Origin of the sequence: Gemmata sp., assembly GCF_051859125.1 — a bacterium.
GTDB lineage: Bacteria > Planctomycetota > Planctomycetia > Gemmatales > Gemmataceae > Gemmata.
Genome location: NZ_JBHYGG010000252.1, coordinates 1 through 50,810, shown reverse-complemented (window position 1 = coordinate 50,810; position 50,810 = coordinate 1). Strand labels below are relative to the sequence as shown.

Here is a 50,810-nt window from a genome sequence, read left to right as displayed (position 1 = left end):
AAACAGCCGCGTAGGCCAGAAGAACTCGCACCCGCGGGACTATTTCGTGGGAGCACCGGCATGTTCGTTCACCAAAGGGCAATGGTGCATCACCCGCCGGCGTCGAGCGACACGTCGAGTTGCTGGCCGACGTAGAGCGTCGGGTTCGGGACGTCGATGGCGTAGATCACCTGCAGGACGCGCGTGTCGACGCGCTCGGTGTTGCCGCCGGTCAGCGACTTCTTCGGGATCACGTACGGCTCGACGCGGACGAACGAGAGCGGGAGCCGCGTGCCCGGTTCGCCGCGGGGGGTGGCGGTGCCCTTGATCCCCGGCTTGAACCGGGCGATGTCGTTCTCGTCGATGTCCACGCGGACGTGCAGGCGGCCGACCGTGCCGAGCACGATGATCGCCTGACCGGGCGTCGCGCCGACGTACTCGCCGGGCCGCACGTTCACCTGGAGGACGCGGAGTTCGAGCAGGTCCGACGACGGGATCGGCTCGCGGGTGCGGTCCGCCCCCGGCTTGCGGATCCGCGGGGCCGCGACCCGCAGCCGCTCGAGTTCCGTCTTGGTCTGGTCCACCTGGGCCTGGGTCTGCGTGAGGGTGGCGCGTGCCACGGCGGTGTCGAACTTCCACGCGCCGGCGCGGGTCAGGTCCAGTTCGGCCTCGACGCGGCGGAGCTGGGCCTTGGCGACGTCCACGCTCATCCGCCGCGTGTCGAAAGTCTCACCCGAGCCGACGCCGGTGTCGATCTCGCGCTTGGCCCGCTCGAACAGCCGCACCTTGTCCTCGACGTTGGCCTTCGCCTCCTCGACCTTCGCCTCGAGCGGCGGCAGCTCCTCGCGGCGGGGCATCGCTTCGAGCTTCGCGAGCTGGGCCGCGGCGCTGTCGCGCATGGACTGCCGCACGGTGAGTTCCGCGGCCATCTGCCGGTCGTCCAGCTCGAAGAGCGGCGCGCCGGGGGTGACGCGGTCGTCCACGCGGACGTGAACGGCCCGCACGACGCCGGGGACGTGCGTGCCGACGGAGATGTTCTCGGTCTCGGGCTCGACGATCCCGGCCCCGGCGACCTGCTTGCCGAACGGCGACTTCCCCGGGTCGACCGGCGGGCTGACGGGCGGCGGTTGCTGCTGGGCCTTCGTCATCTGGATCATCGCGAACGAGAACGCGACGACGGCCAACACGGGCAAGAGGTATCGGGTGAGCATCGGGCACCTCTGGTGAGATGGGTCTGGCGCTTGTTCTGTTGAAGTCCTGCGAGGGTACGCAGGAGGTGGCTGGCGGGCCGCCACGGAGGGCGGCCCCTACCAGAAGTTTCGCCTTCGTTCTGTAGGGGCCGCCCTCCGTGGCGGCCCGCGTGAGGCCGTCAATATCAATCGGGCATCAGGCGTTCGCGGGCTTGGCCTCGACGCTTTCGACGCGGCCGTCGGCCATTGAGACGATGCGGTCGCCGAAGTCGTACACGCGGCTGTCGTGCGTCACGACGACGACGGCCCGGTCGGGCTGCACGGCGACCTTGCGGATCAGGTCCATCACGGTGCGGCCGCTGTGCGCGTCGAGCGCCGCCGTCGGCTCGTCGCACACCAGCAGCCGCGGCTCGTGGACGAGGGCGCGGGCGATCGCGACCCGCTGCTGCTGCCCGCCCGAGAGCTGGTTCGGGTACGAGTTCAGCCGGTCCTTGAGCCCGACGGCGGCGAGCAGATCCTTCGCCTTCGCGACGGCCTTCGCCCGGTCCCACCCCGCGATGAGGAGCGGCACGCAGGCGTTCTCGGCGGCGGTGAGTGCGGGCAGCAGGTTGTACTGCTGGAACACGAACCCGATGTTGTCGCCGCGGAACCGGACCTTGCGGCCGTTGCCCATGCGGGTCAGGTTCTCGCCCAGCACCTCGACCTCGCCGCGGGTCGCGTCCAGCAGGCCGGCGACGACGGAGATGAGCGTCGTCTTCCCGCACCCCGACGGGCCGACGAGCAGCACCAGTTCGCCGTAGGGCAGGTCGATGTTGATGTCGGCCAGCGCGACGGTCTTGGTGTCGCCGGTGCCGAACTCTTTGGTCACCCCCGAGAGGCGGATCGCACGCTTCCCTGCGAGCGCCTCCCGGGGTGCCTGTGCCAGTGCGGCCGTCATGACTCACCTCTGGTCTTGGTGGCACGGGCTCATGGCCCGCACGGACGAACCCCGCCGCTCACCGGAACACGACCGCCGGTTCGAGGAACAGCACCCGCCGCAGGCTCACGGCCGCGGACACGGTGATGATGACGAACACCGCCCCGGCCGTGAGCGCGAGCACCTGCCACGGGAAGTGGAACGCGGGCGGCGCGTTCGTCACCACCCGCTCGAACACGTACCCGAACAGCGCCGCCCCGCCGACCCCGAGCCCGTACCCGATGGTGCCGACGACGAGCGCCTGGAGCATGATCATCCGCACCAGCCGCCCGTTGCTCACGCCCATCGCCTTGAGCGACCCGAACTGCTTCAGGTTCTCGATGGTGAACAGGTAGAACGTCTGCCCGGCGATCGCGCACCCGACGAAGAACCCGAGCGCCACGGTGATGCCGAAGTTGATCGGGATGCCGGTCCGCTTCAGGTAGTACCCGATGGTCGACCAGAAGAACTGCTCGTCGGTGAGCGCCCGCAGGTCGCCGGTCTGCTGCTCGATGCGCTCGCAGAGTTGCTCCGGGGTCACCCCGTCGGCGGCCTTGGCCAGCACGAACGTGAGCGTCTTCCGCTCCTGCGGGACGTACTTCACCGCCTGCGTGTACGTGCAGTACAGGATCGGGAACGTCTGGAACGTCGGGTTGCACTTCGCGAGGCCGACGACCACGGCCCGCTTGTCGTTCATCTCGATCGACTTGCCCGGGGCGAACGGCTCGTCCCCGTACAGGTACCGCCAGCCGAACTCGTCCATGATGACCGCGTCGGGCCGCCGCAGGTCTTCGAGCTTCCCGTGGAGCAGTTTGCCCTGCTCGACCGCGGGCGCGCCGGTGAGCGTCGCGTCGTCCACGCCGATGAGGATGACCTGCTGGAAGTTGCCGTCGTCGAGCCGGGCGCGGGCGAGCCCCTTGTACAGCCGCACGGCCCACCGCACCCCCTCGACGCCGCGGACCCGGTACAGCGCGTTCTCCGACAGCGGCTTCGTGTCGTCCACGAACTGCACGTTCCGGTCCATCACCCACAGGTCCGCGCCCTGGATGTCGCGGATCTGGCTCGTCGTGTTCCGCATGAGCCCGCAGAAGATGGCGCTCTGCTGGGCCATGAGCAGGGCGGCGAAGCTGACCCCGAACACGATGCCGAGGTACTTCGCCTTGTCCCCCATCAGCATCTTCAAGGCGACCCAGTTCATCTCTGCTCCTGTCTTCAGGTCTTCAGGGCACCAAGTCCTCGGGTCAGGAACCTCGGCGGGGGTTTGCACGACTTGAAGACTTGATGACCCGCGGACCTGACGACTCCCCACCGATCGGCTCCGCGTGCCCCAGCGCCGCCAGCGTGAACCGCACCACGTGGTCGGCGACCGCGTCCACGTTCAGTGCGGCGACCGCCTCCCGGCCGAAGATCAGCTCCGTCACGGGCCGGTTCTGCCGGTAGAAGAGGCACTGCCCCATCACGCTGAACCCGGTCATCAGCAGGTGCTGCTCGTCGAGGTGCGGGAGCAGCTCGCGGAGGATCGCCCGGAGCGCGAACGCCGCGGGCTGGATGAACTCGGTGACGACCACGTGGGCCGCCTTCCCGGGGTCGGCCATCTCGCGCATCATCAGCTTCATCGCGGCCGGGCTCGCCGGCGCGTGCATCCGGGTCGCCATCTCGCGGACGAACCCGCGGAGCTTGTCGAGCGGCGGCGCGCCCGCGGGGGGCACCGGGAACGTGTCCATCCGCCCGGCGCACGTGTGCGCCCGCTTCACCGCCTCGATGTACAGCTGCTCCTTGTCGCCGAAGTAGTAGTTCACCGCGGCGACGTTCGCGCCCGCCGCGCGGCAGATGTCGCGCACGGTCGCCCCCTTGAACCCGTTCTCGGCGAAGGCGTCCTGCGCCGCGGCCAGGAGCCGCTCGCGGGCGTCGGGGTCGGCCCCACCCTCACCGGGGCCGTCCGCCGGGGGCACTGTCTTTTCGCGGGCCATGGGAGAGAATCGGCCTGGGTTAAACAAATGTTTCAATCGGTCGCTTGAAGTGTATCAAACGTTTGTTTCGTGTCAAGCGGAACAGAAAAAGAAACCCCGCCGCGGGCGGTCCGCGGCGGGGCCAGGGGAGGGTGCAGGCGCGGGGCTCAGCCCGCGGCGACCGCGACCGGCGACTGGGCGTCGGCCGACTTGGTCTCGGCGGCCCGCACCAGTTCGGCGAACAGGCCGTCCTGGGCGAGGAGCCCCTCGTACGGGCCGGTCTCGACGAGGCGGCCGTCGTCGAACACGAAGATCCGGTCCGCGTCGGCGAACGTGCTGAGCCGGTGGGCGACCATGATGACCGTGCGGTTCCGGCTCGCCGTGCCGATCGCGTGCTGGACCTGCCGCTCGCTGATCGTGTCGAGGGCGCTGGTGGCCTCGTCGAGCACCAGGATCGGCGGGTTCTGGAGGAACACGCGGGCCAGCGCGATCCGCTGCCGCTGCCCGCCGGACAGGTTCCCCCCGCGCTCGGCGACCGCGGTGCGGTACCCGTCGGGCATGGCCAGGATCTCGTCGTGGATGCAGGCCATCTTCGCGGCCCGCACCACGTCCTCGGGGAGGTACTTCGAGCACCCGTAGGTGATGTTCTCCTCGATCGTGCCGCTGAACACGAACGGGTTCTGGCCGACGTACCCGATGAGGTGGCTGATCGCCTCCCGCGACACCTCTTCGAGCGGCACGCCCATCACCCACACGCGGCCCCCCTTCGGGTGGAGGAGCCGCATCAGCACCTTGAGCCACGTGGACTTGCCGCACCCGGACTTCCCGGCCACGCCGATCGTCTCGCCGGCGCGGATCTCCAGGTCGATCCCCTTCAGCGCCCGGGCCGGGCGGCCGTCGGGCAGGGCGTACTCGACCTGCAGCCCCTCGACGCGGACCACCGGCACGGTGTCGTCGAGCCGCGGGTCGGTGTGCGTCGGGGTCTTGAACGACGGGTCCACGGGCAGCGCGAGCAGGTCCTGGAGGTCGAGGACGCGGAGGCTCGCCTCGTGGCCCTCGTCGAGCACCCGGTGGACCTCGTTGAGCGGGGCCATCGCACTGAGGTAGAGCATCGAGAACGTGAGGATGTCGCCGAAGCTGATGCTCCCCGAGATGGCGAGGTACGCGGCGAGGGCCAGGACCCCGACGTGGAACATGCCCTCCACGATCGCCTTGCCGGCCCCGAAGAACGACATCGCCACGTGGTGCTTCAGCTCCTTGGACCGCTTGTGCTCGGCCGCCCGGGCCACCCGCTTCAGCTCCTGGGCGTTCGCGTTCGCGACCCGGACGTAGTCGAGCCCCCCGAGCAGCTCGACCACGGTCCCGTCCATCTCCTCGTTCACCCGCAGGAGCTTGAGCCGCACCCGCTTCTGCGACATCAACTGCCAGACCGTGAGGGTCAGCGACGCCGGGATCACGCCGAGCATCGCGATCCCGAGCCACGGCTCCTTCCACACCGCCGTCGTGATGGCGAACACGCCGATCAGCAGGGCCGGCAAGAAGTCGAGGAACGACAGCCGCAGGAGCCGCATGAACCCGCCGACGGACCGGAACACCTTCCCGTGCAGGGTGCCGATCCGCTCGTGCGTCAGCCCCGACAGGTCGGCCTGCATGATGTGCGCGATCACCTTCACGCTCATGTGCCGCTCGATCCGCGTGCACGTGTTCTCGACCAGGTACCGGCGGAGCACCTGGAGCAACTCGCGGACGAGGACGAGCGCGCCGATGGCGCACAGGACGTACGCGACGGACTCTAGCACGACGGGCCGCGCCTCGCCGGCCTGGATGCCGTGCGCGACGCGGTCCACGAGCTTGCCCGAGAGCAGGGGGATGGCGGTGGCCGTGAACCCGCCGACGGCCATGATCGACACGGCCGCGAGGAGGGAGTAGCGGTGCGAACGGGAGAGCATTCGCCAGGTCTTGCGGGCCGTCGCAAAGAGGTCGCGGACTTCGGTTCGGAACCTGCGTACCTCGGGAAGCGGCTTGGCTAACATGGCGTCCTCAGACCCAACGTGTGCCGCGGCGGTGCGCAACGGCGGCGGTGTCAAAGCAGACGGCGCGCCAATTGGCCGGGGACTGCACACTCGAACGCCCCACCGCGGGGCGGCCGGTACAAGTTCTGACCAGGAACGGTTGTACCGAGTGTCCCGCCGGGGGGTGTAAGGTGCTGAACAGATTTCAGCTTGCGCCGGCGACCCGGCACACGGTTCGCTTACTCGGGTGTCGTTCGCGCGTGCCGTCCCCGCCGGAAATTCTGCTCGTTTCACCCGCCGGGGTGAGCCAGTGCCGAGGGGCCGCACCGCGACCGGAGGATTCCAAGGAACGGCGTGGGTGCCGACCCGCCCGCGGCACCTCGCGCCCGGGACCGGTCGCCCGACAGGGCCGACCCACGCTCTGGACCCCACGAATCTCAGCGGCCGCTCAGCCCTCGTCCCCCGCCGAGATCGACCATGCTTCGCCTCCCGGGCAGCCCCACCGAGACGGTCCCCGCCGCGCCGGCAACGCGGCGGACCGTTCCCGCGCTCGCCGGCCCCCGCGGGCGGGTGCCCGCGACCGCCGGGCAGCGCCGGCTGTGGATGCTCGACCAGATCATCCCGAACCCCGAGGTGTACAACGTCTTCTTCCTCCTGCGGCTCGCCGGCCCGATGGACCCCGCGGCCGGCCGCGAGGCGCTCCGGGCCACGGTCGCGCGACACGAGGCGCTGCGCACCCGACTCGTCAACGACGGGGGTGAGCTTTCCCAGGTCGTGGCCCCGCCCGGGCCGGTCGACCTCCCCGTGACCGACCTCCGCGACCTCCCACCGGCCGCCCGGCCCGGGGCGGCCCGGCAGCGGGCACTGACCGAGTCCCGCCGCCGGTTCGATCTGGCGTCCGGCCCGCTGTGGGACGCGCGGCTCCTGCTGGCCGCGGACGACGAGTGCTACCTGTGGGTGAACTTCCACCACGCGGTCACGGACGGCTGGTCGGTCGGCGTCTTCTTCCGCGACTTCGGCGAGTTCTACGCGGCCGGGTGCGAGGGCCGCGCCCCGGTGCTGCCGCCCCTCCCGATCCAGTACGGGGACTTCGCCGCCTGGCAGCGCGAGCACGTCGCCACCGCCGAGTACCAGGGGCAACTCGACAAGTGGAAGGAGGCGCTCCGGCTCCCGCTCGCGCCGGTCGACCTCCCGTTTAGCAGGCCCCGGCCGCCGGCCCAGACGTTCCGCGGTGCGGTCCACAGTTTCCCGGTCCCGCGCGACCTCGTCGCCGCCGTGGACGACCTGGCCGTTCGGGAGGCGTCCAGCCGGTTCCTCGTCGGGCTGGCGGTGTTCCAGACCCTCGTGCACCGGTACACGGGCCAAACGGACCTCCTCATCGGCGTGCCCGTGGCGAACCGGCAGCGGCCCGAGACCCGCGACGTGGTGGGGTTCTTCACCAACACCCTCGTGTTCCGCACCGACCTGAGCGGCGAGCCGACGGTGCGCGAGGTGCTGGCCCGCGCCCGCCGCACGCGGACCGAGGCGTTCGCCGGCTCCGACGTGGACCTGGAGGCGCTCGTCGGGGCGGTACAGCCCCCCTACGACCCGTCCCGCCAGCCGTTCTTCCAGATCGTGTTCCAGTACCAGAACATCGCGATCGTGCCCGAACGCGTTGGGCCGCTCGGGGCGGAGAACGTCCCGGTCCACAACGGGACGGCGATGTTCGACCTGCGGATGGGGCTCGAAGACGCCCCCGACGGCGGCCTGTCCATCTGGATCGAGTACAACACCGCCCTGTTCGACGCGGCGGCGATCGAGCGGCTCGGGGGCCACTACCTGGTCCTGCTCGCAGCCGCGTGCGCCGACCCCGACGCGGCCGTCGGCGACCTGCCGCTCCTGGGCCCGGCCGAGCGGCACCGGATCGTCCGCGAGTGGAACGCGACCGCCGGCGACTACCCCCGCGACCTGTGCATCCACAACCTGTTCGAGGCCCGCGCCCGCCAGCAGCCCGACGCGGTCGCGGTGGTGGCCGGGGGCCGCGAGGTGACGTACCGCGAGCTGAACGAGCGGGCCAACCGCCTGGCCCGCTACCTCCGGGCGCAGGGGGTCGCGCCCGGCACGTTCGTGGGCGTGTGCCTGCGGCGGTCGGCCGAGGCGGTGGTCGCGGTGCTCGGCATCCTCAAGGCCGGCGGGGCGTACGCGCCGCTCGACCCGGTGTACCCCCGGGACCGGCTCGCGTTCATGCTCGGCGACACCCGGGCGCCCCTCGTCGTGACCGAGCGGGCGTTACTCGACCGGCTCCCCGAGGGCGACGCCCGGTGCCTGTGCGTCGAGCAGATCGCGCCCGACCTCGCGGCCCTGGACCCGGGCGACCCCGACCCCGTGGGCCGGCCGGGCGACGTGTGCTACGTCATCTACACCTCGGGCTCCACCGGCCGCCCCAAGGGGGTGGTGCTGCGGCACACCGCCGTGGTGAACGTCCTCGACTGGGTGAACGCCACGTTCCTGGTGGGGCCGCGGGACCGGCTCCTGTTCGTCACCTCGCTGAGCTTCGACCTCTCGGTGTACGACGTGTTCGGGGTACTGGGGGCCGGCGGCTCGGTCCGCGTGGCCGACGAGGACGAACTCCGCGACCCGGCCCGGCTCGCCCGCGTGCTCCGCACCGAGGGGGTCACCATCTGGGACTCGGCCCCGGCCGCGCTCCAGCAGCTCGCACCGTTCTTCGACCGGGACCGCCCGCGGGACGGCCGGGACCCGCTCCGGCTCGTGCTGCTCTCCGGGGACTGGATCCCCGTCGCCCTCCCGGACCAGGTGCGGGCCGCGTTCCCGGGGGCGAGCGTCGTCAGCCTCGGGGGCGCGACCGAGGCGGCGATCTGGTCGAACTGGTACCCGATCGGCACCGTCGACCCGGCGTGGCCGAGCATTCCGTACGGCCGCCCGATCCGCAACGCCCGCTACCACGTCCTCGATTCGCGGCTCCGCCCCGTACCGGTCGGCGTCCCGGGCGAGTTGCACATCGGCGGCCCGGTCCTCGCCGACGGGTACTTGAACCGCCCCGAGCTGACGGCCGAGCGGTTCGTCCCGGACCCGCTGACGCCCCGGGCGCCCGGCTCCGACCCGGGCGACACGCACCGGCTGTACAAGACCGGCGACCTGGCCCGGTACTTCCCGGACGGGACCATCGAGTTCCTGGGCCGCATGGACCAGCAGGTGAAGGTGCGCGGGTTCCGGGTGGAGTTGGGCGAGGTCGAGGCCGTCCTCGCGGCCCACCCGGCGGTCCGCGAGTGCGTGGTCCAGCACCACCGCGACGCCGCGAACCACGCCTCCCTCGCGGCCTACGTCGTCCCCCACCCGGGGGCCGACCCGCGGCCGGACGAGCTGGCCAAGTTCCTCCGCGTGAAGCTGCCCGAGTACATGGTGCCGGCGCAGTTCGTCGCGCTGGGCGCGCTGCCGCTGACGCCCAACGGGAAGGTCGACCGGGCCGCGCTCCGGCCGCCGGACCGCGCCGCGGCCAAGCCCGAAGCGGCGTTCGAGCTGCCGGCGAACGACGCCGAGCGGGCGCTGCTCCCGCTGTGGGAGGAGCTCCTGAACGTCCGCCCGATCAGCGTGACGGACAGCTTCCACGACCTCGGCGGGCACTCGCTCTCGGCCGCGGTGCTGATGGCCCGGATCGAGGCCCGGCTCGGGCACCGCGTCCCCCTCGACGCGCTGTTCGCGGCGCCGACGATCCGGGGCCTGGCGGCCGTCATCCAGCGGAAACTGGAGCTGGGCCGCGGGTGCCTCGTTCCGCTCCAGCCCGGGGGCGGGCGGCCGCCGCTGTTCCTGATCGCGGGGGCCGGCGGGCACGTGTTCGCGTTCCACCAGTTCGCGCGCCACCTCGGGCCGGACCAGCCGTCGTACGGGTTGAAGGCGGTCGGCGTGGACGGCACGGAGCGGCCGCTGGAGTCGATGACCGAGATCGCGGCGCGGTACCTCAGGGAGATCGTCGCGGCCCGGCCGGACGGCCCCTACGTCGTCGGCGGGTACTCGATCGGGGCCGTCATCGCGCTCGAACTCGCCATCCAGTTGCGGGCCGCCGGGAAGCAGGTGCCGCACGTGATCGTGTTCGACATGCTGGCCCCGGGGTACCCGCGGAAGCCGTCGCCGGTCCGCCGCGCGTGGCGGCACCTCGTCCGGTTCGCCCGCGCCCCCGGCCGGTTGGGGTACATCCGGGACCGGTTCCGGAGGGTGCGGAGCCGCGCCCTGGGGGCGCTGAACCTGCACTGGCTCGACGCCCCCGGGGTGCCGGGGATGGACCTCGTGCCGCAGGAGAACCTCAAGCGGGTCTGGGGGGCGCTGACCAAGGCCCGCGACCGCTACTGGCCGTCGGGCACGTTCGACGGCCGGATCGTCCTGTTCGCGTCCGAGACGCCGGAGGACTGGCCGGGGTGCGTGTTCGACGACCCGATGAAGGGGTGGGGCCGGTGGGCGACCGGGGGGGTCGAGCGGCACGTTGTCCCGGCCGGGCACCTGGAGATCTTTCGCGAGAACAACCAGGAACTCGTCGCCCGGCTCCTCCGGGAGGCGGTCGCCGGCCCGGGGTGACCCACGCACGGTCGGAGTTGGCACCGCGATTGCTCCGAAAAGGTGGCCGGAACGGGTCCGTCGGCGTCGGTGCGCACGCTCCAGGCTTGCAAAAGAACAATGGTCTCGAACTCCGCAAGAAGAGGCGTCCGATGTCCCAGTTGCTGCCGTCCGATCTTTCAACGGGGTCGCGTGGAACGGACACGCTGGACCGGGCCGGGCCGCTGGCCGGGGCGACCGTGGGTGAGACGGACCGGCCGGCCGTGAGCGAACCGGGCACCCTCGTCGACCGACTCCCGAACGCCACCGCCGCGTCACGGGACATCCTCGCCGCACTCAACGACACCGCGGCCGATTACCCCCGGGACCACCTCGCGCACGAGTTGATCGCCGAGCAGGCCGCCCGGGCGCCCGAGCGGGTCGCCGTCGAGAGCGGGGGCGTGGGACTCACCTACGCCGAACTGGACGCCCGCGCGAATCAGGTCGCGCACTACCTCCGCGAGCGGGGCGTCGGGCCGGACGTGCTCGTCGGCGTCTGCCTCGACCGAACGGCCGAGATGGTCGCGGCCCTGCTCGGCGTGTGGAAGGCCGGCGGCGCGTACGTCCCCCTCGACCCGGACTTCCCCGCCGAGCGGCTGAAACTGTACCTCGAAGACAGCGCCGCGCCGGTCGTCGTCACGCAATCGCACCTCGCGCACCTCCTCCCGGCGGGCGGGGCGCGGGTGGTCGACCTGGACGCCGAGCGGGACGCCATCGGCCGCGGGCCGACCGGCCCGCTCCCGCACTCGGGCACGCCCGCGAACCTGGCCTACGTGATCTACACGTCCGGCTCGACCGGCCGCCCGAACGGGGTCGCCGTCGAGCACCGGGCCCTGGTGAACTTCCTCGTCTCGATGCAGCGGGAGCCGGGGCTGTCGCGGGACGACGTCGTCGCCGCGGTCACCACCATCTCGTTCGACATCCACCACCTGGAGTTGTGGCTCCCGCTCATCGCGGGCGCGCGGGTGGCGGTGCTCCGCTGGGCCGACGCCGCCGACGGGGTCCGCCTCGCGGAGGAACTCGACCGCACCGGCGCGACCGTCCTCCAGGCGACCCCGACCCGGTGGCGGCTGCTCCTCGCCGCGGGGTGGGCCGGGCGGCCGGGGCTCAAGGCGTTCTGCGGCGGCGAACCGATGCCGCCGGAACTCGCCGGCCGCCTCCTCGAGCGCGCCGGCGAGGTGTGGAACCTGTACGGCCCGACCGAGACGACGGTGTGGTCCACGGTCCACCGCGTCGGGCGCGTCGCCGGGGCCGTCCCCATCGGCCACCCGATCGCGAACACGCAGGTGTACGTCCTCGACCCGCGGCTCGAACAAGTCCCGGTCGGGGAGGTCGGCGAACTCTACATCGGCGGCGACGGCCTCGCCCGGCACTACCTGAACCGCCCGGAACTCACCGCGGGCCGCTTCGTCGCCGACCCCGCGGACCCCGGCCGGCGCATCTACAAGACCGGCGACCTGGCCCGGCTCCGGCCCGACGGCGTGCTGGAGTGCCTGGGCCGCATCGACCACCAGGTGAAGGTCCGCGGGTACCGCATCGAGCTGGGCGAGGTCGAGTCGGCGCTGGCGGCGCACCCGCTCGTGGCCGCGGCGGTCGCGCACGTGACCGGCGACCCGGCGGAGCTGGTCGCGTACGTCGTCCCGCGGCCGGGGGCGGCCCCCACGCCCGAAGCCGTCCGGCAGCACGCGCGCGAGCGGATCCCGGCGTACATGGTTCCCGGCCCGGTCGTGTTCCTCGACGCGCTGCCGATGACCCCGAACGGGAAGGTCGATCGCAAGGCGCTCCCGGCCCCGACCCGCGCCCCGGTCCCCGCGGCCCCGGGCCGGGCGCGGGTGGCCCCGCGGACCGACGCCGAGCGCGACCTGCTCGCGATATGGGCCGACGTGTTCGGGAACCCGAACCTCGGCGTGACCGACGACTTCTTCGACCTCGGCGGCACGTCCCTCAAGGCCGCCGAGGTCGTGGCGCTCGTCTCGGGGCGGCTCGGGCACACGATCCCGCTGGGCGCGATGTACGAGGCCACCACCGTCGAGAAGCTGGCGGTGCTCGTGCAGAACCGGCTGGAGATGGGGACGCCGAGCGTCCTCGTCCCGCTCCAGACCGGGGGCCACAAGCCGCCGCTGTTCATGATCGCCGGCGTCGGCGGGCACGTGTTCACGTTCCACAAGTTCGCCCGGGCCCTCGGGGCCGACTACCCGGTGTACGGGCTCAAGGCGGTCGGCGTCGACGGCGGCCGCCGGCCCCCGGAGTCGTTCGAGGAGATCGCCGCCGAGTACGTGCGGGAGATCACCGCCGCGCGGCCCCAGGGGCCGTACCTGCTGTCGGGGTACTCGATCGGGGCGCTCGTCGCGGTCGAGGTGGCGCTGCAACTCCAGGCGCTGGGGCACGAGGTGCCGCTCGTGGTGGTGTTCGACATGAACGCCCCGGGGTACCCGCCGCCGCTCCCGCTCCGCCGCCGGCTCGCGGTCCACGCGCGGAACCTGTTCCGCCGCGAGGGCGGGGTCCGGTACGCGGTCCGCCGCGTGCGGAACCTGGGGAACCGCGTGATCCGGCTCGCGGGCCTGGAGCGGCTCCTGTTCCCGACGCACCCGGCCCTCGACGCGCTCCCGCAGGACGCGCTCCGCGACGTGTGGGTGGCGCTCCAGACCGCGGCGCGCCGCTACCGTCCCGGCGGCAAGATGCACGGGACCGTGAGCCTGTTCCGGGCCGAGGTGCCCATCGACCTGTGGAACGCGGTCGTGAACGTGGACCCGCACCTGGGCTGGCAGGGGCTCACGACCGGTCGGGTCGAACTGCACTCGGTCGCGATGGGGCACCTGGAGGTGTTCCACCCGGACAACATCGACAGGCTGGCGCGGCAGATGGCCGGCAGCATCGACCGCGCCTCGCCGGCCGCCGCGGCGGAACGGTGACGCACTAACCCTGCGTGCAGACCATGACGAGGTGCGTGTACGGGATGTTGAGCAATCGGTGGTGCAGGTGCGATTCGACGGCCGGGAAGCGGGCGCGCGCGAGCCGCAGGTACTCCTCGCGGCGGCGGACGTGGGTGCCGCGGTCGTGGTCGAGCATCCACCGGGCGAACCGGTTCTGGCCAGGCGCGTAGCACCCGTCGAACGAGACGAACCGGCCCCCGGGCCCGAGCGCCTGCCGTGCCACGGCGAGGAGCGAATCGGCCTCCGTGTCGTCGAGGTGGTGCAGCACGCCGTTGGCCAGGACGATGTCGAACGAGCCGGCGTGCTCGACGACGAGGTCGCTCACCGACCGGCACACGAACTCGCCGCGCGGGCCGTACCGCTCGCGGGCCTCGCGGATGTACTCGGGGCTCAGGTCCACCCCGACGTACCGGGTGCCGGGGAGCGAGTCGAGGATGTCGCCCGGCCCGCACCCGATGTCGAGCACCCGCGCCCCCGGGAACGGCCGAACGTACCGGCGGACGTACACGGCGCGGAGCCGCGCCGCACCGACCGCCCTCTGGAACAGGCGGTACGCCCACGGCCGCGACAGGATCGCTTTTACGCCCGCCATCGCACCCTCTCAGAGCAAGTCCGGGAGTTTCACGTATCGAGTTCAAGGTTCAAAGTTCAACGCCCAACTCGTTCGGCACTCGAAACGTGGAACTCGAAACGTGAAACTCCTGAAGTCTGGCTGGTTGCTCAATGTAGCCGGCCTCTGTGAGGCCGGTGCTGCGGGACTCGCGAAGGCCCGGCCTCACAGAGGCCGGCTACAGGAACTCATCGACCCGAGTCACCGGCCGGACCAGGCCCGGACCTCGCGGACGACCCGTGCCTGGTCGGCCGTCGACAGGTCGTTGAAGAACGGCAGTCGGACGAGGCAGTCGCCGGCCATCTCCGAGACCGGGCAGTCGCCGGGCCGCCCGCCGAACCGCTGGCCCATCTCGGACAGGTGCAGCGGCTGGTAGTGGAACACGGCCAGCACGCCGCGGTCCCGGAGGTGCTTGATGAGGCCCTGGCGCTGGTCCAGGGTCGGCATCACCAGGTAGTACATGTGGTACGCCTGGTCGCAGTGCTTCGGCACCGTCGGCGTGCGGACCCCGAGCGTCGCGGCCCAGTCGGCCAGGTGCAGGTGGTAGTAGTCCCACACCTGCTTCCGCTTCGCCTGCACCCGCTCCCACTGCTCCAACTGGCCGTACAGGAACGCCGCCAGCACGTCGGACATGACGTAGCTCGACCCGACGTCCACCCACGTGTACTTCGCGACCTGGCCGCGGAAGAACTGCGAGCGGTTCGTCCCCTTCTCGCGGAGGACCTCGGCCCGCTCGGAGAACGCCGGGTCGTTGACCAGCAGCGCGCCGCCCTCGCCGCACGTAAGGTTCTTGGTCTCGTGGAAGCTCTGCGTCGCCAGCGCGCCGAACGTCCCGAGCGGGCGGCCCCGGTACCGCCCGAACAGGCCGTGCGCGTTGTCCTCGACCACGGCCACGCCCCGCGCGCGGCACGCGGCGAGGATCGGGTCCATCTCGCACCCGACCCCGGCGTAGTGGACCGGCACGACGGCCCTGGTGCGGTCGGTGAGGAGCCGCTCCAGGTGCGCCTCGTCCAGGTTGAAGGTGTCCGGCCGCACGTCGACGAACACCGGCTTGGCCCCGCGGAGGACGAAGGCGTTCGCGGTGGAGACGAACGTGAACGACGGGAGGATGACCTCGTCGCCGGGGCCGACGTTGAGGAGCAGGGCGGCCATCTCCAGCGCGTGCGTGCACGACGTGGTGAGCAGCGCCTGGCGGCTCCCGGTCAGGTGCTCGAGCAGCGCCTGGCACCGGCGGGTGAACACCTGGTCGCCGGCGATCTGCCCGCCGAGCAGCGCCTCGGCGATGTTCTGCAGCTCCTTCCCGAGCGTGGAGGAGCGGTTGAACGGGACTTGAGCGGGCGCGGACAGTGCTGAAGACATGGCGGGAACCCTCGTGGGGGAGAGCGCGTCACCCCTTGCCGCCCTCGGTGTGCCGCACCACGTAGGTCGGCTTGTCGAGCAGGCGGAAGTGGACCCGGCCCAGGTACTCGCCGATCATCCCGAGCGAGAACAGTTGCGCGCCCGAGAAGATCGAGATCACCGACGCGAGGAACGTGAACCCCGGCGGGGCCGTGTGGTCCACGAGGAACATCACGACGACGAACGCGAGCAGGGCGAACCCGAACACGGTCAGCGCGAAACCGAGCACGCTCGCGGCCTGGAGCGGGAGCGTGCTGAACCCGGTAATCATGTTGAACGCGTGGGTGACTAGCTTCCGCGTCGTGTAGTTCGACTGGCCGATCCGCCGCGGCTCGTGCCGCACGAACTCGTGGGTGAACCGCACCGTGCCCCAGGTCAGGAGCACGTCGAGCGAGACGAGTGAGCCGCTGAAGTGCGCGAACGCCTCCCGCGTGTGGGTGCGGAACGCCCGGAACGCGCTGACCCGGCGGGCCGTCTCGGCCCCCATCGCGGTTTGGAGCGCGATCTTGGTGATCTTCGAGGCGAGGTTCCGCAGAAACCCGTGCGGGAGCTCCTGCGGCGCGCCGTAGACGACGTCGTGCCCCTCGTCCAGTTTCGCGAGGAGCCTCGGCACCTCGACGGGCGGGTGCTGGAGGTCGTCGTCCATCGTGACGACGACGGCGTACCGGGCCGCCCGGACGCCGCACAGCAGGGCGTTGTGCTGGCCGAAGTTCCGCATCAGGTCGAACCCGCGAACGAACGGGTGCTTGCTCGCCAGGTCGGACACCACGGCCCAGCTCCGGTCCCGGCTCCCGTCGTTGACGAGCAGGATCTCGAACGCCTGCCCGCGGCCCCGGAACAGTTCCGCGAGTTGCTCGACGAGCGGCGTCAGCGACTCCTCGCTGTTGTACACCGGCACGACGACCGACACGCCTTGCGGCAGGTCAGGCACCTGTGGCGTCGGGCTCGCGGCCGGGTGGTCTGTCACGGTGGTCTCGGGTGGTCGCCCGCGCGGCACGCGGGCGACCGGTTCGGCTTCGGGTGTTCCTTACATCGGAACTTCGCGCCGGTCAAGGTGCCGGGCCCGCCGGGAGCGGCCGGTCACACCACCGCACCCGTCGGGTGCCAGTGGTACGTGAGCGACGCTCGGGTGAACCGGAACCCCATTGCGGCGTGGGCGTTCACCGACGCCGGGTTCGCCCCGGACAGCTTGGACCCGACCGCATCGACGCCGCTCCGCTGCCAGACCCGCAGAACGTTCGCGAACAGGTCGCGCCCGTACCCCTTCCCGGGCGGGCTCGCGGCCAGCAACCGCACCTCGCCGCGGGTGCCGCGGGTGACGAAGTGGAAGAACCCCCGCACCTCCGCCCCTTCACACAGGACGGAGAGTTGGTCATCGGCTGTGCGGTTCGCGAACGCGTTGCGGACCCAGTGAACGTAGCGCTGATCGGCCAAGGCGCGGGGGAACAGCGGGTCAGTGTGGTAGCGGCCGAACTCGAACCCCGCGGCCGCCATCCGCTCGACGGCGGCCACGTCGACCGTCTTCGCCGGGCGGAACGCGAACCGCGGCTCGGGGAGGGTGCGGGCCAGCAGGCCGGTCAGCTCGCCGTGGAGACTCGTATCGACGAGGATGAACCCGCACCGCGTCAGCAACTCGATCGCCGGCCGGTCGGTCGCGCCCGTTCCGAACGAGACGAGTCGCACCCCGGTCCGGGCGGCCCAGTCGCGGAGCGCGTCGAGCCACTCCGCACGCGCGCCGAGGAGCGCGGCCGCGTCGCCGAGCTGGCAGTCGCCGACCGGGAAGCCGAAGATCTCCGCGTCCCAGGGGAGGACCGCGACCCGGCCGAACCGCGGCTCGCCGGGGCGCAGGTCCTCGTACCGGCACTGAAATCGCGGGTCCCGGGCCACGCGCCGACTCCGTGGGAACTCACGCCTCTCGACAGCTTACCTCGCTCACGGGCTTTTGCAATTATCCCCGGGGTCGCACTCGTTCTCGTGTGAGTCGAAAAAACTGACTTCGCATCCACCCCGCGGGCGGGTATTTTAAAACAACATCGGTTCGACTGCGTGGGCGCACCTATCCTGTGCTGTCGGGGCGGGCGGGTAGAGTAATGGTGCGGTCGAGTGCCGGGGCGGCGGTTCGGAGCGGCTCGTGACAGACAAGCCCGTTGATGTGGGTGGGCCCAACGATTCCACCTCGACGACCTGGTTGGACCGCGTCCGGTCCGGTGAGCCCGGGGCGTGGGAGGCGTTCGCCAACCTCTACGCGCCGCTCATCTACCACTGGTGCCAGCGGTGCGGGCTCCAGCCGGCCGACGCGGCCGACATCGGCCAGGACGTGTTCCGGGCCGTGCTCGCCGCGGTCGGCACGTTCCGCCGTCAGGGCTCGGGGAGCTTCCGCGGGTGGCTCCGGGTCATCACCCGGAACAAGGTGCGCGACCTGATCCGCGAGCGGGGGAAGGTGCCGGGGGCGGGGGGCGGGAACGACCAGCACCTCAACCAGATCCCCGTTGATTCCGACCCGGGGGCCGACGACACGCCCGACCCGGAGGAGGAGCGGATCCTCTACTGCCGGGCGCTCGACCTGGTCCTCGCCGACCACCGCGAGGAGACCCGCGAGGTGTTCATGCGTGTGGTGATCGACCGCCAGGACCCGTCCGCTGTGGCCACCGACCTCGGCCTCTCGCTCAACGCCGTGTACCTCATCAAGTCCCGCGTCCTCCGGCGGCTGCGGGAGGAGTTCCGCGAACTGCTCGACCCCGGCCCGGGCTGACCCCCCGGGCGCCACCTCACGGGCCGCATGACCCCCACCCCACCCCCCCGTTTGCCGGACGCCTGCCCCGATCGGGGCGCGCTCCTCGCGTTCCACACCGGCCGGCTCAGCGACCCCGAGGCCGAGCGGCTCGCCGCGCACCTCGACACGTGCGGCGCGTGCCTGTCCTCGCTCCGCGAGCTGAGCAGCGACGCCGCCGACTCGCTCGAAGCGAACCTGCTCCGGTTCTGCGGGGACCGCGCCGCGCTGGTGCCCACGACCGACCCGGGGTACGTCCGGTTCGAGGCGGCCGCCCGCGACGTGTGCGAGAGCGGCACCTGGCCCGGGGCCCGCGCCGCGGCCGCCGAGGAGTGGGAGTTCGACGCCTCCACCCGGATCGGCCCGTACGCCGTGCAGGAGGTCCTCGGCCGCGGCGGCATGGGCGTCGTGTTCCGGGCCGTCCACCAGGGGCTCAAGCGGGCGGTCGCGCTCAAGACGCTCCACCTCGGCGCGTCGGCCCGGACCGACTCGCTCGCCCGGTTCCGCGTCGAGGCCGCCGCGATCGCCCGGCTCGACCACCCGAACGTGGTCCGCGTCTACGACAGCGGCGAGGCCGCCGGCCAGCAGTACCTCGCGATGGAGCTGATCGAGGGCGAGTCCCTCGACGCCCGGCTCGGCCGCGGCCCGCTCGGCTGCGCCGACGCCGCGAAGCTCGTGCGGACCCTCGCACGGGCCGTGGGCTACGCGCACGGGAAGGGGATCATCCACCGCGACCTGAAGCCGTCGAACGTGCTGATCGCCCGCGACGGCACCCCGAAGGTCGCCGACTTCGGCCTCGCCCGCATCGTCGGCGACGCGGGCCAGCTCACCGTGACGGACGCGGTCATGGGCACCCCCGCGTACATGGCCCCGGAGCAGGCCGCCGGGCGGGTTCGCGAGGTGAGCGAGCGGTCCGACGTGTACTCGCTCGGGGTGATCCTGTACCAGACCCTCACCGGCACGCCGCCGTTCGTCGCCGACGACAAGGTGCAGCTCCTGCGGCTCGTGCAGCGGGGCGAAATCACCCCCCCGTCGCAGTGCCGCACCGACGTTCCGGCGGACCTCGAAACAATTTGCCTCAAGTGCCTTGAACATTCGCAAAGGGACCGGTACGCTTCGGCGAACGAACTGGGTGAAGACCTCGACCGGTGGCTCGACGGGCAGGCGCTCCACGGCCGCCGGCCCAATCGCGTCAAGCGAATGGGACGTGCCGTTCGACGTCACGCGCTCGTTGCGTCCGGCGTGATTGCGGTCGTCGCGGTCCTCGCGGCCGGCGTCGTGGCGCTGGCCCGCAAGGGGCCGGAGAAGGTGGTTCCCGACGGCGAGTCGGCCGAGGTACGCATCGCGTTGGAACGCGCCCTCGACGCCGACAAGCCGGTGACGCTCGTCGGCGCGACGGGCTGGCCGAAGTGGTTCAAGTGGCGGGTCGGCGGCGACGTGCAGCGGATGACCATCGAGCGCGACGGGACGTTCTCCGCCGAGGTGCTCGACCCCAAGCGGTTCGGCATCCTGGAACTGCTCCCCGATGCACGGCACGACCGGTACAAGCTCACCGCCGAGGTGCGGCACGAGTTGGGGAACTACAGCGGGTGCGCGGGTCTGTACGTCGGGCACCGGGTGTACCCGCGGCAACCGGACGAGGTTCATGTGCTGTCAACCGCGCTGCTCAACAGCATCGCGGCCGGGACGCGGATCGTTGGGCCGAACGGAAAGCTCGTCATCCCCCAGGGCGTGACGGCTCCTCGGAAGCTCCGAATCAACGCCGATACCTTTGTGCTCCCGCTGCCGCACTTCGCCGCGGACCTGGCGCTGCTCCAGGGCGAGCCGCTGCCCGCACTCGGTGTTCGCAACGGCATCTGGCACAAGATTGAAGTGACGGTCGGCCCGGACGAGATCGTGACGGACGTGGCCGGGAACGTGATGCGGCTCGCGAAGGACGATCTGTCGCCGGAGCGGTTCCACGACAGGTGTGCCTACATCCGCAAGACGTTCCCGGACGAGCCGTTCGCGCAGAACTTCCGGCCCGAGTTCACACCCCGCGGTGGCGTCGGGCTGATGCTCTACCCGACCGCGGGTGCCTCTGTCCGTAACGTGGTGCTCACGCCGCTCAAAGCGGCCCGTTGACTGTTCCTGATACCTTGGAGTTGCTCGTGTCCGCTGCCCAACCTCTCGACCGCAACCTGTCAATCCTGTACCCGAAGACCGGCGGCAATGCCGGGAAGCCCGTACCCCAGAGCTTCTACGCGATGGGCGTGTTGAACAAGGCGGTGAGGGCGAATCGAATCGTCGCCAAGCTCTCGTTTACGGGAGTGGCGGACTTCGAGCAGGAACGGGCCAAGGTGACGTTCCAGAGGCACCCGCACAACGCCGAGCAGTGGTTCTGGGCGGTGCGTTTCAAGTACCCGTACGCCGTTGACGGGCTCAAGTCCCTCGCGACCTTGACCGAAGCGCCCGCGACGCTGGACGTGGTCGCGTACAAGGGCGCCACGGAAGTCGCGAGAGACCAGAGCAAGTTCAAGCTGCGGCTCAACCCCGTCGCGCCGACGATTACGTTTCCCGGAGAGAACGAGGAGATCCAGGACGACCTCCTTTCATTCCTTCCCTGTTGGGGGGAGTGGACGTCACCCGATGATGTCTACCTCTTGACGCTCAGCTACGCGAGCAAGACGGGCGAGGCGTTCTCCGAGAACGACAACTCGTGGTGGGGCTACATTCTCGACATCCCTCAGCCGGGGTCGCGAACCCCGGCGACATTGGTCGCGAGCGGGAGCGGTCTGGCCTCGGACGACCGGAACGTATTCGTGCAGTGAACTTGAACACCGGCCCAGTGTGACCTAGTCTGATAACACCTCCCGTGTTTGACTTGTTGACCTGTTCCGTGAGGTGTCGCCCGTGCGCCCGAACACCCACCGCGGGTTCACGCTCATCGAAGTGCTGGTTGCGATCGCGATCATCGCCGTCCTGATCGGCCTTCTGCTACCAGCGGTGCAGAAGGTCCGCGAGGCGGCGGCGCGCACCAAGTGCCAGAACAACCTCAAGCAGATCGGTCTCGCCGCTCACGCCTGCTACGACTGCCGGAAGGCGTTCCCGCCCGGTGTGAATGTCCCTCCCGTGACGGGGGGCTTCAACGGCTCCTCTCTCGTGCTGCTGCTCCCGTTTCTGGAAGAGGCACCTCGCTTTGCGCTCTTCGACCCTAACGCTCGCGTTGACTTGGCAGCCACAAATGTGACTGCGAAGCAGACCGGCGACGTTCGGGGCTTTTTGTGCCCCTCGGACCCTTCCGTTGGAGTGTACCAGACGTACACCGTTGGCCGCACCAACTACTACGCCAACCTCGGTGCCCATGCGAACCTGCTGGATGGGTCCGGCACGCTCAAAAAGGATGCAAACTTGCTGGGAATGTTTTCCAATGGGAGTGCTGTTCGGTTCGAACATGTCACGGACGGATCAAGTCAAACGGTCTTATACTCGGAAGTCCGGAGGGGGGCCGCTCCGAACTCTGATCAATTCGATATTGCAAAAGCAAGTGCAAGCACTTGGCCTATATTCATTCCACCATTAGACAGTGGCGTCGGCTATCGAACGACCGCGAAGAACACGGACCTCCAGTCTGCTGGCGCTGCGGACTTGAAAACGGCGTGTGATTCGGCCTCGGGGGCGAACCTGCTGAGTGATGTTGGCCTCAACTATGTTGGGGGGGGGAGCATTCTCGCACGGTTTACTTTCTACACCCACACGGTGCCGCCGAACTATGCCGGACGCGACTGTACGTCCTCAACAGGAATTTTGATCCACCTCGCGTCGCGCAGCGCGCACATGGGCGGGGTGAACATCGTCCTCGCCGACGGGTCGGTGCGGTTCGTGTCGGACACCATTCCGATGGACAACTGGCGGGCCGCGGGCACGCGGGCCGGCGGGGAGACGCTCCCGCTCGAATAGGCGTCAGCCGCCGGGCTTCTTGCGGCCCACGACCTTCAGCTTCACCTTGTCCGCGACGAACGTCTTCTCCCCGGCGCTGGGGAACCGGATCTTCACCCGCCGCAGCGCCCCGTACCCGCTCACGTCCGTCACCTGGCCCAGCCCGAGTTCCTCGTGCTGCACCAGCACGCCCACCGCGAGCCCCGTGTCGGCCCCGTCGGGGATCGTCGGCTTCAGGTCGGTGTGCTTCTTCGGCGGAATGTACGGCCGCGCCCCGGTGTCGGCCCAGTCGCTCGCGGCGTTCCCGGCCTTGGCCCGCCACTCGTCGGCCGCTGAGCGGGCCACGTTCCGGGTCATCGACGGGTCGAGCCGCTCCACCCCCTCCCGCGGCAACTCGCGGAGGAAGCTGCTCTCGATGGCGTAGTTCATCTGCCCGCGGAACTCGCGGAGCCGGGCGTGCGTGAGGTACAGCTCCTTCATCGCCCGCGTCATGCCGACGAAGCACAGCCGCCGCTCCTCCTCGATCTCGTCCTCGCGGCCCATGCTCCGCTCGTGCGGGAGCAGCCCCTCTTCCACCGCCATGACGTACACCACCGGGAACTCCAGCCCCTTCGAGGCGTGCAGCGTCATGACCGAGACGTGGTCGGCTTGTTCGTCCCACCCGTCCACGTCCGACGCGAGGGTGATCTGTTCGAGGAAGTCGACGATGGTGCTCTCGGGGCTCTGGTCGTGGAACTGCTTGGCGGCGGTCACGAGTTCCTCGACGTTGGCGAGCCGCTCGGCGTCGTCCTCCTCGCCCGACTCGCGGAGCGACGCGGAGTAGCCCGACTTTTCGAGCACCAGCGCGATGAGTTCGTGCGGCGGCAGGTCGAGCCGGTTCCGCAGCTCGGTGATGAGCTTGTGGAAGTCGCGGAGCCCGGTGGACGCCTTGCCCTTGATGTCGGTGAGCTTGGCGACCTGGGCGGCCGCGTCCATGAGCGTCATCTCGCGGTCGGCGGCGACCGACTGGAGCTTGTCGAGCGACACCTTGCCGATGCCCCGCGGCGGCTCGTTGACGACCCGCAGGAAGCTGACCGTGTCGGCCGGGTTGGCGAGCAGCCGCAGGTACGCGAGGACGTCCTTGTTTTCCTTGCGATCGAAGAACGCGAGCCCCTTAACGATCTGGAACGGCACGCCGTGCTTGACGAACGCGCTTTCGAGGGTCCGGGTGAGGGCGTTGATCCGCAGGAAGATGGCGTGGTCGCGGAACTTGAACCGGCCCGCGGTCACCGCCTCCTTGATCCGCACCACGACCCCCTCGGCCTCGTCGAGCCCGTTGTCGAAGGTGACGACGCGGACCGGCTCGCCCTGCGGGTTGTCGGTGACGAGCGACTTCTTCTTGCGCTGCTTGTTGTGGTCGATGACCGTGCTGGCCGCGTGCAGGATCGTCTTCGTGCTGCGGTAGTTCTTGTTCAGCGTGATGACCCGCGCCGCCGGGAAGTCACGTTCAAAGTCCAAGATGTTCTTGATGTCCGAGCCGCGCCACTTGTAGATGCTCTGATCGGGGTCGCCGACCACGCACAGGTTCGGGTGGTCGATGGCGAGCCGCTTGGCGACCTGGTACTGGGCCGAGTTGGTGTCCTGGTACTCGTCGATGAGGACGTACCGGAACCGGGCGTCGAGTTCGGCCCGGAGTTCCTCGTTGTGCTTGAGCGCCATCGCGGGGAGGTACAGCAGGTCGTCGAAGTCCATCGCATTCGCGGCCCGGAGCCGCTTCTCGTACCCGCGGTATACCTTGGCGACGGTCTGGGCGAAGAAGTCGGTCGCGGTCTTCTCGTACTCGGGCGGGGTGACGAGCGCGTTCTTCGCCTTGCTGATCGCGCTGCCGATCCGCTCCGGGCTGAACTTCACGTTGTCGATGCCGGTCGCCTCGAGCGCCGCCTTCACCACCTTGTTGCGGTCGTCCATGTCGTAGATGGTGAAGTTGCGGTCGAACCCGAGCCGCTCGCCGTACTGCCGCAGGAGCCGCGCGCCGAGCGCGTGGAACGTGCTGACCATGACGCGGTTGCCCGGCACGAGCTGCTCGACGCGGCTCCGCATCTCGCCCGCGGCCTTGTTGGTGAAGGTGATGGCGAGGATGTTGCTCGGGCGGATGCCCTGCGAGAGCAGGTACGCGACGCGGCGGGTGATGACGCGGGTCTTGCCGCTCCCGGCCCCGGCGAGGATCAGCAGCGGCCCCTCGCCGTGCATCACGGCGGCCCGCTGGTCGTCGGTCAGGTCGGCCAGGAGGTCGCGGGCGGGGGGGTGAGACATGGCGGGTCCTTCCAGAGCGACAAATCCGAAAATCGGAGTCCGAAATCCGAACGAATCGAGAGACTAAACGGTGCGGCTCGGGACGCAGAGCAATTGTACCGGCCCCCCGGCAAAGCAACATCCGGGGTGCCCGGCCCGACCGTGCTTCGATTCAGATTTCGTGCTCCGTGCTTCGAATTTCGCGGGGGATGGGATGGAGATCGTCGGACTCGGAAGTCAGGTGATGGACTGCGCCCGGGTGCGGAAGCTCATCGACCAGCACGGCGAGGTGTTTCTGAAGCAGGTGTACACCGACCGCGAGGTACAGTTCTGCAACGGGAAGGCCCGCACGACCGAGCAGTTCACGGCGCTGTGGGCCGCGAAGGAGGCGGTGTTCCGGGCGCTGGGCACGACGTGGAAGCGCGGCACGAACTGGACCGACGTCGAGGTGCTGTGCGAGGCGGCCGGCGCGCCGCACGTCGTCGTGACCGGCCCGACGGCGGAACTCATGGCGGCCCGCGGGGTGACGCAGATCATGCTGACGACCGCGTTCTGCCGCGACTTCGCGACCGCCACCGGCATCGCCGTGCGGGTCACCCACCACACGCCCGCCGAGGACACGGCGATCGACGACTGAGAACAGGTCTGGTTGAATCGTGTGGGTCCGAGCCCGAGCGCCGAGCGAGGGTTCACGCTGACCCTCGCTCGGCGCTCGGGCTCGGACCAGACTGCCTCCCGCGAACCACGGTTCCGGATCAATCCGACCCGGTATGACCCCTCGCGACGGGCCGGAGAACGACCATGCTTCCGGTTTCCACCGTGCTTGGTTCCGGATCTGAGGCAGATTCATGTCGCGGCATAAATTCACCGCAAACATCATTCAAATTTCCACTTCTGATTGCAATGATATTCATTATTCCGGTCAAGTGTGGTTGATTCCGGACTTCAGGATGGTTCCGGAAGAGGGGTGTGCCTGTCGCCCGGAATCAATGAGAACGAGATCGCAGCACCACTCACACCGCCCCGGCCATCCGCAGGAGCACCACGACGGCCATCGCGACGAGGAGCGGCACGGCGACCCGCTTCGCGAGGGTGAACGGGTTGGTGCCGGTGAGGGTCGCGCACATGAGCGTCACGGCCGCGACCGGCGACATCGTGCGGCCCGCGGCGCTGCCGATTGAGACGAGCGCCCCCACGTCCACGGGGTTGATGTCGAGCGCGAGTGCGGGGAGGTGGAAGAAGCCGTACAGGCTCTGCGTGCTGGCCATCCCCGACCCGCTGATCGCCGCGAACGCCAGCGGCACGAACGCCGCGAGGGGTTGCATCAGGTTCGGCGAGTGGGCGATGACGTCGCCGAGCGCGTTCGCGAGCCCGGCCGACTCGATCGCCGTGCCGAAGCACGTCGCGATCACGATGAGGCTGACCACGTTCGCGAACCCGTACCCGGCCCCGTCGAAGAACTGCTTCACGCAGTCGCGCGCCTTGTTCGGCGTGACCGCGGCGGCGACGAGCACGCCGATGAGCATCGCCAGCCCGATGAGCCGCGAACTGTAGGACTTGATGTCTTCTTTGGGGCCGATCACCCACTCCTCCGGGATCTTGAGCAGCCGGTACTCCTCGGGCATCCCCGTGGCGAAGAGGAGGATCAGCGGCACGAGCGGCACCAGCGCCTTCAGCACGTTGATCGGCTCCTGCGCGCCCGCCACCGGTGGCGCAGGCGCGTCTGCGGGAAGGGCAGGGGCGGCGGCCGCGGCCTTCCGCTCCCACCACACGCTCATCGCCCAGAACACGACCATCGACACGGCGAACTGAACCGCGAGCGGCTTCGGGATGTACTTGTGCGTCTGCTCCGTGGTCGAGACGCCGGTCGCGGTGAACACCGTGAGCAGTTCCGGCGCGCCGGGGTTCAGGAGTTCCCCGCCGACCGACGAGCCGAGGAGCAGGCACGCGCCGATGGTCGGCATCGAGTAGTTGGCGGCCCGCATGAGCGGCACGATCACCGGCCCGATGCACACGGCCGTGCTCGTCTGGCTAATGACCGGGATGTTCACGAAGAACCCGACGAGCAGCACGCCCGGCACGAGCATCCACCGGACGTACCGCAGCGGCTTCACGAGGAGCAGCACGAGGTGCCGCTCGCACCCGGTGTGCCGCAGGACGTAGGCGAACCCCATCGCCGAGCAGATCGGCACCACGAACTTCTCGTTCGAGAACGTCGCGAGGAACGTGCGCAGCACCGCCGCGAGCGGGCGGTGGTGGCCGCCCGGCGGGGCGGCGATGCCGGCCCCCACGGCGATCAGGATGGCCGCGACGAGCAGCACGAGCCGAACGTCCCAGCCCTTCACGACCATCAGCACGGCGAGGGCGATGACCGCGAGTGCGGCGAACCCCGCGAATCCCATGGGAGCCTCGTTGACGGAATGTACGGGCCGCACGCGGCGTGGCGGTCGTGCCGAGTGGATCAATCTGACCGGGAGGAACTATTCTCCGACGAACTCACCCGGTTGGCCGAGAGTTTTCCGCCAACCGGGTTGATGTCAACCGGCGGGCGGCCGGTTTCTCGGGAATAGTGGAGGTGTCTGGTAAGGGGGACGAGCCGATGCCGAACGACGCGAAGCTGGGCATGCTGGTCGGGGTGGTGGGGGTGGTGTTCGTGGCGGTGATGTCCGCGAGGCCGGTGCCGCACGCGCCGGCCGCGGCGAACGTGCCGGCGCCCGTTCAGAAGTCCGCCGCGCACCGGGCCACCGACAAGCTCGTGGCCCCTGCGCCCCCGGACCGCCCGGTGGTGAACCTGCTCGCCGAGGCGAAGCCGACCCCGTCCCCGGAGCCGCACCTCGCCCCGGCCGTGCTGCCGACCGAACTCCCCTCGACGCCGGTGGTGCGGACCAGCCGCGAGCCCGTCGCCACGCCCACCGGCCGCTCCCGCACCGACCCCGATCTCGAGCCGTGAGCGCCCGGGGTGTACCTTGCATTCGGCTGGGGTGTCCGTAACCTGCCATGATCCCCAGTCCCGAGATGAGTCGAGCTATGGCCACCACAAGAGGCGAGTTGTTCGCAGGCGTCACCGTCGCAATCGTCACCCCGTTCCGCAACGGCGAGGTGGACTGGGACGACCTCGGGAAACTCGTGGAGTGGCACTGCGAGCAGGGGACCGACGCGCTCGCGCCGTGCGGCACCACCGGCGAGTCGCCCACGCTCACCCACGAGGAGAACGAGCGGGTCGTCGCGTTCGTGTGCGAGAAGGCCCGCGGCCGCACGAAGATCATGGCCGGCACCGGGTCGAACAGCACGTCCGAAGCGATCCGCATGACCAAGGCCGCCAAGAGGGCCGGCGCGACCGGCACGCTCCAGGTCGGCCCGTACTACAACAAGCCGTCGCAGGAGGGGTACTTCCGCCACTTCTCGGCCGTCGCCGAGGCGACCGACCTGCCGATCGTCGTGTACAACATCCCGGGCCGCACCGGGTCGAACATCGCCCCCGAGACGCTCGCAAAGATCGCCGAGAAGAACCCCACGGTCGTCGCGGTCAAGGAGGCGACCGGGTCGCTCGACCAGGCGAGTCAGACCATTGCGCTGTCGGACCTCACCATCCTCAGCGGCGACGACAGCCTGACGCTGCCGCTCATGAGCGTGGGCGGGAAGGGCGTGGTCTCGGTCGTCGGGAACATCGTCCCGCGGGACATGATGGCGCTGGTGCGGGCGTTCGCGGCGGGCAAGATCGAAGAGGCGCAGACCTGGCACCGCAAGCTGTTCCCGCTGTGCCGCGACATGCTGAGCGTCTCGACGAACCCGATCCCGCTCAAGGCCGCGATGAAGTTGCTGGGCCGCGGCACCGGCGAGATGCGGCTGCCGATGTACCCGCTCGACGCGGCCGGCGAGGCCCGCGTCCGGCAGACGCTCGTGAACTACGGGCTGCTGTGATCGGGAACGACGACCGGGGGCGTGAGCCCCCGGGGTCTACTGAAACATGAAACGCTCGGGGGCTCACGCCCCCCGCTCGCCTTACTTCGTCAGTTGCGGCTTGATGCCCTTGAGCGGTGCGCCGTTCTTGTCGGTCAGCCGCAGGCACCCCTTCCAGTCGCCGCTGCCGTTGCACACCTTCAGCACGATCAGATTCGTGCCCTTGTTCAGTGTGACGCCGCCGTAGACGTTCTGGTCCTTGCCCGCGGCCCGCGACTCCAGCACCTTGCCGAGTTCCTTGCCGTTCACCCACACCTTCGCGCCGTCGTCGCTGCCGATGCGGACCATCACGTCCTTCATCTCGGCGGGGGCCACGACGTAGGACACGCAGTACGCGGTCGCGTTGTCGGCGGCCCCGTTCACCATCGGGAAGTCGAGTAGGTACTCGTCGGTCTCCACCTTCTTCCAGGCGAGTTCCTTGTCGGCGACCTTCACCTTCTCGCCCTCCTTCGGCTCGACCTTTCCCTCGTTGGGGATGAGCACGGTGTCCACGGCCTTGTTCGAGTCGGCCCCCGGTGGGTGCGGGACGGGTGCGAGGACGAGCCAGTGCCGGATGAACCCCTCGCCGTCCATCGGCTTGCCGGTCGAGTCCTCGTACCCGGCGAGCATCGTGTTCAGGATCTTCGCCCGCTCGCGGAGCGCGTGCCGCAGCCGGTTGACGTGGTTCTTCAGGTCGCGGCCCTGGTTCGCGTCCACCGACGCGAGTACGGGCTGGATCCGCTTCTCGGCCTCGTCGAGTTTCTTGACCAGCTCCTCGGGCTTGTAGAGGTCCTTCATGATCTCGCGGAACCGGGCGATGTACCGCTTCTTGCCCTCGGGGGTGCTGACGACGGCCCGCGCGACGATCGCGTTGAACCCCGGCTGCAGGCCCCAGTTGAGGTCGCCGAACATCTGGTCCATGCCCGACGGGATGAACACCAGCTTGTCCCGGTCCGGGTCGTGGTAGATCCGGTAGTTGTTCGGCTTCATCGGGTACCCGTCCCAGTCGGCCGTGATGACCTCGACGACGCACATGCTGAGGAACTCGGGCAGGTCGAGCACCTTGTCCAGTGCGGCGAACCGCTTGGCCGCGTCGGGCTCGCGGCAGGCGTCGAGCAGCGCCTTCAAGTCCTTGCGGTCGGTCACGTCGCCCTTGCCCGAGATCAGGTCGAGCGGCTGGTCGATGTCGCGGAGGAACCCGCCGTCGTAGAAGTTGCCGTTGGCGTTCTTGAAGTGCCGGCGGAGGAAGTTCTTGTCGTACCCCTCCTTGAGGTAGTAGAACCCGAGCTTCCGGGTGTTGAGCGTGACGACGGCGTGGCTGATCCGGGCCGCCGGGACGCCGACCGCCTTGCAGATCTCGCCGCAGATCAGTTCCGACAGGTAGCTCGGGTCCTGGGCGGAGTTCGCGAGGTGGAACTTGTCGAGCCCGTGGAACGCCTGGTCGTCCACGAACTTGTCCATGTTCAGCGTGATGCCGGGGCGGTCGTCGAACCCGCGGAAGCTCCCGGCCGAGCCGCGGAGGTGGATCGCGACGTCGGCGTACGCCTTGTCGCCCTCCTTGAGCGTGGCCTTGACGTACTTCCGGGGCTCGCGGCGGAGCGCGTCGGCCTCCTTCTGCCCGACCGTGATGGCCAAGGAGGGGATCTTGCCCTCGGCGAAGAAGGCGTCGACCTCCTTCGCGCCCGGCTTCACCGGCGCTGGCTTCGCCGGCGGCTGGGCGAGGAGCCCGGCGGCGGCCGCGAACAGGCACGACGCGATCACGAAGCGGTGCATGTGCGAAACCCCGTGGACGGTGTGGAGCGTCAGTTCGCGGACGGGTCCTTCCACTCGACCCCCTGGACCCCCTCGATGCGCTTGAGTTCGAGGATGAGCGCGACGGGGGAGACTTCGGGCCGGAGGCGGGCGGAGTACGTCAGTTCGAGCGCGACGCCCTGCTTGGCGGTCCCGACCTCGGTGACGCGGTACATGGCGAGGTGCTTCAGCAGGGCCGGGGTGACCACCGACTCGGGGTCGGGGCACACGTTGAGCTTGATGACGAGCGTCGAGGCGGTCCCGCGGCCGCCCCCGCGGCTCCAGACGCTGAGCCCCCACGCGGTGACGCCGATGACCAGGGCGCTGGCCCACGCGAGGGTGATGAACGAGGACCCGATGGCCATTCCCGTGATGACCGCGAAGATCACGAACGCGGTGTCGCGGGTGTCGTCCACGATCGTGCGGAACCGGACGATCGACAGCACCCCGACGAGGCCGAACGCGCGGGCCAGGTTCTGGCCGATCACCAGCGTGACCATCGCGAGCAGGATCGTCAGCAGCACGAGGGTGGAGACGAGGGACGCCGTTTCGAGCCGGCCGCGGCGCTGCGTCAGGTAGTAGATCACGGCCACGACCACGCCGAAGAACGCGGCCGTTCCCAGGCACTCGAGCAACCGCTCCGGCGACGACGCCTCGGGGCGGTTCGGACCGACCTCACGGAACCAATCGTTCATCGACTGTGCCCACCCCTTGAAAGGTGCCTGGAGGTAAGACGAGTTGCGTCTCCGGATGGACGCACGGCAGCGGTCACTTCTTCACAAACGGAGCCCACAGGGCGCGGAACCCGGGTCGAACCGGGAACTGCGCCGAACGCGGTCCTCGGGCACGAACCGGCAGCGGTCGGGCGTGGGACGTCGTGGGGGCGGGAGCAGGGGTCCACGATCGCGGCTTCGATCCGTCGCGCAAGGCAGGGCGGGTGAGGGTGCCGGGCAGAACGGCACCACAAGAGCAGCATGACACGAATTATTCACAATATCTACCGCTGTCCACCCAATTCTCGCGGGACGTGATGACGGGCCGCCGGAGCGCCCGCTCGTGGGGGCGACCTTCCGCGCTGTTTGGCGCGTTCACCAACGGTCCCACACGCGAGTGTGGGGGCGGACCGGTGTGATGTGACAAACCCGAGGGGTGTCCGGCACTTCCCACCCACGGCGTACCGCCGCAGTTGTGGCGCTGCCCCCCACGAGCGAACGGGATCGTTGTAGCAGAAGAGATGCAGAAAATGCTGGCGGCGTAGGTGTCGGTGGGAAACGCAACGAGCCACGGGACACGCCCGTGGCTCGTTCCGGTAATTGCTCGGGTCACGCCTGGAAGTAGTGCTGCAACTTCTTGACGGCCTTGTACTTCTCGTCGCTGATCCGCTCCGGCGTGGTGCCGAGTTCGTCGGCGATCTCGGGGACGGTCCACCCGTCGGCGGTCAGGTCCAGGAGCCGGCGCTGGCGGGGGCTCAGCAACTCGGTCGACGCACGCGCGACGGCGTCGCGGTCGTCCTTGAGCGAGTTGGAGATCGGCCGCCGCTCGGGGACGTCGGGCGTCAGGTTGGTGAACTTCCGCGCCCGCTGGGTTCGCTTCTTGACCGCGTCGATGGCGCGGATGAACTCGCGGCGCTCGAGGCTCTCGTCGTCGACCAGCACCTGGCCCCACTTGTCGGCCTCGACCCGCTCCAGGAGGCGGACGAAGACCTCCTGGGTGCAGTCCTGCCAGCGGTCCGCCGGCAGGCGGGCGTTCCGCCAGCACGTCTGGCAGTACTTGCTGATGTCGGTGACGGCCTTGGCGCTCGGCGCGCCGCCGGCGGTGGTTGCAGTAGCGGCCGAGGCCTTGTTGGCCGAAGTCGTGGCCAGTGCCCCCAGCACGACCGCCACCATCACCTGGCGGGAAGCGGGGTTGGCAGGTAGGAACCGTCGCATCCTTGGGAATCCGTTGGGTAAGGAGCTGACCACTATTCTACGGACGGCGTCGTCCGCAAATCTCGCACGGCCGGCCGAAAAATTCTCAAGGTCGCCCGGGACCCGTCCGGTATGCTGTCACCCGGCCCGCCCCGACGCTCCAACAGGACGACCCGCATGACCCGCCGCCTCTCCCCGGTCCTGGTGTTATTCGCCGCAACGGCCGTCGCATTGGCCGCCGCCGACAAGAAGGCCGACCCGCAGCCGCCCAAGGGCGAGACCATCTCGTTCAGCTTCGAGAAAAGCAAGGTCTTTCCCGGAACCAGCCGCGGGGTGACCGTGTACGTCCCATCGCAGTACGACGGCAAGACCCCCGCGTGCGTCTACGTCAGCCAGGACGGGTTGCCCGGGTACGTCGGGCCGGCGTTCGAGAAGCTGATCGCCGACAAGGCCATGCCGGTGACCATCGCCATCGGCGTCACCCCGGGCGTGGTGAAGGCCGCCAATCAGGACGCGCTGCCGCGGTTCAACCGGAGCTACGAGTACGACGGGCTCGGCGGCGACTACGCCAGGTTCCTCGTCACCGAACTGCTCCCCGAGGTCGAGACGAGGGCGACGCAGTCCGGCCGCAAGGTCGTGCTGTCGCAGAGCGGCGTCGATCGGGCGATCGGCGGCGCGAGCAGCGGGGCGATCTGCGCGTTCACCGCGGCCTGGGAGCGGCCCGACGAGTTCAGCCGCGTGTTCAGCACCATCGGCACCTACGTCGGGCTCCGCGGCGGCGACGTGTACCCCACGCTGATCCGCAAGTTCGAGCCGAAGCCGATCCGCGTCTACCTCCAGGACGGCAGCAAGGACCTGAACATCTACGGCGGCGACTGGTGGATGGCGAACCAGACGATGCAGCGCGCACTGGTGTTCGCGGGCTACGAGGTGAAGCACTCCTGGAACGACGGCGGGCACAACGGCGGGCTGGCCGCGGAGGTGTTCCCCGAGGCGATGAAGTTCTTGTGGGAGGGGCACCCGAAGCCGGTGAGGGCGGGGCAGGGCAGCTCGCAGCTCAAGGAAATTCTCATCCCCGGCGAGGACTGGAAGCTGGTGGGCGAGGGGTACAAGTTCACCGAGGGACCGGCGACGAGCGCCAGGGGCGAGGTGTTCTTCAACGACGTCGGCAGCAGCAAGACGTTCAAGGTGGTGGACGGCAAGGCGGTCGAGTGGCTCGCCGACAGCAAGCGCGGCGACGGCCAGCGGTTCGGCCCGGACGGCAAGCTCTACGCCAACGCGGCCGCCGTCGGCAAGATCCTCGCCTGGGACGCCGAGGGCAAGTCGACCGAGTTCGCGAGCGGGTTCAAGGGCAACGACCTGGTCGTGCTGAACAACGGCGCGGTCTACGCCACCGACCCGTTCGAGGTGCCGAACAACAGCAAGGTGTACTACGTGTCACCGAAGGGCGAGGTGAGGGTGGTGGACACCGGGCTGAAGTTCGCCAACGGCATCACCGTGTCGCCGGACCAGACGCTCCTTTACGTCGCCGACAGCCGCTCGCACTGGGTCTACAGCTACCAGATTGCGGCCGACGGGTCGCTCGCGTACAAGCAGAAGTATTACCACCTTCACGTTCACGACAAGGACGACGACAGTGGGGCCGACGGCATGCGTGCCGACCGCGACGGCCGGCTATGGATCGCGACCAAGTCGGGGTTGCAGGTGTGCGACCAGGCCGGCCGGGTGAACTGCGTCATCCCGACGCCGAACGGGAAGGTGTCGAACCTGACCTTCGGCGGCCCGGACATGGACACCGTGTACGCGACCTGTGGCGACAAGGTGTTCAGCCGCAAGGTGAAGGTGAGGGGCGCGAACGCCTTCGAGCCGCCGTTCAAGCCGGCCCCGCCGCGGCTGTGACCGTTCGTGGGATCGTCGAGCCACGGAGCGTGTGCCCGTGGTTCTTGTGCGGTTGAGATGGCCCTTTGGAATCTTCCATGAAGCACGCTTTCCTGCTCGTCGCGGTGCTGGTTGTGGCCGGGTGCAAACCGCCGAACGGCGGGCCGGTCGCCGAGCCCACCGACTACACGGGGTCGCTCGCCGAGGCCCGAAAGGGGTTCGTCACGAGACTGGCCCGGCAGTCGAAGGCCAATGAGCCGGTGCCGACGCCGCCGGCGTGGGCGTACAAGAAGGTCGAGTACGATTCCCCCGTTGGGAAGCTCGCCGCCTACGTCACCCCGAACCCGAAGGATGGGTACAAGCGGCCGGCGATCATCTGGATCACCGGCGGCCACTGCAACACAATCGGGGACGTGTGGGAGGCCGCCCCGCCGAGCAGCGACGAGACCGCGGCCCAGTACCGCAAGGCCGGTCTTGTGATGATGTTCCCGTCCCTCCGCGGCGGGAACACCAACCCGGGGACGCAGGAGAACTTCTACGGCGAGGTGGACGACGTGCTCGCGGCGGCGGACTACCTCGCGAAGCAGGACCACGTCGATCCGAAGCGGATCTACCTCGGCGGGCACAGCACCGGAGGCACGCTCGCGATGCTGGTCGCGGAGTACTCCCCGCGGTTCCGGGCGGTGTTCTCGTTCGGGCCGGCGCACGACATTTCCGGCTACCCCGGGGAGTTCGTCCAGGCCGTCAACCTCTCGGACCGCAAGGAAGTGGACCTGCGGTCCCCCGGCAAGTGGCTGCACTCGATCCAGAGCCCGACCTTCGTGTTCGAGGGTGCGGGGGGGAACGTGCAGTCGCTCGAAACGATGGCGAGCACCTGCACCAACCCCAAGGGGCACTTCTTCACCGTGAAGGGCGCGAACCACTTCAACGTCCTCGCGCCGGTCAACGCGCTGATCGCGCAGAAGATCCTCAAGGACACCCCGGACGAGTGCAACATCGCGTTCACGGAGGCCGAGCTGCGTCAGGCGGTGGGGAAGTGACCGCTGCGGGCGGAACCATCGAACACCGCGGTTGCCGACTGGCCTACGACGTCCGGGGCGACGGCCCGGACGTGCTGTTCGTCCAGGGCGTCGGCGTCCACGGGCCGGGCTGGAGGCCGCAGCTCGACGCCTGTGCGGAACGCTACCGGTGCGTGTCGTTCGACAACCGCGGCATGGGCCGCAGCCAACCGCTCCCGGCTTCGCTGACCGTCGAGCAGATGGCAGACGACACGCTCGCGGTTCTCGACGCGGCGGGGGTCGGTTCGGCGCACGTCGTCGGGCACTCGCTCGGCGGGTTGGTCGCGCTCCAGTTGGCGCTGACCGCTCGCGACCGAGTGAAGAGCCTGGCGCTGCTCTGCACGTTCGCCGACGGGCGCGCGGCGGCGCCCCTCACGACCCGCATGTGCTGGCTCGGGACGCGCACCCGTGTCGGCTCGCGGCAGATGCGGAGGCGGGCGTTCGTGCGGCTCGTGATGCCGCCCGGTGGTGAATTTGACGCGGACGCGCTCGCGGCCGAACTCGCGCCGCTGTTCGGCCACGACCTTGGCGACCACCCGCCCGTGGTGGACCTCCAACTGAAGGCGATGCGGGCGTCGAGCGTCTCGGCGCGGCTCGGTGAACTGACCGGCGTACCGACGCTGGTGGTGAACGCGGCTCACGACCCGATCTCGCCGCCGCGGGTGAGTCGGGCGATTGCCGACGGGGTTCCCGGCTCGCGGTACGTCGAGTTCGCCGACGCCTCGCACGGCCTGCCGATCAGCCACGCGGCCGCGGTCAACGCGCTGCTCCTGGAGCACTTTGCTGCGGCAGCCGGCGGTCCCGGCTGAGGCGAACGCGTTCGCCATTTCCCTCCGGCCGACCGAATGTTAGAATCCGACAACTCGATGCGCCCGGAGACCACCATGGCGACCCCCTTCCCGGACGTGCTTCCGGAAACTGATACCGAGACGAAAACCCGCCGGCAGCCGCCGTACGCCGTTGTCCTGCACAACGACGACGTGAACGGCATGGAGTACGTCGTCAGCGTGCTCCGCAAGATCTTCGGGTACAGCGTCGAGAAGTGCGTCGAGCTGATGCTGGAGGCGCACGAGAAGGGTAAGGCCGCGGTGTGGGTCGGGGCGCTGGAGGTCGCGGAGCTGAAGGCCGACCAGGTCCGCTCGTGTGGTCCGGACCCGCAACAGAAGGCCAAGGGTGCCGCGACCCTCGGCGTCTCCGTTGAACCGGCCGCGTAGGGCACCGCCCGAGACGCGCCCCGGCCGCTGGACGCGCCGGGGCCATCCCACACCCCGCGCACGGACGCGCTCATGACGAACCTGTCCTTCTCCCGCCGCGTCCTCACGGCGCTCGCCGCGAACCCCGTTCGCCTGCGGGTCGCGTTCCTCGCCCTGCTCGCGCTCGCCCTGGCGTTCGCGAGTGTGAAGTACGCCGCGAAGGTCTCGAAGCCGGCCGACACCGGGGAGCAGTCCCGTTCCGCGTTCCTGCGGTGGCGATCGATGATCCGCGACGTGTTCACCGGCACCAACATCTACGTCGGTAAGAACGAGTACCCGAACCCGCCGGTCATGGCGCTCGTGCTGCGGCCGTTCGCCGAACTGCCGCCCGTGGTCGGCGCGATGGGCTGGTTCTACGCGAAGGTGCTGATGGCGGTCCTCGCGGCCGTGTGGACGTTCCGCCTCGTGAGCCCGCGGCCCGGCGCACCCGGGCCGGGTCAGGTGCCTGACGGCGCGAAGGCGGCCGCGGTCCTGCTCGCGCTGCCGGCCGTCATGGGCGACCTCACGCACAACAACGTCAACATCTTCATACTGTTCCTCGTGACCGGGTGCCTGGAACTGTACCGCACCGGCCGCGACGTGTCCGCGGGCGTGGTCCTGTCGCTGGCCGTCGCGTGCAAGGTCATGCCGGTGATGCTCCTCGCGTTCTTCGTGTGGAAGCGCGCCGGCCGCGTGGTCGGTGGGTGCGCCGCGGGGCTGGTCCTGTGGCTGGTCGTCGCGCCCGGGTGCGTGTTCGGGTTCGACCGCAACGCGGAACTGCTCACCGACTGGTACCGCCTGATGGTCGAGCGGCCCGTGCTGAAGGGCGAGGTCACGAGCGAGCACCCGAACCAGTCGATCGTCGGGTTCGTCTACCGGCTCGGGACGCACAGCCCGTCGTTCGTCGACTACGCCCAGACCCCCGAGGGGGACGTCCCGGTTCCCGCGGCCTACCACAACCTCGTCGACATCGGCCGGCCGGCGGCGTGGGCCGTGGTCAGGCTCGCCACGCTCGGATTCGCCGTGGCGATCATGTTCCTGTGCCGCACCCCGCGGGCCGAGCGCCAGGGGTGGCGGTTCGCGGCCGAGTGCGGGCTGATCGTCATGGCGATGCTCCTCCTCAGCGAGCGGACGTGGAAGCACCACGCGGTGGTCCTCCTGATTCCGGCGGCCGCGCTCGCGGTCGCGACCGCCGCCGGCCTCCCGGCCGGTGTGCCGCGGTTCGTCGTCGGGACTCTGGTGGCCGCCGGATTGCTGATGACGGTCCCGGGGGTGTTCGGAACCCGGGCCGGCGATCTCGCGCTGGTGTACGGCACCCACACGATTGCGTTCGTCCTCCTGACGGCGGCCACGGCCGCGGTCCTGGTGTGCGGGTTGCAGCAGCGGGACCGTTCGGGCGGGGCAATGCCGGGTGAGATTTCGACGTGATCGGGTCGGAACGGGCACGGGGGCTGGGTATACTGGGTGGTTAACGGCGACCGCCCCGCCCGGCCCGAGGAGTGCCATGCCGGCCACCACCTGCCTCCCCGCGCTGTGCCGCCAATTCCGCCGCGCCGCGCTGGTCGTGCCGGTGCTGCTGCTCGCGCTCTTCGGCCCGACCGCACGCGGCCTCCAGCCCGAGCCGAAGAAGACCGCCGACCCGAAGACCAAGGACTCGCCCGTCGTCCGCCTCCCCGACGGCACCTACCTCTGGGTCGGGAACTCGACCGATAGTGCCGGCGAGCGCGTCAGCCTCACCCCACAGGAGCTCCAGAAGCTCCTCAACGAACTCGACCAGATGCGGAAGCAACTCGCGGCCCGCAAGCCGGCCCCGCCGAGCGGGTGCGCCGTCCGCGGCCGGGTCGAGAAGCGCGGCGAGCAACTCGTCGCCGCACTCAAGCTCACCTGCACGTTCCGCACCACCGCCCCGCAGACGGCCGTGGCGCTCGGGGGCCGCCGGGGGTTCCTCGTCGCCGCCGCGCTCGACGGGAACAAGCTCCCGGTCCTCGATACCAACGAGGACGGGTTCGCCCTCATGGTCGAGGCGGCCGGCGACCACTCCCTCGTACTGGACCTGGAAGCCCCCGTGACCTCCCGCGGGGCGAAGCCCGAACTCGGGTTCGAAATCGGCCTGCCGCGGGCCGCGATCACGACGCTCCTGTTCGACCCGCCCGGCCAGGACGTCAAGCGCGTCAACCTGACCACGAAGACCGTGGACCCGGCCCAGCCGACCCGGCCCCCCGAGACGCGCCGGACCCCGGCCCTGGAGCTGAAGCAACTCGCTCCGCGCCCCGGCCACGAGGCCGGCTACCCGCTCGGGTCGGTCGACGCGGTCGAGGTGACCTGGGACCCGCCCGCGGCCGCGGCGCAGCCGGCCGATCAGGTCCAGTCGGCGGACCTCGACGTCGCCGTCCTGCTGACCGAGCCGTTCGTTGAGACGACCGCCAAGGTGCGGTTCCGCGGCCCGGCCCGGGAGTGGAAACTGGTCGCCCCGGCGACCGCCGACCTGAGCGTGGACCACGCGGGCGGCCCCGACACCGGGCCGACCCAGCCGGCGACCGTGTCCCGGCCCGGCGACCCGAACAAGCCGGTCTGGAAGATCGAGTTCCCGGCCGGCTCCCCGGCGGCCGACTGGACCGTCACCGTCGTCACCCGCCAGCCCCGCCCGAAGCCCGAGGACCCCCAGCACCGCGGGCCGTACCCCGTCGGCCCGTTCACGACCCTCGACGTCCTCCGCCAGACGGGCACGGTCAAGGTGACGGCCGCGGCCAACACGCACCTCACGTTCAAGCACGGCCCCGACCTCCGCAAGGCCGAGCCGCCCGGACCGGCCGAGGAGGAGGTGACGACCGCGTTCTTCCGCCTGGTCACCGGGCCGACCGGATCGACCGCCTCGAACGCGCCGCTGTTCACCCTTGAGGCCCGGCCCCAGGTGGGGGCGGTGAAGGTCAAGCCGACGTACCGCCTGACCCTGACCGACGCCGGGTGGCGGGTCCGGGCCGAGGTCCGGGTGTTCCCGATCCGCACCCAGGTCGAGTCCGTCCTCGTCGAGGTCCCGGTGAGCTGGCGGGGGCTGGAGGCGTCCCCGCCCGAACTGGTCGAGGGCGTCCAGCAGGTCCCGCCCCACGACGGCTTCTGGGCGGCGTCCGCGGCGCAGTCCGTCGGCGGCCGCCGCGTGCCGGTCGTCGTCCGCCTCGCCACCGCGCACAAGCAGCCGTTCGACCTCGTCCTCTCGGGGACGGTGCCCGTCGAGCCGGGCGACGCGGCCGGGACCGTCGCGCTGCCGCGGTTCCCCGAGGCGACCGAGGCCTCGGCGGCGCTGACCGCGACCGTCCCCGACGGGTTCGAACTCCGCGGCGAGACCCGCGATTGGGACGGCGAGTACGCCGCGTGGGGGACGCCGCTCCCGGCGGTCGCGGACCCGAGCGGGAAGGGCTCGCGGGCCGTCACGAGCGTGAGCGGGCGGGCCGAGTCGGGGGTCGCCCGCGTGACCCTCGGCTGGAGCCCGCACCACCCCGACCTCGCCGCCGAGGTCCGGGCCGACGTCACCCTCGGCGAGCGGCAACTCGTCATCGTCCAGCAGATCAAGCTCCGGTCCTCGACCGGGCTCCCGCGGCGGCTCCGGTTCCGCGGGCCGACCGCCCCGGCCGCGATGAAGACGGTCCCCGCTCTCGACCCCGTCGGGGCCGGGGAGTGGGTGTTCACGACGCCCCCGGACGCGACGGAGTTGACCGTCACAGCCACGTACGCGACGGCCCTGCCGCGGCAGTCGCCGGGTGAGAACGGCGCGACCCGGGTGCCGGTCGCGCTCCTCTGGCCGGTGGGCGCGACCCGGACCGAGGCGACGGCCCGCGTCTGGGCGGACCTCGACACGAGCCGGGCGGTCTCCAGCGCCTCTCCGGGGTGGCGCGAGCTGGCGGTCGAGCCCGCCCCGGACCGCGACGCGCTCCCCGTGCTCACGCTGTCGGCCGTCGCGGCCGAACCGCTGACCCTGGAGACGCAGCCCGTTGCCGACACCGGTGCGGTCGCCGGGTGGGCCGAGCGGGGGCTCGTTCAGGCCTGGGGGGGCGACGACGGGACGGTGAGCTACCGCGCCCGCTACCTCCTCCGCCGCTGGTTGCGGCCCAGCGTCGAGGTCCGGCTCCCGAGCCCGCTCGCCGGTCCGAACCCCGAGTTCTTTCGGGACGGTCAGCGGTTGGACGCGGCCGCCCTGACCGGCACGGACGACGAGCGGGCGTTCCGCGTCCCGCTCCCGGCCGCGCGCCCGGGTGCGACGACCACCATCGAGGTCCGGTACCAGCTCCCGGTGTCCCGCGGGCCGGCCGGAGAGCTGGTCTACCACCCGCCGACCCTCCCCGGGGTCGCGTTCGTCGGTCCGGTGCAGTGGCAGGCGGTGGTCGCGCACGGCCACGCGCCGCTGGTCGCCGCGGGGGCCAGCACCGAGTTCCGCTGGCGGCCCCGGCCCACCGGCGTCGCCCCGTGCGCGCCGGGTTCGGCCGAGGCGCTCGAAGCGTGGTTCCGCACCGGGGACGACGCGGCCGACGCCTCGGACGCGCCGGGGGAGGTGTTCGTCGCGCGGCAGGTCGCGCCCGGTCCCGTTCGCGTGTACCAGGTGCCCCACACCGGCCTGGTGATCGTATGCTCGGCGGCCGCGTTCATCCTGGCCCTCGTACTCTGGCGGCTGCCCGGCGCGGTCTTCGGCGTGGGGGTCGCCGCCGCGAGCGCCGCCGCCGTGGGCGCGGCCGGGTACAACCCGCACCCCGCCGCGCCGGTCGCGGGGGCGTGTCAGCCGGGCGGGGCAGCCGCGGCCGGGGTGGGCGGCGCCGGGGGGCGGGCCCGCGGGGGGGGGGGGGGCGGCCCCCGCGGCGGCGGCCCGTTGGCTGCACCGCCGCAGGTTGGCGCGCATGCCGGGGTTCTCCAGAACCTCGCCCGAGCCGTCCGCGCACCGGGTCGTTCTCCCGTCGTCGGCCCGGAACCGCCCGAACCCGGACGGAACGGCCAGTTTCGACCCCGCACCCCCGATCAAGGGGTAACCCGATGCCGCGCTGGTTGCTGATCCTGGCGGCTGTCGGGGCCGCGGCCGCGGCTGGCGGGGCCGCGGGCGACTCGCCCGGCGTCCGCCCGTCGGGCCAGGTCGTGGCCGGTCCCGCGGCCGTTCTCCACCCCGACGCACTGCCGGTCGAGGACCCGTTCCCCATCCGCCGCGTGCGGGCCACGGAGCAGCAACTCGCCGAGGCCCAGAAGCAACTCGAAGCCGGGCCGGTGGTCCGCCTCCCCCGCGGCGAGTTCGACGCGCGGGTCCGATCGGCCGGCCGCGCCGCGGCCGATGCGAAGCTCGCCCCGCGGATCGCCGACGCCCGCTACCGGGCGGCCGTGGTCGAGGGGGACCTCGTCGGCACGGCCGAAATGGAGATCGTCCACGCCGGGGCCGCGCCGCGGTTCTTCCCGCTCGACCCGCTCCGGCTCGCGCTCGGGCCGGCGACGTGGGGCGACGGGCGCGAGGCCGTGGTCGCGATCCCGCCCGGGGGCACCGTGCCCGCCGTGTGGCTCGACCGCCCCGGGCGGCACACCCTCAAGTTCGGGTGGTCCGTGGTGGGGATCGCAGAACCCGGCGAGCGGCGGTTCGAGTTCCGGGTGCCGACCGCCCCGACGGCCCTGCTGGTTCTGGACCTCCCCGCCGGTCAGGTGCCAGCGGTCCCCGCCGCCGAGGTGCTCCTCACCGGCCCGTTCCCGACGGGGGGGAACCCGCCGCGGGCCGAGTGGCGGGTCCGCTTCGGCGGCCGCTCGCGCCTCGACGTCGCGGTCCGCCCCGCGGGCCACTCGGGGGTCCCCGCGGCCGCGACCCTGATCGCCCGGTACGACGCCGCCCCCGGGCAACTCGCTTGCTCGTTCGAGTACGACCTCCGCCCCGCCACCGGCACCGTCGGCGAGTGGCTGTTCACGGTCGACCCGGGGCTGCGGATCGCGGACGTGGTGATGAACAACCGCGCCGGCTGGACGGTGGACCCGGCCCCGGCCCCGAACGCGCCGCGCAAGCTCCGCGTCGCCCTCCGCCAGCCCGGTGCGGGCGGAAAGGTCGTGGTCACCGCGGTCGCGCCGTTCCCCGATCCCCAGAGGCCGGGCGACGCGCCGCTCCCCGTCGTTCGCCCGGTCGGTGCCGTTCTGGACGACGAAACCGTCGAGGTCCGCGTCCACCCGGGTCTGAGTGTCGCGAACTGGAGCCCCGGGGACTACCGGCCCGTCGATTCCCAAACCCTGTCCGATCAGACCCGCAGCGTGACCCTCACGGGGACGCTCCTGCCGTCCGGAACCGACCGGCAGTTCCGGAAGCCGCCCCTGCTCGCGACCGCGGCCGCCGAGCACAACTTCACGACCACCGAGGACCTGGCGTGGCGGTTCGACGCGACCCGGTCCGCCGCCGCGCTCCGGGTCGCGCTCAAGGTGCGGCGGGGGCCGATGTTCTCCTTCGCCCTTCGGGTGCCCCCGGGGTACTCGCTCGCACGGGTGGCCACGGTGCCCGATGAACTGATCTCGTACTCACAGTTCGCGAACGGGAAGGTCTCGGTCGAGTTCGCCCGGCCGTTGACGACCGGCCAGTCGGCCGAACTGGTCTTCGAGTTCCGCGGGCCGGACCTGCCGCCCGGCCGGCACCGGCTCTCGTTCCCGGTGTTCACCCCGGTGGCCGCTCGGGAGCGGAACGGGGTGGTCGCGGTGTACCCCGGGTCGGTGTGGGCGGCCGACGCCTGGGCCGGGACCGGGACGTCGCGGGTGGGGTGGCTCGACCCGTTCGCGCCGCCCGCCCCCGAAGGGGCGGCCGCCGCCTTCCGGTACGCGGGGGGCGACCCGGAGGGGGGCGTGGAGTTGGCCCCGGCGAAGCCCGAGTTCGTCGTCACCTCGGTGACGCCGACGGACCTCCCGGACGGCGAGGCGTTCACCATCGAGGTGCGCACCGGGGCGCTTCCCGTTGTTCTGGCCGCGAGCCCGAGCGGCGGGCCGGAGCGGAGTTGGCGCGTCCTCAGTGGGGGGAACGCGGTGGCCGCCGCGACGCGGCTCGCGCTGGGGCCGCTTCTGGCGACCGCGCTCCGCCGGCCGTCCCCGTGGCCGGTGGACTTGTGGGTGGTCGCGCTGGCCCGGCCCGCTGCGGGTGCGTTCACCCTTGCAACGGGGCCCGTTGCCCCGGACGGTCGAACCGAGGCGACGCGACGGCTTAACATTCTGGGCGCGAGCGCCATCTCCGCGGGGGCCCGGCCGACCCCGAAGCCCGAGCGGGCGACCGGATCGCAAACCTGGGGGTTCCGCGACCTCTACCTGCTGACCGCGGTCCGCTCCCCGTCCGACGTCGTCGGCGTGTTCGGCGGCTCGGCGACGTCCGTCGGCGGGGCGAAACTGCCCGTCACGCTGCCGCCCGGTGCGGAGGTCCTGTCCGTGGCGGTGGAGGGGAAGTGGGCGGCCCCCGGTTCGGTGCCGGTCACCGCCGGGGGCGTTCTGGAACTTCCCGTGCCCGCTCGATCCACGGCGAGGTTCGAGGTCCGGTACCGCCTCCCTCCCGACGCGGGCTTCCCGGTTGCTCTCGTCCGCAGCCCCGAGCCGGGCCTGCCGGTCCCCGTCGAGGTCGTCCGGTGGTGGGCGTTCGGCCCAACGGTCCTCGCCGGCTGGCCGGTGCTCCCGTGGGACCGCGGCTCCGCGGCCGACCTCCCCGCCCTTCTCGGGGGCCTGCCCCTCGGTGGCCCGGGCGCACTGGTGTCGCGGGCGAACTTCGCCGAGGTCCGCGTCGCCCCGGCGGGAACGGCGTCCGCCGCCGGCGGGGGCATCGCCGCGGTGCTCCTTGCACTCGGCTGGGCGGCCGGCCGGCGGCGGCACCCGTTCTGTGGCCTGCTCCTCGTGACTGGGCTGTTCGCCCTCGCGGCCGCCGGGCACCTCGGGCCGCCCTGGTGGCAGCGGGCCGCGTTCGCCCCGCTCGTCGTCGGGCTCGCGGTCGCCGGCGGGGTGGTCGTCGTCCGCGGGCACCGCAAGAGCGTCGCCGCGGTCGGCGTCGTTCTGGCCGGGTGGGCAGCCCTCGAGACGCGGATTGCGGCCCAACAACCCGCGACAACGACCGTGATTCTCGTGTCGCCGGACCGGGAGGGCCGGGAAACGGTCGCCGTTCCGAAGGCGGTTCTGGACCGGTTGGCCGCGATCCGCCCGGCCGCGCCCGGTGTGGTGCTAACGACCGCCGAGTACACCGCCACGGCGGACGACACCTCGGCACGGGTCGTCGCGAAGTTCACCGCCCACGCGCTGGCCGGGGCCGACCCGGTCGCGAGTCTCCCCCTCCCGGATGCGCGGCTGGAGCGGGTCACGGTCAACGGGGCGAACGCGTTCCCGGCCACGCCCCGCCCGGGGGTGTACGCGGTTCCGCTGCCGGGACCGGGCCGCCACGAGATCGAGGTCCGGTTCACCGTGGCCATCGGCGGTGCTGGCCCCGAGCGCGAGGTCCGGTTCGGCGTCCCCGAGGTGCCCGCGACGCGGTTGGTCGCGGACCTGCCGGGCGGCGCGCGCCAGGCGCAGGCCGTTGGGCGGATCGGGCGACAAGTTGTGGCCCCCGGCGGCCGCGTCCGGCTCGAAGCGGACCTCGGGCCGGTCAAGCAGTTCCACGCCCGCTGGCGGGACGGGGCGGGCGGGGCGGCGACGATCAAGGTTCGCGAGGCGTGCATCTGGGACGTCTCCGAGGACGGGGCCGAACTGACGGCGTGCTACGTTGTGCGGGTCGAACAAGGGACCGTGACGTCCGTGCGGTTCGAGGTCCCCGCGGAACTCGAGCCCCTGGGGCTCGCCGTCCGGTCCCTCGACCCGGGCGGGACCGCGGCGCTGCGGGACTGGTCGCTGGCCCCGGAGCAGGGCGGGTTCCGGCCGCTCAAGCTCGACCTCCAGGACGCGACCGGCGGCCGCATCCTCGTGGTGCTGACGCTCGCCCCGCAGAAGGCCGTCACGCGGCAGCCGCTCCTGCGGTTCCCGAAGGTGGTCCTCCCCGGTGGGGCCGCACCGCTCCCCGACGCGGCGTACGGGCTGCGGGTGAAGGGCGTCGCCATCGAGGAACTCGGCCGCGCCGGAGTCATCGACTTCTCCCCGGACGCCTTGACGAAGGAGTTCGCCGGGGTGGTGGAACTCCGGCTCGACCCGAACGCCCCGGTCCGCGTGTTCCGGCCGACGGTCCGCGGCGGGGCGGAGCTCCGCCCGACCCTTCGCGTGGTTAGCGACCCGCCGGGGCTCACGCTCGATACCCTCTGGCACCTCGGCCCGAAGCGGGCGGTGGCGACCGGAACCGTGAAGTGGGTCGGGACCGCGCCGCAGGCACTCATCGAGCTCGGCCTGGAGGGGGTGACGGTCACCGAGGTCCGCGGGGCCGAGGTCGCCGGCTGGGCACAGCCCGACGGCCGGTTGCAGGTGTGGCTCCAGCGGGCCGTGAAGGAGGGCGAGGTGAGCTGGACGGGTGCGGTCGCCTCGCCGCAGTTGCCGTTCGAGGCGAAGACGCCCCGCGTCACGAGCGCCGGCCGGCTGGTGAGCGACGCCGTGCGGGTCCTGCCGGCCGACGGGTTCGGGCTGGTGGTGGAGCGCGACCGCGGGTGGACGCCCGGCCCCGCGGCGGGCCACCAGTTGAGTTACCGGACCGCCTCGGCGTCGTTCCCGCCGGTCCGCGTCGCCCTCGACCCGGCCCGCGGGGCGCTCGCCCCGGCCGACCTCGGGTGGCTCGCGCCGTCGCCGCGGGCGAGTGTTGCGGCCGACCTGAGGCCCCCCGCGGACCCGCGACCGGAGACCGTTCCAGCCGCGCCGGGCGGCGGTCCCCAGCCGCCGCCGGCGAGCGAGACGGCGGCCCGGTGGCTGCTGCCGCTGTCACTCGCCGTCGGCTGGGCGTCCGCGTTCGGGCTGCTGCTCCTGATGGCGGCCTGCTTCCAGCGGGCGACGTGGCCGGAGCAACTCGGGCTCGTCGCCGGGTTCCTCGGGCTCGCCGTCGGGGTGGGCTGGTGGGTCGGCGTACCGGTGTGGTGCGGCGCCCGGGTCGTGTGGCTCGTGGAGGCCGTCGCCCGCGGCCTCCGCACCCGGTAGCCTACCGCGAGAACAGCACCGCGCCCGGGCCGAGGACCATCTCCAGTTCCTCGACCTTGAGCGCCCCGGGGTTCACCCGGAACTCCTCGTTCAGCTTGAGCTGCACCTGCTTCCCGTTCCCGTCGCGGACACTCAGGTACACCGGGCACGTCCCGCGGTACCGCTTCAGCACCAGCGAGACGGCGTCGAGCTTCCGCAGGCTCCCCTCGTCGTCGGTGTACGGGAGCTTGATGAGCATGCTCTTGGTGAACTCGGCGCGGGCCTCGTCGATGGTGAGCACCTTCTTCACCTGGAAGTCGGGCTCGGCCCGCTCCGGGGCCCACCTGAGGGTGCCCTCGAACAGGTGGACCGCGTCGGCCGTCACCATCGCCTGGAACCGGGCGTACTCGTCGGACCACATGATGCACCGCACCGACCCGGTGAAGTCCTCGATGCGGAACGTCGCGTACTTCCGCCCGGTGTTGCGGCCCTTGTTCGCGGTGCGGACCTCCAGGTTCGCGATCATCCCCCCCGCGCGGCCCTCGGTCCCGTCCTTGGCCTTCGCGAGGTCGCCGGCGTCGTGCGTGCGGAACCGGCGGAGCTGCTCGTCGAACTGCGCCAGCGGGTGGCTCGACATGTAGAAGTCGAGCGCCTCCTTCTCGAACTTGAGCTTCTCCCGCTCGGGCCACTCGTCGAGCTCGGGCAGCCCGTGCCCCGGCCCGCGGTCCCCGGCCCCGCCGCCGGCGTCGTCGCCCGCCTCGAACAGGTCGAGGAAGCTCTTCTGCCCGCGGCGGCGGTCCGAGGCCCGCTCGTCGGCCGCCTGGAACGCCTTGGCGACCGCGTTGAAGTGCGCCGACCGCTTCCCGAACGGGTCGAACGCCCCGGCCATCACCATCCGCTCGACCGCCGACTTCTGGACGATCCGCCGGTCGATCCGCTCGCTGAAGTCGAAGAAGTCCTTGAACTTCCCGCCCTCGTCCCGGGCGCGGACGATCTCCTCGGCGGCGCTGCGGCCCAGCCCCTTGATCGCGGTGAGCCCGAACAGGATGCGGTTGTTGTGGACGTCGAAGTCGGCCCGGCCCCGGTTCACGTCCGGGGGCAGCACCTCGATCCCGAGCTTGCGGGCGTCGGCGATGTGGTCGACCAGCATGTCCCGCTTGTTCCCGTCGTCGATCTCCGACGACAGCAGCGCGGCCATGTACTCGGCCGTGTAGTGCGTCTTCAGGTAGGCTGTCTGGTACCCGATTTGCGCGTAAGCCGCGGTGTGTGACTTGTTGAACCCGTAGCCCCCGAACTTTACGATCAGTTCGAAGATCTCGGCGGCCTTTTCCTCGGCCATGCCCTTGTCCTTCGCCCCGACGACGAAGTCGGCCTTGCGGGCGTTGATGATCTCGAAGTTCTTCTTGCTGATCGCCTTGATGCACGCGTACGCCTTGGCCAGCTCGATCCCGCCGAGCCGGTTCAGGATCCGCATCACCTGTTCCTGGTACACCATCACCCCGTACGTCTCGCTCAGCACGTCCTCCATCACCGGGTGCGGGTACACCGGCTTGCGGCGGCCGTGCTTGCACTCGATGTACTCGTCCACCATGCCGCCCTCGAGCGGCCCCGGGCGGTACAGCGCGAGCACCGCGATCAGGTCGCGGATGTTGTCCGGCTTCATCCGCTTGAGCAGCTCGCGGATGCCCTCCGACTCCAACTGGAACACGCCCTTCGCGTCGCCCCGCTGGAGCAGCTTGTACGTGTCCGGGTCGGTGAGCGGGAACTTCATGGGGTCGACGTCGAGCCCGCGCGTCTTCTTGATGAGCCGGACGCAGTTGTCGAGGACCGTGAGGTTCCGCAACCCCAGGAAGTCCATCTTGAGCATCCCGACCTTCTCGATGATGCCCATTTCCCACTGCGTGGTGACGGCGATCGTCCCCTTCCCGTTGTCGCCGTCGTCCCCGTCGGTCTTCCGCACGATCCGCTGCACCGGCACGTAGTCGGTGATCGGTCCATTCGCGATCACCACGCCCGCAGCGTGCGTCCCGACGTTGCGGTTCATCCCCTCCAGCTTCAGCGCGATGTCCACCATCTGGCGGACCTGCGGGTCCGCGTCGTACTCGCGGCGGAAGTCCGGCGACGCCATCGCCTCGGCCAGGTCGGCCGCGATCGCCCCCTTCATGGGGACGAGCTTGCACATCGCGTTCACCCGGTCCAGCGGCACGTCGAGCGCGCGGCCCACGTCCTTCATCGCGTTCTTCGCCGCGAGCGTCCCGAACGTGCCGATCTGGGCCACCGACTCGACCCCGTACTTCCGCTTCACGTAGTCGATCACCAGTTCCCGCCGGTCCTGGCAGAAGTCGATGTCGATGTCGGGCGCCTCCGACCGGTTCGGGTCGAGGAACCGCTCGAACAGCAGGTCGTACTCCAGCGGGCACACGTGGCTCAGGTACAGGACGTAGGACACGATCGCGCCGCAGCCGGACCCGCGGGCCGTGGACGGGATGCCGCTCTCGCGCGCGAACCGCACGAAGTCCCACACGATCAGGAAGTAGCTCGCGAACCCCATCTTGTTGATGGTGGCCAGCTCGTGCTCCAGGCGCTTCCTCACCGCCTCGCTCGGGTCGGCCCCGTACCGGTCCCGGACCCCCGCCTCGCACAGCTCGCGGAGGAACTCCTCGGGGGTGCGGCCCGGGGGCGGGGCGAACACCGGGAAGTGCCGCTTCTTGAAGTCGAGCTGGATGTCGATCTTGTCCGCGATCTCCTGGCTCCGGGCCACCGCGTCCTGGTGGTTCGGGAACAGGTTGTACATGTCGTCCGGGCTGCGGACGAAGTACGGGTTGGGCATCTTCTCTTCGGGGTACAGCCGCTTCCGCGGGTCGTGCTTCCGCCGGGTGTTGATGCAGAACAGCACGTCGTGCGCGAGCGCGTCGGTCGCGTTCAGGTAGTGGGCGTCGGCCGTCGCCACGAGCGGCACCCCGAGCTTGTTCGCGATGTCCGTCGCCACCGGCGTGCACTGGTCCTGCAGCGAGATCCCGTTGTTCTGGAGCTCGATGTAGTAGTCCTCGCCGAACTGCTTGCTGAACCACCGGGCCGTCTTCTCGGCCTCCGGGATCTGGTCCTTGATGATGTGCTGGTTGAACTCGCCCGCCAGGCACCCGCTCAGGCAGATGAGCCCCTCCTTGTGCGCCTCCAGGATCTCCCGGTCGATCCGCGGGTGGTAGTAGAACCCCTCCAGGAACGCGATGCTCGACAGCTTCACGAGGTTCTTGTACCCCGTGACGTTCTTCGCAAGCAGCGTGAGGTGGCTGTACGCCTTGTCGTGGTTCGCCGCCTTGCGGTCCGTGCGGCTCCCCGGCGCGAGGTACGCCTCGTACCCGATGATCGGCTTGATCCCGCCCTTGTTGCACTCGTTGTAGAACTCGATCGCGCCGTACAGGTTCCCGTGGTCCGTGATCGCGCAGGCCGTCATCCCCAGCTTCTTCGTCTGCGCGACGAGGGGCGGGATCCGGTTGAAGCCGTCGAGCAGGCTGTAGTGGGTGTGCAGGTGGAGGTGGCAGAAACACTTCGCCATGAGGGCCGTCCGGTCGGTGAACAGGCGGATAAGTGCGACTGTCATGGGTTATACCGGAACGGGCTGGGGCGCGGAAGCCGAACTCGGCGTCCGCGGGGGCGGCGGCCGGCGCGTTGTGACCGCTGGTCGGGGCGGTCGGGTCGTGCGGGGTGCGCGGCACGCCGGTGCCGGTCGCGTCGGGACCGTCGGCGTCGGGCGGCGGCGGGTTCTTGAGCTTGTGGCGCTTGAGCATGTCGGAGTGTGCCCGGGCGAAGCCGCGGTCGAAGTCGGGGAGGCACGCGGCGTCGATCTTCGCGTGGCGTGCGCGCTCCTCGGGGGTCATCGCGCACTGGAACAGTACCTCCTCGGCGTCCTCGGGCCGCAGCCCTTCGAGGCGCGGGTCCACGCGCGGCGGCCGGTCCTTCACCGGGCGGCGGTGCCGGATTCGCGTCATGCACACCCGCGAGAGCGTCTCGGCGGCGCGGCGCGCGGCCCTCACGTCGTCGCCGCGGAGCCGCTTGCGGAGGAACCGCATGGACTCGGCCGCGGCGTCGGCGATGACCTCGCGCCGCGCGCGGGCCGCGGCGCGCTGGTAGGTCGGGTTGAACCGGCACAGCGCCTTAAGTTCGTCGGCGTCCACGTCGAGCGCGGCGGCGACGGCGGCCCACGTCGAGCCCTCGGCGCGGAGATCCGCGGCGCGGGACAGCACGGCCTCCACGTCGAGGGTGAGAGCGGGCATGACGGCACCCGGGGGAAGGGGGGGAAGATCGGAGGTCGGACCCGTGACCCAGGGTTGGCACCCGGAGACCCAGGGTTGGCACCCGGAGACCCAGGGTTGGCACCCGGAGACCCAGGGTTGG

32 protein-coding genes are annotated in these 50,810 nt (G+C 70.8%); 17 read left to right on the top strand and 15 right to left on the bottom strand.

Annotation, left to right across the window (positions count from 1 at the left end):
- Positions 1-89: 89 nt before the first annotated feature.
- The 5 genes from ACTIGN_RS22600 to ACTIGN_RS22580 form a co-directional block, all read right to left on the bottom strand.
- A complete protein-coding gene (locus ACTIGN_RS22600) occupies positions 90-1,190 on the bottom strand; it encodes an HlyD family secretion protein (RefSeq protein ID WP_439628064.1) in 1,101 nt (366 codons plus the stop codon).
- Positions 1,191-1,365: 175 nt separating this feature from the next.
- Entirely contained in the window at positions 1,366-2,106 is a 741-nt protein-coding gene (locus ACTIGN_RS22595; protein WP_439628062.1) for an ABC transporter ATP-binding protein, read from the bottom strand.
- A 58-nt stretch (positions 2,107-2,164) separates the two neighbouring features.
- Positions 2,165-3,322, bottom strand: a complete 1,158-nt coding sequence (locus ACTIGN_RS22590) for an ABC transporter permease (protein WP_439628060.1) — start codon at positions 3,320-3,322, stop codon at positions 2,165-2,167.
- A 43-nt stretch (positions 3,323-3,365) separates the two neighbouring features.
- Positions 3,366-4,094, bottom strand: coding sequence for a CerR family C-terminal domain-containing protein (locus ACTIGN_RS22585; protein WP_439628058.1), 729 nt, complete (start codon positions 4,092-4,094; stop codon positions 3,366-3,368).
- 146 nt (positions 4,095-4,240) lie between these two features.
- The gene (locus ACTIGN_RS22580; RefSeq protein WP_439628056.1) at positions 4,241-6,022 is read right to left on the bottom strand and encodes an ABC transporter ATP-binding protein; all 1,782 of its coding nucleotides are present in this window, start codon (positions 6,020-6,022) and stop codon (positions 4,241-4,243) included.
- 540 nt (positions 6,023-6,562) lie between these two features.
- On the opposite strand from ACTIGN_RS22580, the gene ACTIGN_RS22575 reads away from it, so the two are divergent.
- Both ACTIGN_RS22575 and ACTIGN_RS22570 read left to right on the top strand, forming a co-directional pair.
- Positions 6,563-10,651: a non-ribosomal peptide synthetase gene (locus ACTIGN_RS22575; protein ID WP_439628054.1), complete on the top strand. Its 4,089-nt coding sequence runs from the start codon at positions 6,563-6,565 to the stop codon at positions 10,649-10,651.
- Between the two features lie 131 nt (positions 10,652-10,782).
- Positions 10,783-13,581, top strand: a complete 2,799-nt coding sequence (locus ACTIGN_RS22570) for a non-ribosomal peptide synthetase (RefSeq protein WP_439628052.1) — start codon at positions 10,783-10,785, stop codon at positions 13,579-13,581.
- Positions 13,582-13,585: 4 nt separating this feature from the next.
- Here ACTIGN_RS22570 and ACTIGN_RS22565 read toward each other — a convergent pair whose 3' ends face one another.
- The 4 genes from ACTIGN_RS22565 to ACTIGN_RS22550 form a co-directional block, all read right to left on the bottom strand.
- Positions 13,586-14,194 (bottom strand): class I SAM-dependent methyltransferase, encoded by a 609-nt coding sequence (locus ACTIGN_RS22565; protein WP_439628050.1) that lies wholly within the window; start codon positions 14,192-14,194, stop codon positions 13,586-13,588.
- A 219-nt stretch (positions 14,195-14,413) separates the two neighbouring features.
- Positions 14,414-15,571: a dTDP-4-amino-4,6-dideoxygalactose transaminase gene (gene rffA, locus ACTIGN_RS22560; protein ID WP_439628049.1), complete on the bottom strand. Its 1,158-nt coding sequence runs from the start codon at positions 15,569-15,571 to the stop codon at positions 14,414-14,416.
- 28 nt (positions 15,572-15,599) lie between these two features.
- Positions 15,600-16,577 carry a glycosyltransferase family 2 protein gene (locus ACTIGN_RS22555; RefSeq protein WP_439628047.1) on the bottom strand — a complete coding sequence of 326 codons (978 nt, stop codon included), beginning with the start codon at positions 16,575-16,577 and terminating at the stop codon, positions 15,600-15,602.
- A 113-nt stretch (positions 16,578-16,690) separates the two neighbouring features.
- Positions 16,691-17,497 carry a hypothetical protein gene (locus ACTIGN_RS22550; RefSeq protein WP_439628045.1) on the bottom strand — a complete coding sequence of 269 codons (807 nt, stop codon included), beginning with the start codon at positions 17,495-17,497 and terminating at the stop codon, positions 16,691-16,693.
- Between the two features lie 244 nt (positions 17,498-17,741).
- Between ACTIGN_RS22550 and ACTIGN_RS22545 the strand changes: the two genes are divergently transcribed.
- The 4 genes from ACTIGN_RS22545 (at position 17,742) to ACTIGN_RS22530 (ending at position 22,319) form a co-directional block, all read left to right on the top strand.
- Complete coding sequence (locus tag ACTIGN_RS22545) at positions 17,742-18,362, top strand: RNA polymerase sigma factor (RefSeq protein ID WP_439628043.1); 621 nt, start codon at positions 17,742-17,744, stop codon at positions 18,360-18,362.
- A 27-nt stretch (positions 18,363-18,389) separates the two neighbouring features.
- Complete coding sequence (locus ACTIGN_RS22540) at positions 18,390-20,504, top strand: serine/threonine protein kinase (protein ID WP_439628041.1); 2,115 nt, start codon at positions 18,390-18,392, stop codon at positions 20,502-20,504.
- A 26-nt stretch (positions 20,505-20,530) separates the two neighbouring features.
- The gene (locus ACTIGN_RS22535) at positions 20,531-21,190 is read left to right on the top strand and encodes a hypothetical protein (protein ID WP_439628040.1); all 660 of its coding nucleotides are present in this window, start codon (positions 20,531-20,533) and stop codon (positions 21,188-21,190) included.
- An 82-nt stretch (positions 21,191-21,272) separates the two neighbouring features.
- Positions 21,273-22,319, top strand: coding sequence for a DUF1559 family PulG-like putative transporter (locus ACTIGN_RS22530; protein ID WP_439628038.1), 1,047 nt, complete (start codon positions 21,273-21,275; stop codon positions 22,317-22,319).
- A 3-nt stretch (positions 22,320-22,322) separates the two neighbouring features.
- Here the strand turns inward: ACTIGN_RS22530 and ACTIGN_RS22525 are convergent, their stop codons facing one another.
- Positions 22,323-24,590 carry a UvrD-helicase domain-containing protein gene (locus ACTIGN_RS22525; protein ID WP_439628036.1) on the bottom strand — a complete coding sequence of 756 codons (2,268 nt, stop codon included), beginning with the start codon at positions 24,588-24,590 and terminating at the stop codon, positions 22,323-22,325.
- 193 nt (positions 24,591-24,783) lie between these two features.
- Between ACTIGN_RS22525 and ACTIGN_RS22520 the strand changes: the two genes are divergently transcribed.
- A complete protein-coding gene (locus ACTIGN_RS22520; protein ID WP_439628034.1) occupies positions 24,784-25,206 on the top strand; it encodes a holo-ACP synthase in 423 nt (140 codons plus the stop codon).
- Positions 25,207-25,582: 376 nt separating this feature from the next.
- Here ACTIGN_RS22520 and dcuC read toward each other — a convergent pair whose 3' ends face one another.
- Positions 25,583-26,971: a C4-dicarboxylate transporter DcuC gene (gene dcuC, locus ACTIGN_RS22515; RefSeq protein ID WP_439628032.1), complete on the bottom strand. Its 1,389-nt coding sequence runs from the start codon at positions 26,969-26,971 to the stop codon at positions 25,583-25,585.
- Positions 26,972-27,168: 197 nt separating this feature from the next.
- Between dcuC and ACTIGN_RS22510 the strand changes: the two genes are divergently transcribed.
- Both ACTIGN_RS22510 and dapA read left to right on the top strand, forming a co-directional pair.
- Complete coding sequence (locus tag ACTIGN_RS22510; protein WP_439628030.1) at positions 27,169-27,519, top strand: hypothetical protein; 351 nt, start codon at positions 27,169-27,171, stop codon at positions 27,517-27,519.
- Positions 27,520-27,596: 77 nt separating this feature from the next.
- Positions 27,597-28,490 (top strand): 4-hydroxy-tetrahydrodipicolinate synthase, encoded by an 894-nt coding sequence (dapA, locus tag ACTIGN_RS22505; RefSeq protein WP_439628028.1) that lies wholly within the window; start codon positions 27,597-27,599, stop codon positions 28,488-28,490.
- 81 nt (positions 28,491-28,571) lie between these two features.
- On the opposite strand, the gene ACTIGN_RS22500 is transcribed toward dapA, so the two are convergent.
- The 3 genes from ACTIGN_RS22500 to ACTIGN_RS22490 form a co-directional block, all read right to left on the bottom strand.
- Positions 28,572-30,281 carry a CotH kinase family protein gene (locus ACTIGN_RS22500; protein ID WP_439628026.1) on the bottom strand — a complete coding sequence of 570 codons (1,710 nt, stop codon included), beginning with the start codon at positions 30,279-30,281 and terminating at the stop codon, positions 28,572-28,574.
- A gap of 29 nt (positions 30,282-30,310) precedes the next feature.
- The gene (locus ACTIGN_RS22495; protein ID WP_439628024.1) at positions 30,311-30,994 is read right to left on the bottom strand and encodes a DUF4956 domain-containing protein; all 684 of its coding nucleotides are present in this window, start codon (positions 30,992-30,994) and stop codon (positions 30,311-30,313) included.
- Between the two features lie 627 nt (positions 30,995-31,621).
- Positions 31,622-32,227, bottom strand: a complete 606-nt coding sequence (locus tag ACTIGN_RS22490) for a sigma-70 family RNA polymerase sigma factor (RefSeq protein ID WP_439628022.1) — start codon at positions 32,225-32,227, stop codon at positions 31,622-31,624.
- Between the two features lie 156 nt (positions 32,228-32,383).
- Between ACTIGN_RS22490 and ACTIGN_RS22485 the strand changes: the two genes are divergently transcribed.
- The 7 genes from ACTIGN_RS22485 (at position 32,384) to ACTIGN_RS22455 (ending at position 46,436) form a co-directional block, all read left to right on the top strand.
- Positions 32,384-34,105 carry an SMP-30/gluconolactonase/LRE family protein gene (locus tag ACTIGN_RS22485; RefSeq protein ID WP_439628020.1) on the top strand — a complete coding sequence of 574 codons (1,722 nt, stop codon included), beginning with the start codon at positions 32,384-32,386 and terminating at the stop codon, positions 34,103-34,105.
- Positions 34,106-34,182: 77 nt separating this feature from the next.
- Positions 34,183-35,124, top strand: coding sequence for an alpha/beta hydrolase family protein (locus ACTIGN_RS22480; protein WP_439628018.1), 942 nt, complete (start codon positions 34,183-34,185; stop codon positions 35,122-35,124).
- Positions 35,121-35,951 carry an alpha/beta fold hydrolase gene (locus tag ACTIGN_RS22475; RefSeq protein WP_439628016.1) on the top strand — a complete coding sequence of 277 codons (831 nt, stop codon included), beginning with the start codon at positions 35,121-35,123 and terminating at the stop codon, positions 35,949-35,951. Before ACTIGN_RS22480 ends, ACTIGN_RS22475 begins: the two co-directional genes overlap by 4 nt.
- Positions 35,952-36,026: 75 nt before the next feature.
- Positions 36,027-36,356, top strand: coding sequence for an ATP-dependent Clp protease adaptor ClpS (locus ACTIGN_RS22470; RefSeq protein ID WP_439628014.1), 330 nt, complete (start codon positions 36,027-36,029; stop codon positions 36,354-36,356).
- Positions 36,357-36,428: 72 nt separating this feature from the next.
- On the top strand, positions 36,429-37,802 hold the full coding sequence (locus ACTIGN_RS22465; protein ID WP_439628012.1) for a glycosyltransferase family 87 protein: 1,374 nt from the start codon (positions 36,429-36,431) through the stop codon (positions 37,800-37,802).
- Between the two features lie 76 nt (positions 37,803-37,878).
- Positions 37,879-41,409, top strand: coding sequence for a hypothetical protein (locus ACTIGN_RS22460; protein ID WP_439628010.1), 3,531 nt, complete (start codon positions 37,879-37,881; stop codon positions 41,407-41,409).
- Entirely contained in the window at positions 41,391-46,436 is a 5,046-nt protein-coding gene (locus tag ACTIGN_RS22455; protein ID WP_439628008.1) for a hypothetical protein, read from the top strand. Before ACTIGN_RS22460 ends, ACTIGN_RS22455 begins: the two co-directional genes overlap by 19 nt.
- Position 46,437: 1 nt before the next feature.
- Here the strand turns inward: ACTIGN_RS22455 and dnaE are convergent, their stop codons facing one another.
- Positions 46,438-50,016: a DNA polymerase III subunit alpha gene (gene dnaE, locus ACTIGN_RS22450; protein ID WP_439628006.1), complete on the bottom strand. Its 3,579-nt coding sequence runs from the start codon at positions 50,014-50,016 to the stop codon at positions 46,438-46,440.
- A 386-nt stretch (positions 50,017-50,402) separates the two neighbouring features.
- Here dnaE and ACTIGN_RS22445 point away from each other — a divergent pair, with 386 nt between their 5' ends.
- Positions 50,403-50,546 carry a hypothetical protein gene (locus ACTIGN_RS22445; RefSeq protein WP_439628004.1) on the top strand — a complete coding sequence of 48 codons (144 nt, stop codon included), beginning with the start codon at positions 50,403-50,405 and terminating at the stop codon, positions 50,544-50,546.
- Positions 50,547-50,810 lie beyond the last annotated feature (264 nt).

Coding starts and splice junctions, on each gene's coding strand:
- ACTIGN_RS22565 (WP_439628050.1), bottom strand. CDS start 14,194: ATGGCGGGCGTAAAAGCGATCCTGTCGCGGCCGTGGGCGTACCGCCTG.
- dcuC (WP_439628032.1), bottom strand. CDS start 26,971: ATGGGATTCGCGGGGTTCGCCGCACTCGCGGTCATCGCCCTCGCCGTG.
- ACTIGN_RS22525 (WP_439628036.1), bottom strand. CDS start 24,590: ATGTCTCACCCCCCCGCCCGCGACCTCCTGGCCGACCTGACCGACGAC.
- ACTIGN_RS22580 (WP_439628056.1), bottom strand. CDS start 6,022: ATGCTCTCCCGTTCGCACCGCTACTCCCTCCTCGCGGCCGTGTCGATC.
- ACTIGN_RS22455 (WP_439628008.1), top strand. CDS start 41,391: ATGCCGCGCTGGTTGCTGATCCTGGCGGCTGTCGGGGCCGCGGCCGCG.
- ACTIGN_RS22590 (WP_439628060.1), bottom strand. CDS start 3,322: ATGAACTGGGTCGCCTTGAAGATGCTGATGGGGGACAAGGCGAAGTAC.
- ACTIGN_RS22480 (WP_439628018.1), top strand. CDS start 34,183: ATGAAGCACGCTTTCCTGCTCGTCGCGGTGCTGGTTGTGGCCGGGTGC.
- ACTIGN_RS22540 (WP_439628041.1), top strand. CDS start 18,390: ATGACCCCCACCCCACCCCCCCGTTTGCCGGACGCCTGCCCCGATCGG.
- ACTIGN_RS22490 (WP_439628022.1), bottom strand. CDS start 32,227: ATGCGACGGTTCCTACCTGCCAACCCCGCTTCCCGCCAGGTGATGGTG.
- ACTIGN_RS22585 (WP_439628058.1), bottom strand. CDS start 4,094: ATGGCCCGCGAAAAGACAGTGCCCCCGGCGGACGGCCCCGGTGAGGGT.
- ACTIGN_RS22570 (WP_439628052.1), top strand. CDS start 10,783: ATGTCCCAGTTGCTGCCGTCCGATCTTTCAACGGGGTCGCGTGGAACG.
- rffA (WP_439628049.1), bottom strand. CDS start 15,571: ATGTCTTCAGCACTGTCCGCGCCCGCTCAAGTCCCGTTCAACCGCTCC.
- ACTIGN_RS22465 (WP_439628012.1), top strand. CDS start 36,429: ATGACGAACCTGTCCTTCTCCCGCCGCGTCCTCACGGCGCTCGCCGCG.
- ACTIGN_RS22600 (WP_439628064.1), bottom strand. CDS start 1,190: ATGCTCACCCGATACCTCTTGCCCGTGTTGGCCGTCGTCGCGTTCTCG.
- ACTIGN_RS22510 (WP_439628030.1), top strand. CDS start 27,169: ATGCCGAACGACGCGAAGCTGGGCATGCTGGTCGGGGTGGTGGGGGTG.
- ACTIGN_RS22595 (WP_439628062.1), bottom strand. CDS start 2,106: ATGACGGCCGCACTGGCACAGGCACCCCGGGAGGCGCTCGCAGGGAAG.
- ACTIGN_RS22495 (WP_439628024.1), bottom strand. CDS start 30,994: ATGAACGATTGGTTCCGTGAGGTCGGTCCGAACCGCCCCGAGGCGTCG.
- ACTIGN_RS22575 (WP_439628054.1), top strand. CDS start 6,563: ATGCTTCGCCTCCCGGGCAGCCCCACCGAGACGGTCCCCGCCGCGCCG.
- dnaE (WP_439628006.1), bottom strand. CDS start 50,016: ATGACAGTCGCACTTATCCGCCTGTTCACCGACCGGACGGCCCTCATG.
- ACTIGN_RS22485 (WP_439628020.1), top strand. CDS start 32,384: ATGACCCGCCGCCTCTCCCCGGTCCTGGTGTTATTCGCCGCAACGGCC.
- ACTIGN_RS22470 (WP_439628014.1), top strand. CDS start 36,027: ATGGCGACCCCCTTCCCGGACGTGCTTCCGGAAACTGATACCGAGACG.
- ACTIGN_RS22445 (WP_439628004.1), top strand. CDS start 50,403: ATGCACACCCGCGAGAGCGTCTCGGCGGCGCGGCGCGCGGCCCTCACG.
- dapA (WP_439628028.1), top strand. CDS start 27,597: ATGGCCACCACAAGAGGCGAGTTGTTCGCAGGCGTCACCGTCGCAATC.
- ACTIGN_RS22460 (WP_439628010.1), top strand. CDS start 37,879: ATGCCGGCCACCACCTGCCTCCCCGCGCTGTGCCGCCAATTCCGCCGC.
- ACTIGN_RS22520 (WP_439628034.1), top strand. CDS start 24,784: ATGGAGATCGTCGGACTCGGAAGTCAGGTGATGGACTGCGCCCGGGTG.
- ACTIGN_RS22500 (WP_439628026.1), bottom strand. CDS start 30,281: ATGCACCGCTTCGTGATCGCGTCGTGCCTGTTCGCGGCCGCCGCCGGG.